Raw genomic sequence first — 54822 nt, 5'->3', positions numbered from 1 at the left:
CGAGGACGCGGTGCTGTCCGAGGAGGGTATCGACAATCCGGTCCGATTGCGCTCGAAGCGCGTGTGGATCGTGGATCCGCTGGACGGGACGCGGGAATTCTCCGAGCTCGGGCGCGACGACTGGGCGGTGCACGTCGCGCTGTGGGAGGCCGGCGAGCTGGTTGCCGGGGCGGTAGCACTGCCGGCGCAGGGCATCACCCTGGCCACCCCCAAGGTCGATTCGCCTCCTGCGGCGCCGGGCAAGCCGCGCATCGTGGTGTCGCGCACCCGGCCGCCCGCCATCGCCCTGACCGTCCGCGACGCCCTGGACGGCGTGCTGGTGGAAATGGGTTCGGCCGGAGCCAAGGTGGCTTCGCTCGTCCAGGGGTTGTCCGATGTGTACGTGCACGCCGGCGGCCAATTCGAATGGGACTCAGCCGCCCCGGTGGCGGTGGCCCGCGCCGCCGGTCTGCATACCTCGCGCATCGACGGGTCCGCCCTGGTCTACAACCAGTCAGACCCCAAGTTGCCGGATCTGGTGGTCTGCCGGCCCGAGCTGGCCGAAGCCGTATTGGCCGTCACGCGCTGAACTTTCAACCGCGCCGGTTCGTCGTCGACAGCCCTGCTGTCGCAATGGTTTTCGTGTGGAGACAGTCAGCGGAGCGCCTGCTGCCAGGATAGAATGCGTTCGGCCAGTTCGGGTCCGGAGTCTTCTTGGATGAAGTGACTGGCGCGGATGCGGGCGTGCGGCTGACCCGCGGCGCCGGGGATGTGCTTGATCAGGGGACGGTCCGCCTGCCCGAGGATGGGGTCACGGGCCCCGAAGATGGCGAGGAAGGGTTTCTCCCATTGGCCCAGGGCTTTCCATGCGGCCCTGTTGGCGGGGACCGCCGGATCGTCCGGTGAGGTCGGTACGAGTTGCGGGAAGGCGCGGGCCCCGGCCTGATACGTCTTGTCGGGAAACGGGGCCTCATACCCGGCCCGCACCCTGCCGGGAACCCGGCGGACGGTCCCTACCGAGACGATGCGCCCGGCGGGCAGGACAGGGGAGTAACGCGCGAACGCCCGCCAGGCGTAGAAGGCGGGTGGGGTGGGTCGCTCCGCGGTGGGCAGGAAACCGTTCGCCACCACGAGTCGGGCGATGCGGTCACCCTGCTCGGCGGCGATGCGCAGCCCGATCAGCGATCCCCAGTCCTGCACGAACAGCGTCACGTCCTTGAGGTGCAGGCGTTCGAACCAGGAGGTCACCCATTCGACGTGCCGCTGGTAGGTGTAATCGTCGATCCGGCTGGGCTTGTCGGAGCGGCCAAAGCCGATCAGATCGGGCGCGAGCACGCGGTTCCCGGCGTCGGCCAGCGGCTGGATCATCGTTCGGTAGAGGTAGCTCCAGGTGGGCTCGCCGTGCAGCAGCACGATCGGCGGCCCATCGGCCGGCCCCTCGTCGAGGAAGTGCATGCGCAGCGGCTGGGTGTCGCTTGCCGCCACATCGACGTAGTTCGCTACGAACGGATAGCCCTCCAGGTTTTCGAATCGGGAGTCCGGGGTTCGTAGCACATGCATATTCAGCTCCTCCGGTGGGCGGGCGCCTCTGTTAGCCTCTCTCGGCAACGCGAGTTCGTCTAGTGGGAGATTTCGTTGAGCTAGACGTCGAGTGGACATTAAACTGGGTTGCTCATGGCGATTCGGCGCGCGGTCCTGATCATTGCCGACATCAGCGGCTACACCCACTACATGCAGTGGAACCGTACCCACCTGGCCCATGCGCAGTTGACGGTGGCGGGCCTGCTGGAGTCGGTGATCGACGCCGGCAGAGGATTGAAGCTGGCGAAGCTGGAGGGCGACGCCGCATTCTTTTGGGCGCCCGACGGCGACGCCAAAGTGCTGGTGTGTGACCGGCTGTCCCGGATGCGGGAGGCATTCATCGCGCGGCGTGAGCGCTTCAAAAAGGACCTTGCCTGCGAGTGTGCGAGTTGCGCGCAATTGGACAACCTGTCATTGAAATTTGTCGTCCACCAGGGCGAGGTGGCCGAGCAACGGGTAAAGCGTCACACAGAGCTCGCGGGCTACGACGTCATCCTGGTGCATCGAATGCTGAAAAACCTGGTGCCAGTGGTGGAATACGTGCTGATGACCGATCCCGTCGCGGCGTGCCTCGACGAGCCGGTGCGCTCGCAGTGCAAACCACTGACCCACATCTTCGACGACATCGGGGAAACGCCGACGCACTACATTGACCTCGCGACGTCACAGGTGTCCCTCGCCCCGGCCGAGTCCAGCTTCTTTCGCCGGCTCGGGGCAACGGTCAAGCTGGAGTTGAGCTCACTGCCGTTTGTCCTTGGCTTCAAGGAGCCCGCCGAGGGCTTCCGCAACTTGGGCCGCGGCGCCGAGGAGATCCCCGCCTAGCGCGGGTTGCTGCGGTCAGTCGGCATTGGCGAGCGCCCGGCCCATCCGGGACACGGCCTCGGTGAGGATGGCCCGCGAGGTCGCGAAGTTCAATCGGACGTGCCCCGCGCCGCCGGTTCCGAAGACGTGGCCGGAACTGAGCGCCACCCGCGCGTGGTCCAGGAACCACCGGGCGGGCCCGGACAGGTCGGCAACCACGGCAAGACCGTCGGCGGCGTGCTCGACGAACCCGAGCTCCCGGCAATCGAGCCAGGCGAGGTAAGTCCCTTGCGGCCATTGGTATTTCACCCTCGGCAGGTGCTCGGCGATCAGATCGCCGAGCAGCGTCCGGTTTTGATCCAGGCCGCGCAGCAGCTCGTCGAGCCAGTCGCCACCGGTTCGGAACGCTTCCGCGTGTGCGATGACGCCCAGGTGGCTCGGCCCGTGACTGACCTCCTCGGGCATCCGGTGCAGGTCCGCGATCGCCTCGGGGCCGGCGATGGCCAACGCCGCCTTGAGACCGGACAGGTTCCAGGCCTTCGACGCGGACGTCAGGGCGAAGGCGTTCTCCGCGCCGGGCACGGTCAGGTACGGGGTGAAACGTGCCCCCGGCAAGACGATGGGCGCGTGGATCTCATCCGATACCACCCGGACGCCGAGCCGGCGGGCAAGCTCGGCAACCTGGCGCAATTCCTCGCCGGTGTGCACCGACCCGGTCGGGTTGTGCGGGTTACACAATAGATACGCGACTTTCCCGCCCGAAGCGCCGGCACGCGCGAACGCGTCCTCCAATGAGCCCAAGTCGATTCGGCCGTCGGCGTCCAGCGGGGCCTCGATCACGTGGCGGCCGTCGTGCGAGATGAACGCGTAGAACGGGGCGTAGACCGGTGGGTTGACGACGACGGCGTCGCCACGGTCGGTGACCAGACGCAGCATTTCGACGACGCCGAGCATGACGTCGGGAACGATCGCGGTGCGGCCGATCTCCAGGTCGTGCCATTGCCAACGCCGCGAGGCGAATTCACTGACCGCTTCGGCAAATGCGGTGCCGCAAGGGTATCCGGTGTCGCCGATGTCGATGGCCCGGCGCAGCGCGGCAGCCACCGTCGGCGCCAGGTTGACGTCCATCTCCGCGACCCAGAGCGGCAACACGTCGTCCGCGTGCGCGCGCCACTTCATGCTGGTGCGCAGCCGCAGTTGGGGGAGCGTGAGTTCCTCGAGTGGGTTAAACGTCACTCGGCCAGATTGTAGGGCAGCCTAGGTCGCAAACGCGTGCTTTGGAATCGTCAGCGGTAGGTCGACCGAACTCAGCAGCCCCGGTTCTGCGGCAACGACATACGGCACGGCGTTGACGACGCGCATCGCGGTGGCGACCATCGCGCCGGCCCCGGAGGTCATTCCACCGACTCCGGCCTTGCGCGGATCCTTGAGCGTCGCCGCCAGGGTGCAATCGATGTCGGGGTCGCCGCTGATCATGACGCGGTAGGACAGATCGCCGATCCCGGTCGGCCAGTCCGGCGCGACGTCGTGGGCGAGCCGGGTGACGTGCTCGATGACGATGGCCTCCCGGCCGTCGACCACGCCGATCGCCCGCATCCGCAGCGCACCACACGTTCCGGCCTCGACGGTGCCGATGGCGACCTCGAGCGTCCGGTTGGTGACCGCGCGGTCGAAATATTCCCGGACCTCCTGGACTTCGACGCCGAGTGCATCGGCAACCAACCGGATCTGCCCCTGCCATTCGCCGGAGATCGCTCCCGGGAACCCGATCCAGGGTTGGTAGTCGAGCGGCCGGCCGAAACCCAGCGCGTCGCCCATGATGTCCGGGACCCCGTAGTCGTCGTACAGGCCGATCTCGAAGGCATGGATCTTTTCGATCGACGACGACTGGGTGGACAGCACCAGCGGCAGGTAGTCGGCGGCAAAGCCGGGCTCGATGCCCGACGCGTACAGCGATACCTGCCCCTGCTTGGCCGCGGCGACCAGTTGGTCGCGCCACTCGGCCGGTTCGTAGGCGTGCGGGTTGACCAGTCGGGTGGTGCTCGTCGTGACGACGTTGATGCCGGCCTCGAGCAGCCTGACGTAATCCGGGATGGCCAGCGCGTCGCGCTCGGGCCCGCTGGCGGCATAGATGACGCAGTCGGGCTTGAGCGCAATCAGTGCGTCCGCATCGGTGGTCGCGGCCAGACCGATCGGTTCGCCGTTGGCGAGTTCGCCGGCGTCCTTGCCGTCCTTTTCCGGCGAGTGCACCCATACGCCGACCAATTCCAGATTGGGGCGATGCTGAATGGTGCGGATGGCGATCGACCCGATGCCGCCCGTCGCCCACACCACCACGCGATGAGCCGTCATCTTGTTCCTCCTCAGGTGCATGCGCGTCGCGAACGCGATGAAAGACGAGGCGGCCGTTGCCCTTACGCCGCCGACAGGGGCTGTTACTACCTAATGTTCGATTTGCAAGCTAACAGCCGCGAGTCCGCGCGGTCAAGGGTTAAGAAAGCACGCACTATCTTAACGAACAAATTTTAGGTTAGTCTGCAGCTGTGCGGGCATTTCACCCAATCCCCAGAGGCGACGTGGGCGGGCGCTGATGTTCACCCTCAGGTTCGACATGCGGGCTCCGGATTGGGCCGGGCCGGCCGCCGATCTGTACGCCGCGGCAATCGATATGTGTGCGTGGGCGGAAACCCGGGGCGCCGTTTTGGCGGTTCTCTCCGAGCATCACGGTGCCGAAGACGGCCACCTGCCCGCGCCGCTGACGTTGGCCTCGGCGATCGCGGCCAGGACACACACGTTGGCGATCCTCCTTGCCGCGGTGCCGATTCCGTTGTGGGATCCCGTCCGGCTTGCCGAAGAGATGAGCGTGCTCGACCTGATCAGCCGGGGACGGGTGTCTTACGCATTCGGTGTCGGACATCGACGCGAGGAGTACGACCACTTCGGCGTCGACATGGCCACCCGCGGCCGCGCGGCCGACGAAATCCTGGCCGTGCTCCGGCCGCTGGTGTGCGGTGAGCCCGTCGAATATCACGGCCGCACAATCCGTGTCACGCCGGCGTGCGGGTCACCCGGTGGGCCGATGATGCTGATCGCCGGCGGCAGCAAGGCCGCCGCCCGACGGGCCGGACGCTACGGCCTTGGGTTCGTCTCCCAAACGGAGTGGCCGGGCCTGAAGGAGTTCTACGAAGCGCAGTGCCGCGCTCATGGGCATGAACCCGGAATGGTTCAGTTTCCCGTCGGCGGCGTCCCGACAGCGGTTTTCGTCGCCGATAATCTTGACGAGGCGTGGCATGTGCTCGGACCCCATCTGTTGCACGATGCGGTGATGGCGGCGTCATACCGACCCCATGACGATTCCGTCGCCAGCATCACCCGCGCCGACAGCGTGGCAGCGTTGCGCGAAGAGGGCGGCGGCCCGTACCGCGTTTTGACCTCGGACGAGGCGACCGACTACGTGCGCGGCGGCCGGCCGCTGCCGCTGCACCCCCTCTGTGGTGGCCTCGCGCCCGATGTTGCGTGGCCGTACCTGGAACGCGCGGCGGCGGCCGCCGCGCGGGCCCACGCTGATTAAGGAGAAATGCTGGTGCCTATCCGTACTGTCGTGTGGTCCACCGGGGGTGTCGGGGCGATCGCGATCGACGCCATCGCCCGCCGACCCGACCTGGAACTCGTTGGGGTCTGGGTGCATTCGCCGGAGAAGGTCGGTAAGGATGCCGGCGAGTTGGCCGGCGGCGAACCACTGGGCGTGGCGGCCACCAACGACGCCGATGCGCTGATGTCCTTGGCGCCCGACTGCGTGGTGTACGCGGCAAGCGGCCCCGAGCGTGACGGGGCCGCGGTGCCCGACTACCTGCGGCTGCTGGGGGCCGGCATCAATGTCGTGTCGACGTCGTCGACGAGCCTCGTGTACCCGCCGTCGTACTTCGCGCCCAACTGGCGTGACGAGCTGGAGGCGGCGGCCAAGTCCGGCGGCGCGTCGTTCTACGTATCGGGCATCTTTCCCGGATTCGCCTCCGATCAGCTCGCGTTGCTCATGACGACGCAGTCCAAGAGCATCCGCCGGATCACCGCGAGCGAGGTCGCGCTCAACGACCACTACCCGGTGGCCGACGTGATGATGGACGGCATGGGTTTCGGCCGGCCGCTGGATTTCGAGCCCATGCTGAAAACACCCGGGTTCATCGAAATGGCCTGGAAGGCACCGATATACCTGATGGCGGAGGGCCTCGGGGTTGAGGTGGAGGAGGTGCGCGGGTCGCTCGACCGCGAGTTGACCGATCACGACATCGAGGTGGCGTTCGGCACCATCAAGGCGGGCACCTGCGGTGCGGTGCGCACCCGGGCGGCGGGGGTGGTCAATGGGCAGGAAGCCATCGTCATCGAGCACGTGATCCGGATGGCGCGCGATGTCGCGCCGGACTGGCCGACCTCGGACTCCGACGCGACCTATCGGGTCGACATCGAAGGCGATCCCGACATCCACTGCGTGCTGACGTTGGGTGAGGCCGCAGGCCATGCGGCGGGGCGTGCCGCGATGACATGCACGGCGATGCGCGTCGTCAATGCGATCCCGTATGTCGTCGAGGCGCCCCCGGGCTTGCTGAGCTCGCTGGACATCCCCACGACTCTGCCTCGGCACGTCTTCGACTGAACGTTGACGCAGATCTCGAAATCCACGTAGCGTACGTCCAACAAAGATTAGCCTGGCTAGGAGTTTGCCGTGTACACCCTGCGCTTCGACATGCGCGATCCTGAATGGGCCGCGCCCCCAACCGATCTGTACGCCGCGGCACCCGAAATGTGCGCCTGGGCCGAGGAACACGGCGGTCTGGCCGCCGTGCTGTGTGAGCACCACGGGTCCGAGGACGGCTACCTGCCGTCACCGTTTTTGCTGGCCTCGGCGGTGGCCGCGCGAACGCAGCGTCTGGCGCTGAGCCTCATCCTGATCCTTCCGTTCTACGAAACCGTGCGTCTTGCCGAGGACATGGCGGTCCTCGACATCATCAGCAACGGGCGGGCGTCGTACATCCTGGCTTTGGGCTACCGGCCCGAGGAGTTCGAGCACTTCGGCGTGCCGATCAAGACCCGGGGCCGCCTCTGTGACGAGAAACTTGCGCTGTTACGGCAACTGCTCGCCGGTGAAACCGTCGTCGAAGACGGACGGCGGATCACTGTGACGCCGCGCCCGCTGACTTCCGGCGGGCCTGGACTGATGTGGGGCGGCGGAACGGTCGCTGCGGCCCGTCGTGCCGGCAGGTACGGCCTGGGCATGCTGGGCAACGCCAACGCACCAGGAATGCAGGAGGCCTACGAAGAGGCCTGCCGCGAGCACGGCCATCAGCCCGGCCCGACGATGTTTCCCAGCCGCGATACGCCCTCGGTCGTTTTCGTCGCCGACGACGTGGATCAGGCCTGGAAAGAGATCGGCGAGCATCTGCTGCACGATGTGCGGACCTATGCCGCGTGGAATCCCGGGGACGAGACGACGGCCGGCTTCTCGCACGTGAACACCGTCGACGAGCTGCGCGCCACGCCCGGTTCGCACATCATTATCTCTGTGCCAGAAGCGGTTTCGCGAGTCCGCAATGGCCAGGTGCTCAACCTGTCGCCCTTGTGTGGCGGGCTGCCACCGGACGTCGCGTGGCCGTATCTCAAGCGCGTGGGTGAAGTTGTGCTGCCCGAGGCTCTCGGGTGACTGCTATTCCTCGCCGAAACGAGCCACCAGATGGGAGTTGACGCCGTCGGCGTCGAGTCGGCGCGCCACTAGATAGCCCGCACCCATCCACGCCCGGCGGGTCCAGTTGCCGAACGACACCCGCGTTCCGGGGGCACCGGACGCGGCCGGCATCATCTTGACGCGTTCGAGCGCCTCCTTGACGCCCCGCGGGCTCAGCGGGTGGGCGTCGGCGAGCGCCCGCAACAGGGTGCATGCCACGTCCCTGTTGACCACGGGGACACACCATTCCGGCCGCCGGCCGTAGGCCTGGTGGTATTCGTCTAGAAACTTCTGCCCGACCAGATTGCCTTCGTCGTATTGGTCGACCCCGGTCCACCCCATGAACGCGTTCCACATGATGGGGTTGAGCCAGGCGTTCTGGAAGGCGGTGCCGCAGAACCGGGGCGGATCCCACCCCAACGCCTCCAGTGTCGGGTTGACAAACACTATCCCGAAGCCGAAGCCGCAGTGCACGATGGCCTGTGCTTTGGCTTCGTGCAGCGCGTTGACGGCGGCCGTCACGTCACCGGCCGTCTGTGCGATGGAGGCCTCGGCCACGATGCGAATACCCTTGCGCCTGCAGGCTTCCCGGAAGTTCTTCAGGTAGGCCTCGCCCACCAGGGATTGCTCGACGAGCACGCCGACTTCGGTGTGGCGGCCCTTGGCCAGCAGGTCCGACCAGAAGATCGGTTCGTCGGTGTGCGATCCCATGGGGTATGAGAAGAACCATTCGCCCAGCGCGGCATCGGATCCCGTCACGCTGATGCACGGAACTTTGAAGCGCTCCTCGATCGCTTCCCGGGTGGGGATCGCGTTGTCGCCGATGTTCGGACCGAAGACCGCCAGGCATCCTTCGTCACACAGTTCGCCATAGGCGTCAATGACCGCCTTGACCGATCCCTTGGGCAGGCCCTCCACCTCGCGGTAGAGGATTTCGATCGGCCGGTCGATCAGCCCTTGCTCGACGCCCTGTTTGAAGATCAGGTCGAAGGGTTGGGTCAGGTCCTCGAAATAGGTCTTGGGCAGGCCCTCGGGCAACAGGAGGTCCATCAGATAGCCGATCTTGATCGGCTCGGCGCTGCTCTCGTAGCTCATTGGGCCTCCCTACTTCATACGGCGACATGCCGAACGTCGAGTTGTTTAGCTGAATTAGCCCATTTCTGTCCAACAACTCGACGTTGGGCGCAACTCCTACTTGGGTTGGTCGGGTACGCCGGGGAACAGCTGACCGGGCGGCCCGGTGGTCACCCACCCACCCAGCTTCGTCACGAGGTGGGGCGCGAAAACGGCGCTGTAGAGCGTGTTTCCGATGACGACCACAGCGGCGACGGACAGCAGCGATGCGGCGACGCGGCTCTTCGACCTATTCTCGGCCCACATCTCGATGATGTTTCGTCCTTGCTCGTCGGTGCGGCCCAGCAGATACGTGAAAACCATCATCTGGATGGCCATCGCGAGGGAGTCATAAAGCGGGTACTGGTGCACGGTCCCCTCGCGGATCGCGAGCCCGGGAATCACCCGGCCGTAATAGAACACGCCCAGCTTGGCGCCCAGGAACCCGTTGAAGAACAGCGCCCAGCAGAAGCCGACGATGAGACCGACCACCAACAACGTTGGGGGCCTGCGCCACCCGAACCGTGCGCTCAGCCATCGCCCGAGCGCCGTGCCCGTCACGGCGGGCAGCACGAAGTAGGAGATGTAGCCGACGGGAACGAACAAAGGCAACCCGCCCCATGTCATGTTCAGCGGCCACCACGACGGCATGCGGGGGATTGCCGACGGGAACTGCGCGTACATCGCCCAGTCGTAGGGTGCCTCGATCCACGAAAACGACATCGCCGAGACGCACAGCAGCAGGAGTGGATGCAGGCGGCGCTGGCGAACGCTCAGGTATACGCCCAGTGCGGTGAACGCGATGCCCCCGACGAGCGCGAAATCGCTCGCCGCCTCCATCACGGGTGTCATCTGGGCGCTCATTGGTCATCTTCCGGAGCTCGGCGTGCCTGCGGGTCAAAGCGCAGCACCAGCCCGAATATCAGGACGATCAGTCCGAACAGCGTGCCCAGCATGATGACGGCGCCCACGGTCGCACCCCTTCCAATACGAGCTCGACTCATTAGATAGTGCACACTATCCTAAAGGCAGTCAACCATCGGGCGAGGAGCGAAACTGTGCCCCAGCGGCCATCCACCACGAAGCCTGGCGCGGCAGAAGCGCCGGCCCCGGCGAACCGCCGACCCCGTGGCGCCCCGCGCAAGCTTCTGCTCGACACCGCCCGGGCCCGCTTCGCCCGCCAGGACTACCGCAGCACGACGACGCGTGAAATCGCCCAGGCCGCGGGCGTTACCGAGCATCTGTTGTTTCGCCACTTCGGTTCGAAGGCGGCGCTCTTCCGCGAGGCGCTCGTGCTGCCTTTCACCGACTTCGTCGACGAGTTTCGCCAGACTTGGCAGGCGGTGGTCCCCGAGGAGACCGACGAGAAGGAGCTGGCGCGACAGTTTGTCGGGCAGCTCTACGACGTGTTTGTCGAACACCAGGGTCTGCTGTTGACGCTGATGGCGTCGGAGGCGCTGAGCGAGGATGAAAAGTCCGACGCCGGCATCGCGGAGGTCAGGCAGGCGATCACGGCGCTCGGTCAGATCAGCGCGGAGGGCATGCACCTGCGGGGTCTGCGGTCGGACCATCCCGACCTGCCCGCTCACTCGACGGTGGCGATGATCGCCGGCATGGCCGCGTTGCGTTCCACCTACTTCGGCACCAGGCCGCCGTCGAGAGCGGTGATCGTCGAGGAACTCACCCAGGCAATCCTGCACGGCTTCCTACACCGAAATGACTGAGCGAAGGGACTGACTGACCATGGACACGGCAGGCACCAGCACGATCGACTTGTACTACGACCCGTTTGACTCCGACATCGACGACAACCCATACCCCGTATGGAAGCGCATGCGCGAAGAAGCGCCGCTGTACTACAACGAGAAGTACAACTTCTACGCGCTGAGCCGGTATGAGGACGTGGCGCGCGAACTGCCGAACTGGCAGACCTACCGATCCGGCCGTGGAACCACGGCCGACATCTTGTTCGCCAATATCGAAGTGCCGCCGGGCATTCTGTTGTTCGAGGACCCGCCGCTGCACGACCTGCACCGCCGTCTGCTGTCCCGGGTCTTCACGCCGCGGCGCATGCTGGCCGTGGAGGAACTGGTGCGCGGCTTCTGTGTCCGAGAGTTGGATCCGCTGATCGGTGCCGGCGGTTTCGATTTCATCGCCGATCTTGGGGCGATGATGCCGATGCGAACCATCGGCTACCTGTTGGGCATTCCCGAGGAGGATCAGGCCAAGATTCGGGATCGCGGCGGTTCTTACATCGAGTTATCCAAGGATCGCGACCCCGCTGAGGTCAATGCGAAGCTGTTCGAGGAGAGCATCGTTGTGTTCGCCGAGTACATCGAATGGCGGGCTGATCACCCGTCCGATGACCTGATGACCGACCTGCTGCGGGCCGAGATCGACGAACCCGACGGCACGCGGCGGCCCTTGTCACGGACCGAGGTGCTGGCCTATACCGCGATGATCGCGGGTGCCGGGAACGAGACCACGGCCCGGCTCATCGGTTACATGGGACAGTTGCTTTCGGATCACCCGGATCAGCGCCGCGAACTCGTCGCCGACCCGTCCCTGATCCCCGGGGCCGTCGAGGAGACACTGCGCTACGAGCCGCCGTCGCCGGTGCAGGCCCGGTACGTTGCCCAGGACGCCGAACTCTACGGCCACGTCGTGCCCGAGGGCTCATACATGTTGCTGCTCAACGGTTCTGCCAACCGCGACGATCGCCACTTCGACGATCCAGACCGCTACGACATCCACCGCCAAGGTGGCCACCTGAGCTTCGGGCAGGGCTTGCACTTCTGCCTCGGCTCGGCGCTGGCCCGCATGGAAGGTCGCGTTGCCCTCGAAGAGGTCCTCAAACGCTGGCCCGACTGGGAGGTCGACTACGCCAACGCCGAGCGCGCGCACACCGCGAGCGTGCGCGGGTGGGCGCGCCTGCCGGTCATCACCGGCTGAAGCGCGGGCTCAAGCGTCACGCTGGCGTGACGTTCGGCGCCGAGCGTCACGCCAGCGTCACGCTCGGCGCGGCTAGGACCCGCTCTGGTCCACCAGCACCGCGCCGTCGGGCTGGTTGCCGAGCGTCTGCAGCGGAATGTGAGCGCCCTGGGCCGTGAGTCGCACGATCTGGGCCAGTTGTCCGGGGGCGTCGCACTGGACATAGTGGTCGGCTGCGGGCACCACCCAGTAGCGGTTGTGGCCGGGCTTGGTCTTCAGGTACGTCTGCCACACATGGTTTGGGACGCGTAGCGGAGCGACGTTGTCGTGCAACCCCCACACCACGGTGGTGTTGACCGTGCTCTTGGAAAGCGCTTCCAGCCAACCTGTTTCGTCCGCGGCGCGCTCGTGGAGATATTGGATGACATCTGGGAGCACGCGGATTCCGTCGTTGTGGGCGAAGCACTTCACCAACGCGGCGATCTCCGGGTCGTCCAGTGTTCGCCGGGGCATGAAGGTGCTGGCTCCCAGGCCGGCGGCCAGCAGTTCCGGTGTCGTCGCCTCCGCGGTGGGCCGGCCGGTTGCGGGATCGAGCAGCGCGGTCTGAAATGCGGTGAGGTTGGACAACGGCAGGTAGATGTTGGCGTTGGTCACGATGAGGTCGACGGGCGCGGCGGGCGGATCCAGCGCCGCGAGCATCTCCAGCGCGATCATGCCGACGCTGCTGCCGCGGTCATGGGTGAGCATGCGGTATTCGGTCAGGTTCCACACCTGGGTGATGGCGTAGACGAGCAGGCGCGCGTCGTCGTAGAGCGAATACACATAAGGCTCAGCGGGTTTGTCGGATAGGCCGTAGCCCGGGAAGTCCAGCAGGTAGATGTCGAACTCGGAGCCCAGTTCACGCGCAAGGGCGTAATAGTCGATGCTCGACGTCGGGAAGCCGTGCACGAGCACCAAGGCGGGTGCGCCCGGTGTGCCGCAGCGGCGGCTGAACACCGCGATTTCCTGCGTATCGTTGGCGGCGGTCGTTGACCGCCAACGAAGTTCCGTACCGCCGGTTTGCCACTCCGCGAAGACGTTCAAGCTGCCAGCATCGCAGAGGCGGTCACGGTAGACAACCACGCGCCTACCGGAAGGTGACGACGACCTTGTCCGCGGCACCGGGGGTGCTGGCCAGTTCGAGCGCTTTGCCGAGGTTTTCGAACGGGATGGTATGGCTGACGATGAGCGCGTATTTCTGCCAGTTCGCCGCGAGATCGTCGGTGACCTGGAAGATTTCGTCGGGGTAGCCCATGCAGCCGATGATGCTGATCTCATTGCTCATCACGTTGACGAATTCGACGGGGACCGGTTGCTTGTGGACCCCGACGATTGCGAGGGTGGCCCCCTTCTTGGCTGCGGCCAGCGCGGTGTCGACGACGGCGGGCGCGCCCGCGGCGTCGAGGTAGATGTCGGTGCCCGGCGCGCCGGGGAACCGAGGGATCGTGGCGTCGCCCTCGCCGTGCAGTTCGATCAGGCGCTGGACGACGTCCTCGTCGGAGGAGTTGATGACGGCGTCGGCGCCGATCTGCAGCGCCTTTTCCAGGCGGGACGGGATCAGGTCCGCGACCACCACATGGCTGACCCCAACGGATTTGAAGGCCAGCGTCGCGCCCAGCCCGATCGGGCCGGCACCGAACACCACAACTTTGTCCGACGGTTTGGGTTTGCAGCGGTTGACGCCGTGGCGCGCGACGGCCATCGGCTCGTTGAGCGCGGCGACTTCCCACGGAACGTGGTCGGGGATGACCTCCAGGCTGGTTCCCCGGACGGCGTTCTCGATCAGCAGGTAATCGCCGAGTGCCCCAGTGGCCCCGCCGTTTCCGATGATCCCGCTGGCGGCGGCCATAGGGTTGATCACCACGTGGTCACCGACCGCGAGCCCGGACACGTCGGCGCCGACCTCGACGATTTCCCCGGCCGGCTCGTGCCCGAGTGGCATGCGACCCTGACGAGGGGGGACGCCGCCGATGGCGATGTAGAACGCGTCGGAACCGCAGATTCCGCAGGCGCGCATCCGGACGAGCACGTCGTGAGGGCCGATCTGGGGGCGGTCGGCGTCGACGACCTCGGCCTTGCCCGAGCCCGTCACCATTGCCACCTTCATGACTCGCTCCTAGCGGTTTGCGGTGTGCCTTCGAGGTTTCCTTCTCGCCCGCAACCCTCTAGAACTGTAGAGGTCAAGTCAATACTCCTTAGGAGGGCGGCATGGGGCTGCGCGGTCTGGCCGAAAAGGTCGCGGTCGTCGTCGGCGGTGCCACGGGCATCGGTGCAGCGACGGCCGCTCGGCTCGGCGAGGAAGGCTGCCGGGTGGTCGTCGGCGACATCGCCGCCGACGCCGCGCAGCAGACGGCCGCGCGCATCTTGGCTGCGGGTGGTACGGCGGCGCACTTCGCTTTCGACCTGTCGGATCCCGAATCGGTTGCCGACCTGATCGATGCCGCCGTCACCACTTACGGCGGAGTCGATCTGATGTTCAACGTGGGCGCGGACATGAGCACCATCCGTGTCGACACCGATGTGGTGGATATCGACTTCGACACCTGGGATCGCGTGATGGCGGTGAACCTTCGTGGATATCTGGCCGCCATGAAGTACGCCATCCCGAGGATGTCGGATCGCGGCGGCGGGGCGATCGTCAACATGTCCTCGGCGGCAGCCTTCCAGGGGGAGCCCGCTCGACCGGCCTATGCCACCGCGAAGGCCGGAATCGGCGCGCTCACAAGGCACGTCGCGTCTCGGTGGGGAAAGGAAGGCATCCGGTGCAACGCCGTCGCGCCGGGATTCACCGCGACCGACGCGATTCGCTCCGCACCGCAATGGCCGGACCTGCAAGCAGGCGCGCTGAAGCGCATCCGCGGGACGCGCGTAGGAGAGCCGGAGGACATCGCGGCACTGGTCGCGTTTCTGTGCTCCGAGGAGGGCGCCTGGATCAACGGCCAAGTCATCAACATCGACGGCGGCACCATCCTCCGTTGACTCACGGGCAGGTGACGTGCACCCCGAAAGTCACCGGGCGCGTGCCGGTTTGGCCGGGAGTAGTCGCTTGGCCCGTCCCGGTCACCGTGTAACTCTTACCCTGCTTGGTCGCTTGGACCTGGGTTGCCGACTTGGTCGCCTGATAGGGCAGTTGGTACTGGCCGGTGGCCAGCGTGAGCGAGATCGCGAATCCGTCGACCATGGGCGGTTTCTCGTCCGAAAGGGTCAGTGACACCGACGCCGTATCGTCGCGCACGCTGATGCGGGTGGTGAGGTCCCCCGATTCCGGGGGCGACGCGTTCGGTTGCGCCGCCGAACTGGTGCAGTCAACCCCCGCGGTCATGGTGTGTTTGTTCCCGTCGATCATGACGGTGGTGGTGGTTACGGAAACAGGACTCGAACTCGGCGTGGACGCCGGCTGACCGCCCTTGCCGGAACAGCCGGACAGACCCGCCGCAAGCACGATCGCTGCGGCCGCCAGGATGCACCGATTTGTCATCTCACCTCCTTTGCCAGCGAGGACTATAGGTCACATTCGTTTCGGAAAGGTCTCATTCCGCTGGCGACCAGCCGACCGCAGGGTTTACCGCCAGGCTTCCCAATTCACCATGCTGCGCAGCGGTCCGGCAAACAGTGGCCGCACGGCGGCCGATCGCCACCGCTCTTCGATGACCGGGGCCAGGGCGTCGGTGGTGGTCAGCGGGTCGTCGTCCAGGTAGATCACGGTGATGTACTGGCGGTCCGTTTGCCAGCCGCGCGGCAGGTGGCTCCAGCCGGCGCTCGAACCGAATGTCCACGCCCCGGCCGTGCCCGGCACGGCGAGCAGCGCCGGATGGTGTTCGGCATGCAGCCATTGCAGCCACTCGTCCGGGCGGCGTCCGTCAATGGGCTCCTCGACGATCAGCACGATGCCGCGGTTCGGCCGAAACGGCACCACCTCGGCGGAAATGAACGCGTGCGGCGAAGATTCCCACTGCAGCAAGCGCAGGCCGGACACTTGCAGAGACGGCCGGACCACGGGAAACCGCCCGTTCTCGCGCAGCGCTCGGCCGAGCGCGACGAAGTCGTCGAACGTTTCCTCGACCGGGTCACTGACCAGGTAGTGCACCACATTGCCGACTTCACCCAGCGGGCCATGGCCGGCCAGGCGATGCCCGGGATAGTCGCCGTCGGCGATCCAGCGCAGCCCGTGCACGATGCCCGGCAATTGATATTGCTCCGGCATGTGATCCAGCAGGTGCCAACGCAGGTAGCTGCCGTCGTCGTCTGCCGGCGCGGTCGCGGTGAGGCTGAATATGCCTGCCCTGACCCGTATCACGCGGCACCCCCGGGGGAGTGCAGCTCGGCGAGCGCCTGCAGGTTGTCCAGATAATGCTGCAGTGAGGTGTGCTTGACGACGGCGGGCACGATGGTGGCGCCGTGCGCGGCGGCCTCGCCGACGGCATCGCGGGTCCGCTCCGGCTCGTCGATCGGGTCCAGTGCTGCCCGTGGTGGTAAGACAATCTCGAAACCGGGCCGCAGATCGAAGCGGTTCAACCACTCTCGCGCTTCGCTCAGGCCCACGTTGAAGGGCGCCCAGCCGTCGGCCAGGGTCGCGGCGCGGCGCAGCGACCGCAGCGTGCGGCCGCCGACCCAGATCGGGACATGTTCCTGCACCGCGCACGGGTCGACGACCATGCCGTCGAACGAATAGAACTCGCCGTGGTAGGCGGGTTCGGGCACGGACAGCGAGGCGCGCAGCGCCTTCAGGGCGTCGTCGCCTCGCGGTCCGCGGTTGTCGAAGGGTGCGCCGATGAGGTCGAACTCTTCTTTGAGGCTGCCGACGCCGACCCCGAGGATGAGCCTGCCGTTGCTGACCTTGTCCAGCGTGCCGTAACGCTTGGCGATCTCGAGCGGATGGTGGTATCCGAGTACGAGCACGTTGGTGGCCAACCGAATTCGTTGGGTGCGTGCGGCCAGGTAGCCGAAGGTGGCCAGCGGATCCCAATAGCGGGCGCCGCGACGGTGCGTCTCGGCCGCGGGCAGCGCGATGTGTTCGCTGCAGGTCAGGTGGTGGTAGCCGAGCCGATCCGCGGCTTCGGCGATCCGCGCCAGGTCCTCGATGGAGGCGTGTTTCTCCCAGTCGCCGCTGGTCTTTGGAAACATCGTCACCACGGGTGTGGCCACCGAGAATCGAACGGTGCTCATCCCTGCATGTACCCTCCGGCGTCGACGGGGATCGATTGGCCGGTGATGGTCCGGCTTTCGTCGCTGGCCAAAAACAACGCCAAGTTGGCGACATCGTCGGGCGTGGAAATATCCTGTAAAGCAACGCTTTTGAGGGATTTGGCGCGCTGGGTGGCGAAGTCGACCTCCTGCTCGTCAGCGGTGCGTTGCACCCATTGACGCCACAGCTCGGTGTCGATGGATCCGGGCACGATGCAGTTGCACCGGATACCGTACGGGCCGACCTCCAGCGCGACTGTCTTGGTGAACGCCCGAAGGGAAGCCTTGGCGGTGACGTAGTGGCTCTTGCGGACGATGCCGGAATAGCCTGCCGTGGAAGAGAAGTTGAGGATGACGCCACGACGGCGGGCCAACATCGACTGGTTGAGCACTTCCCGGGTGCACAACATCGCCGCGGTGACGTCGATCGCGATCGTGGCGTTCCAGTTGTCCAGGGTCTGCTCCCAGATCCAGCGGTCCTGTCCCGGCGCCGCGGCGTTGTTGCACAAGATGTCGACTTGGCCGAATTCGTCGACGGCTCGCGCCACCATGGCCGCGACGTCATGCTCGTCGGTCACGTCCGCGCGCATCGCGATGGCTCCGGGGCCGGCCGCTTTGGCGGCAGCGCGAACCAGCTCTTCGCGTCGCGCGGCCAGCAACACCTTGGCGCCTTCCCGGACGAACAGCGAGCCCAGCACGGGTCCGAGGCCGGTGCTCGCCCCGGTGATGATCGCGACCTTGCCGTCGAGCCGGCCCGTCATGGCGCAGTCAACGTGCGGGCACGCATATTTCGAGCCACGCGTGGATTCGTTCGGCGACGGCGAGCCACCCAGGGTCGAGCATCATGTCGTGGCTCATCTTAGGGAAGAATTCCGCGTCGGTGTCGTAGGCGGCCGCGGTGGCCCGGACTTCCTGTGCGGTGAAACATACGTCGTCTTCTGCTCCCAGCACCAAAAGTGGGGTGGTGGTGATGAGGTGGGGTTTGGGTAGGTTGAGCCACAACATGTCGATCGCGATCTTCAGCGCGTACTCTTCGTCGAGTTCGGCGGTATAGCGCGCCACCTCGGCTTCGGAGTGCGACGGCGAGAAGAAGGTTTCGCGGGCCAATTCCGGTGTGGCACCGACACCGCGCAATGATTTGGTCATGGCCAGTCCGCTGGCGGTGTACCACGGGTGTCGCTTGAACCTGCGCGCCAGGAATCCCAGGATTCCGTTCGGGGGTACGGAGGCGAGCAGCACAGCGGCGGCAGCGTCGTGTGACTCCAAGTATTTCTGCACCACGAAGCCGCCCATGGAGTGTCCGACGATTATCGGTCGTTCGGGCAGCCCGTCGGAAACCGTGGAGACGTCGGCAACGAAGTCCGCGATTGAGCAGAACCGCATCGACTTGGGCGCCGGGCTCTTTCCATGACCCCGAAGGCTCAGAGCCAACGCTCGGTGGCCCTTGTCCGCGAAGAAGTCCAGGAAGTGCTCGTCCCAGCACCAGGCGCCGTGCCACGCGCCGTGGACGAATAGCACCGGCGGCTTACGGGATTCGCGGCCCGGCGTTCTTTCGATCACTTCGAGCATGAGCGTGACTCCTCCGTGGGCCGCGCCCCCGGTTTGGCTGCAACGCCGCTGAGACTAGCCGTTGGCCACCCGTCGAGGGGCCGGAATCAGCAAAGGTGCGCCGCAGCCCGCCCCGGCCGGCGTCGTGGTGGCGTTTACTGGGGCGGTGGGTGGTGATGCGGGTCGCGGCGAACGGCGCACGCTGGTGTTGTCCGCCTTCCCGGCCGAAGCCGACGCGGTGCTGGCCCGCACCACGCTCGATCCCGATCCGGTGGTGGTCGCCGACCGTCGGCACTCCTATCTCGGCTCGATCGCCGGCAAGAAGGTGATCGTGGCGATGACCGGCATCGGCCTGGTGAACGCCGTCGACGCCACCGAGGCCGCCTTCGCGCGATTCGCAGTTGGCGCGGTGGTGTTTTCGGGCGTCGCGGGTGGGGCGGGGCGCACCAGCATCGCGGATGTGGCCGTACCGGCGCGCTGGACACTGGATAACGGCAGCACGTTTCGCCCGGTTCATCCTGCCATGCTGGCCACAGCCGAGAAGCTCTCTGTCGCACTGGAAAGCGTCGTTCGGAGGATCGATCTGCGCCGTCGGCCGCAAGTCGTCGTCGGCGGCGACGGTTGTAGTTGGGACAACAACAACGGCGTGGCGTTCCCCTGCATCCCGAACGGCGGTGACGTGTTCGGCTGCCAGCCCCGCAGCGCGCCCGATCGGTCCTTCCGGTACGCCGGCAACTTCCGGCACGCGGCGGGCCGCTGGCTGAGAAGCGCCCTGATCAGCAACCTGAACATCGTCTCGACGTCGGACCCGGCCTTCGATGCGACGGACATGGAGACCGCGGCGGCGCAGACCGTGGCCGACGCGCACGATGTTCCCTTCCTGGGCATCCGGGGCATCACCGACGGGCCGGGCGATCCGCTTCACCTGCCGGGCTTTCCGTTTCAGTTCTTCTGCTACAAGCGGATCGCGGCGAACAACGCCGCCCGGGTGACCGCCGCCTTCCTGGAGAGCTGGGCCGGGGTCTGATGGTTACTCGGGGCCGCGGGCGACCGCGCGGCCCGGGTCCGAACACCACTCGGACCACGACCCGGGATACAGCGCCGCCTCCCAGCCCTGTGCCGCGAGCGCGGCGACCGTGACGCTGGCGGTCACGCCCGAGCCGCAATAGGCGCCCAACGCGCGGTCACGTTCGATCCCGCGGTCGGCGAGCAGTTGGACGAGCGCGTAGTCGCCGACGAAGGTGCCGTCGGCGGCCAGGACGGCGGTGCTCGGCAGGTTCGTGGCACCGGGGATGTGCCCGGCGGCGGGGTCGAGCGGTTCGACTTCGCCGCGGAAGCGTTCGGGCGCTCGCGCATCGAGCAGCGTCACGCCACCGGCTCCGGCTTGCTCGGCCGTCAGCGTGGGTCGGTCTCCGGCATGCAGATCATCATGTGGCACAGTCACATTCCCGGGGTGCGGTGTCACCGGGCCGGGTTCGAGGGTCTGGCCGGCAGATCGCCAGGCGGCCAGACCGCCGTCCAGAATGCGGACGTTCGGCAGCCCGGCCGCGGTCAACACCCACCAGGCGCGCGCCGAACCGGCGCGATTCCAGTCGTCATAGACCACCACCGGCGAGTCCTGTCGGACTCCCCATCGGCGCGCGGCGACTTGCAGATCGCTGCCCGACGGCAGTGGGTGACGGCCGCGCCCGGCGACCGTGTGATCGCTGAGCTCCTCCTCGAGCGAGGCATACACCGCGCCCGGTATGTGGCCCTCCAAGTAGGCCGGCCGCCCGTCCGGCTCGTCGAGCCGCCACCGGACGTCCAGGACGGCTACCGGATCGCCGGCCTCGATGAGGTCAGCCAACTCCGTGACGGTGATCAACACCTGGTCTCGGGCTTCCACCGATTCGCCTCCCTGGTTGTCTGGACCGAGCCTAGCGGCCACCCGAATACCTCTCTCATCAGCAAACTGCGGCGTAGTCTTCGGATGGGCAGCAGGGCAGATGGAGCAGATCGTGGCGCGCATCAGCTATGGATTCACCGGGTGTCTCGCGGTCGCGTTGGCTCTTCTGACAGCGGTGCCCGCCGAAGCGATGCCAAACACCCAGTGCGCGCTGACGACACCGGTTCAGGAAGTGCAGCATTTGTCGCAAGTGCCGCCGGAGCTCGTCAAGCTTCTTCCGCCCATCGCCGACATCGGCGCGCCCTTCAACGCGACCGACTCGGTCAGCGATCCGACGTTGCCGTTCCGCCGGCTGATTCGTGCCGGCCATCGCGATGCCGACTGGTTCATCTGGTACGAGCACGGCGGTGTCGGTTACTTCTGGCAGGCGGTGGTCGCGCGCGTCGTGCCGGACAGCGACCCGAAGGTAGTGGCCAACGCAGGAACCATTTCCGACACGCTGTGCAGGCTCACCGACGGCGCCTTCGCCGGCGTGGTTCCGCCTTATCCGCCCGGATCATGGGCAGCCTCCGACTTCTAAGGACTTCACCTGCAATGAGTACATCCGAGCAATCGCAGACCCGTACCCGCATGTTCGCCCGCGTGCTGGGCCCGTACCTGACGATCGTGCCGATCACGGTCGCGGTCCGCGGATCGTACATGCAGGCGCTGTTCACCGAGTTCAAGGCAAATCCCATGTGGCCGTGGCTTTATGGGGCCATTCTGTTGATGGGCGGCATTTTCATCATTGCGTTTCACCAGTATTGGCGCAGCCTCGCGGCGGTCATTGTGTCCGCTGTCGGCTGGTTTTTCCTGATACGTGGACTGCTGTTGTTGACCGTCCCGCGTGCCTACGACACTGCCGGCGACGCGATCTACCGCTCGGGCATGTCCGCGGCGATCTGGGTGTTGTTCGCCTGCCTCGCGTCCGCCGGGCTCTACTTGACGTACGTCGGGTGGAGGCCAGAGCGTGCCGCGGATAGTTAAAGCATCCCGACATCCCCCGAGCCGAGCTGCTCGACCGGGCGGCGGCGCTTTTTCTGCGTCACGGTTGCGACAACGTCAGCATTTTCCATTTCCACCGTGGGCGGCGAATGCCGGACCATTTGGTTGGCGTAGGTCCCTGAACTAATAGGTCAAATGGCTCTAGCGAAAAGAGAATGTGCGAGACAGAATTAATGTTTCGGAGTCGATTGGCGGCAAATGGTTTCGCCGCTCAAACGAGGAGGAATATCAGTGAAGATCACCACGATGATCATGACGGTGGCGGCCGTCGTAATGACCGCGATTGGTGTGAGCAGCGTACCGAGTGCATCGGCCACCTATCCCGTCGTCGGCAAACTGGGTAGCGAACTGACGATGACCGACACCGTCGGCCAGGTTGTCCTTGCGTGGACGGTCAGCAACCTCCAGCCCAGCACCGATGTAACCCCCGGCTACACTCCGGCCGGCAAGCTGTGGGAAGCCACGGCTACCGTCAGGTCAGTGCGGGGCAGTGTTACTCCAGCGATTTCGCAGTTCAACGCCGTCGCCCCGAATGCGGCCTCCTATCGGGTTCTGTGGTACGTCGTGAGCCCGACGAACATCAGCGGGGCGACCATTCCTGACGGTGCGCAAGCGACCGGCAAAATCCACTTCGACGTCACAGGTCCAGCGCCGACCACAGTGACGATGAACAACGGGATGGAAGACCTGCTCATTTGGGGACCGTAAGCCCTCGGACCTAGTACGAGACCGCACCGTATTCGTCGGCTTCCTGGCGAATACGCGGGAATGGAATGCCGCGCGCACGCGCCCGTGAGGTTATGCGGTGTTTTCGGAATCGGCACGCTGATCGTCCAGGGTGGGCGCCCCCAACGAGGCCAGCATGCCCGTCGCCGCACGGTGCCAGGTGAAGTCCTCGGCGCGGCGTCGCGCGGACACGCGACGGTGGTGTTCGGGACGACTGGACACGGCGCTGACCGCTCGCGCTATTGCGACCGGGTGGTTGTCCGCCAAAGCACCGCTGTCCGGGGTGATGATCTCGCTCAACGCCGACGTGCGCGAGACCACGGCCGGTGTCCCGCAGGCCAGCGACTCCAGCGCGGCCAGGCCGAACGTCTCGTGCGGCCCGGGCGCCAGCGTCACGTCGGCCGACGCCAGCAGCCCGGCCACCGTGTGCCGATCGGAGACGAAACCGGTGAAGTCCACCGGCAACCGGGCGGCCTGTCGCTCCAGCCGGGCCCGCAAGGGACCCTCACCCACGACGACGAGCCGGGCATCGACCCCGGCGTGGCACAACTCGCCGATCGCGTCGATGCTGCGATCGACGCGCTTTTCCACCGACAGCCGGCCGCAATGGACCACCAGCAGCTGTGTGGGTGCCGCCCAGCGCCGCCGCAGCAGGTACGAGTGCCGGCGCGGGTGAAACGTCTGCAGATCCACGCCCAGCGGCACGGTGACGGTGTTCGTCGCGCCGATTCGGTCGAATTCCTCACGTGCGAAACCGGTGGTGCACACCACCGTGTCGTAATCGGCGGCGGTGCGCGCGTTGGCCAAATCGGCGAACTTGACCGCGGCCCGGTGCGGAAGGATTTGTCCCACAAGCCGATCCAGCCGCTCATGGGAGATCATCACCGTCGTGGCGCCATGGTCGCGGCCCCACCGGCCCAGTGACCGCAGCGTGAGCCGGTCGGACACCTCCAAGGCGTCGGGGCGCAACGCCTCCAGGAGCGCCTTGACCGGTCCGGGCATAACCGCGCGGTAGCCACCGGTGAGGGGAATCAGCCGAGCGGGCAGGGTGATTCGCACGACCCCGGTGTGCAGCTGGGTGCGCTCGGCGCGCTGACCGGGAACGATTAGGAACACCTCGTGCCCGCCGGCGCAATATTCGGCGCCCAGCCGGTCTACCGCGGTGCGAAGGCCGCCGGAGCGAGGGCCGTAGAAGTTGGCGACCTGTGCAACGCGCATAACGTGAGGACACGCGGCGCGCATGTGCACTCAACAATGGGGAATTGGCGCTGGTCTGAACAGTCCATGAATTCCGCCGATTGTGCGCTCAACGGCAACGAATCTAGCGCTTGCCCCAGTCCCACGGCGGCATGGTCAGCAGTCCCTGACCGGTGACGCGCGTCTCGCCCCACTCCTTGTACAGCTCGATCTCGACGGCTCGGTCGGACGCTTCGGCGTCGGCCACCGTTACGGTGTCGAGGAATTCCAGCAGCGCGCGGGAATGGGTCACCACCAGGACCTGCGTCCGCGCGGCGGCGGTGCGGATCAGCCCCGCGAGGGGGCGCACCAAGTCGGGATGCAGCGAGGTCTCCGGTTCGTTGAGCACCATCAGCGACGGCGCCTGCGGGCTCAACAACGCGGCGGCCCACAGCAGGAATCGCAGTGTGCCGTCGGACAATTCGGCGGATCGCAGCGGCCGTAGCATGCCGCGCTGCCGCAGCTGCAGGTCGAAGAGTCCGTCGTGAACGGCGACGGAAACCGTGGCGCCGTCGAACGCGTCGGCGACGGCGCGGCTCAGGTCGTCGAAACCGGCTTCGATGATCGTCTGAATCGCGGCGGCCAGATCGCTGCCGTCATCGGAGAGCACCGGGGTGCGCGTGCCCACCTGCGGGTGCCGCGCCGGCGCCCCCGCGTCGACGCGGAAGCCGTCGTAGAACCGCCACCCCCGCAGTCGCTCTCGCACGGACGCGAGTTCCGGAAGCGCGTGTGGGTGGGCGTACTCGGCCAGCACGCTGCGGTACGACGGCAACGAGCGGGACAGTTCGTCGAAACCGCGGCCCGAGTCCGCGCTGACCTCGGCGAAGTCGCGCGTCCGGCGCACGAGCGTCGCGCTGGCGCGCAGCACCGGGCCGGCGAACAACGCCTCCCGCTTGATCTCGGGATCGCGCCCGAAGGCCGACTTCGGCCCCGCCATCTGCGGCATGCCGAGGTCTACCAGATACCCGAAATCGTCTGAGGCGAAGCCCAATTCGAGGGACACGGGCCGGGTGCGCACGGTGCCCTCGACCTTCCCGGTCCGGCGGGCGCCCTTGAGCTCCTCGGGTCCGGCCCACAGCGCGGACTGCAGCCCGCCCTCGCGCGCGAGCGAGGCGATCACTTCGCCGCGGCCGCAATCGGCCAGGAGCCGCAACGCGCGATACAGCGACGACTTTCCGGCGCCGTTGGCGCCGGTGACGACCGACAGCTGACTCAGCGGCAGGATCACCTCGCGCAGCGAGCGATACCCGCGGATCGCCACCGTCTGCAACATGAAGCCGACTGTACGGTCGACGACCGACGGGCCTTACTCGTTCTCGGCGGCGTCGAGCAGTTGCACTTCCTCGAGGTCCATCTCGTTCTGCAACTCGCGCAGGACGATGTCATCGATGAGGTTCTGGTTGCGCAGCGCGGTGATCTCCTGGCGCTTGCGTTCCAGCATGCCCAGCCGTACCCGGCGCACCAGATCCTTCTTCTTGACGAGGTGGCTGTTCGTCGAACCGTCCTCGGTGGCGAGCGCCAGCGCGGCCTTGTCCTCGTATTCCTTCTGCAGCCGGCGTCGGAGGTCGTCGCCGATGCCGACCTCGTCGGCGACCGTCGGCAACGCGTCGAGGGCGGCTCGAACGCCCCTGGTGCGGGCCAGTTGCAATTCCTCCGCGTGGGCGACGTCCTCGGGTATCTTCGCCCAGCGGACCACGGCGGGCAGCGTGGTGCCTTGGACCAGGACCGTCACCAGGATGACGAACACAACGATGAAGATGAGCAGGCTGCGGTCGGGGAATGGCGCACCGCTCAGCGTGGTCGCGGGGACGGCCAGCGCCGCGGCGAGCGACACCGCCCCGCGGAATCCCGCCCAGGCGGTGACGAAACGCTGACGCCAGCTGACGCGACGTTCCCGCTGCGCCTCTCGGCGATCGATCAACCGGATCAACAGCACGGTGAGCTCGCCCCAGAAGATGCGCGACAGGATCACCACAACGGTGACGGCGAGCGCGATGAACAAGGCGTGGCGAACCCCGCCGTCCACGCCGGCTATCCCGCGCAGCGCCCCCGGTATCTGGACGCCGACGAAAACCCACAACGAGCCGTTGAGCAGGAATGTCGCACTGTCCCAAAACGCATATGCCTGCAGGCGCGATCGCGCCCGGATCACCACCGGCCCGGCGTAGGCGAGCACCAGGGCCGCGACCATGACCGCGACCACCCCACTGCAGTCCATGCTCTGCGCCAATAAGAAGGCCGCGAACGGCGTCAGTAGGCTCAACGCCCCTTCCTCCTGGGGCGCGTCGATTCTCTTGCGCAGCAGCGTGACCGCTCCGCCGACCACCAGCCCCGCGGCGATACCGCCGAGGTAGGAGCCGACGAAACGGCCAACCAGGTCGACCGGGGTGATGGCGGATCCGCCGATCGCGACGTGAACCGTGACGGCAAACAGGACCAGGGCCGTGCCGTCGTTGATGAGACTCTCGGCCTTGAGCACGGTGACCGATCGGCGTGGCAACTTCTTCGCCAAGCCGGCCACGGCGGCGGCGTCGGTGGGGGACAGCACGGCGCCGAGAACGGCCGCCGCGTGGGAGTCCATGCCCAGCGCCCGCGCCGTCCACGACACCGCCACCGCCGTCGCGATCACCAGCGCGACGCTGAGAAACACGATGATGCGCGCGTTCGCTCGGATCTCCCGGAAGCTGGTGTTCAGGCCCTCCCAGTAGAGGATCGCCGGCAGGAACAGCAGCAACACGATCTCACCGTTGATGTGCACATGAGCGAAACTGGGGATCAGACCGAGCAGCGCGCCGAGCACAATGAGCAGCACCGGGGGACCAACGCGATAGCGTCGGCCGAGAACCGTCCCGACGATGACGGTGGAGACGAGCGCGACGATCAGGACGAGGCCAAACACCAGCCCATCCTGCCGGACATGCACGCTTTGCGCGGCTTGGGGTTTGGCTGGCTGTGTGGTCAGCCCGCCTTGCGGGCAGTCTCACCAGTCACATGAGCACCCTGCGGGGGGCATTAGGTGAATCTCGAAAGCGATATCACATGCGATATCAAATTCGAAAGTCCTGTGATGGCCGGGGGTTCGGGCCCACGCGGGGTCACGCGGGTATCAAGAGCAGTCGCAGCAGCAATCGTCGCAGTCGCAGCAGCAATCGCAGCCATCGCAACAGCACCAGCAGCCGGTGCCGTCTGCGCCCTTCTTGCGCCCGGGAGCGGGTGTTTCACCTTCGTCTGTGGGCTCAATGGGTTGGTCGCCGAAGTTGATGGGTTCCTGCTGGCCGCGCGGCGTTCCGCCCTGCGCGCTGACACCGGCCCGGGCGAAAGTGCGCTTGATCGCGCGGCGCACCTCGCTGGTCAGCAGCCGATCGACCAAACGCCCGTCGGTAAACGACACGTCGGCCAGCGCCAGCTCGATGCCCAACACCGCGTCGTCGCATAGGGCGCGGACGGCCGCCACGGGAGTTGCTGTGGCGGCCAACGGGTTCCACTTTCCGCGCACCACGTCGTCGTGGTAGTCCTCGACGGCATCGAGCAGGTGCGCGACTCGGCCGAACAGCTGGCCGACTTCGCGCAGCGGCACCTGGTTGCCCGGGCGGCCGGCCAACACGGCGGTGTGCGCGAACGCTTCGGCGACGGCGGTCTCGGTGGGCTCGGTCACCTGCAACAGCGAACTGCCGGGGCCCGCGGTCGCTTCGACTGTGGCCTGCCGGTCCATCGCGGCGACGAGCACGCCGGTGTCGAAGCCCAGGGTGTGACCGGTGTCGGTGCCCTGGCGCACCCAGCGTTCGGCGATGCGGCGCGCCGCCGGCCGCACCCCTGCCACGCCGAGCACGCCGTCGCGGTCGTCGACGTGGTCGCGGACCCGCGCCGCGGCCAGCGCCAGTGACACCACCGCGGCGAGCCGCACGCAGTCACCGGTGGCCACGTCGGCGCGCCGCATCCCGCGCAACGGACAGCGCCCGGCCGTGCGGCGGGTCGGCTGTCCGGCCGACTGCGCTTCGACCAACAATGAGATCACCAACCCGTCGTAGTTGGTGGCGATGCGCGCGGCCTGCCCGTAATCGTCACGCAGCGCCAAACACAATCCGCACAACTGGGCTGTCCAGGCCGCCGCGAGCTCGCCGCCGAGCCGGTGGCGGCAGGGCCGGATGATGCCAAACATGCACAGAAGCTACCGGACGTTCAGCAAACACACGCCCAAGACGCCGAGCCAGGAATGGGGCCTTGGGCGGCCGCACGTCGATCAGGCTCCAGGCCATAATGGGCTCGATGACTGTCGGGAAGATCAGGCTCTTGGTGACCGTCGCGATGCTCGTTTCGCCGATGTTGGTGGGCTGCCACTTCGCGTCCAGGAACCCGCCGTCGACCAAGACGCTGCAGGTGCCCATGAACGAGGTGCTCACGCAAAGCGTCATCACGCAGAGCATCACCGTGGCCGTCGGCAACACGCTGGTCGTGAAGTTGGGCTCGAATTACACCACCCCGTACCGGTGGACGCCGGAGACGAAAATCGGCGACCCGACGATCCTCAAACAAACGAGTCACGAGTTCGTGCCGCCGAGCTCCGAGGCGTTGGGGGCGCCCGGCACCGAGGTGTGGATGTTCACGGCGTTGAAGCCGGGGACCACGACGATCGGCACGTCCTACACCAGCTTCGTCGGCAAGGACTCCAAACCGGCGTGCACGTATACGGCCAACGTCACGGTGCAGTAAACCTCTCTGGCAAACGAGTGCGCCTCGGGCTACGGTCTGTTGCGTGTTGGGCTTTCTCCGTAACTTGTCCGAAATCGGCAAACTGCCCACGGCGCTGCGCGATGAGCTCGACGCCGAGGGGATCATCTTCAGCGCCGGCAAAGTCGGGGTGAGCCGACATTTCGGCGGTCATGTGCCAGGGGTCTATTCGGCTTCCGGTGTTTCCCGCTACACGGGTGCGTTCGCCTTCACGGCCGCTCGGATCGTCGCCACGCTTCCCACCCGCGGGGACGCCAACCTGCGATCGATCGATTGCTCCTGGGACAGCAGCAAAGGGCCGGGCAGGGCCACCATCACCGGCAAGGGTCTGCAGCTCGAAATCGACCTGCACGGCGTCGATCCCGCCTTCAGTGGGTCGATGAGGCTCAACTACCGGAAGAAGATCCCCGACGACGTCCTGGAAACGCTGCCCACGACGACGCTGCGCTTTCCGGTTCAGCCGGTTTTCGTGTACCGCGCCGCGGGTGTGCGTCCCAAGACATAGTCTGCGGGACAAGGCTTTTCGTTATTCCGCCGCGGCGGGCCGCAGCATCCGCCCGCTGACGAGCGACGACAGCCACCCGGGCATCAGCCGTGAGCCCGTGGCCATCACCCGATAGCGCCACCCGGGCACGACGACGGCGCGGCGTCGGTCCAGCGCGCGCAGCCCGGCGGCCACGACGGGTTCGGGCGCCGCGAGCCGGCGATAGATCGCGGTGTGCGAGACGTCCGAGCCCAGCGCGCCGACGAACCCGGTTCGGGTGGGCCCGGGGCACAGCGCCGTGACCGTTACCCCCGAACCGCGCGTTTCCGCCCACAGCGCTTGGCTCAGCGACAAGACGAACGCCTTCGACGCGCCGTAGGTGGCCTGATACGGCCCGGGCTGAAAGGCGATGGTGGAGGCGACATTCAGGATGCCGCCCCGACCGCGGGCCAGCATGCCGGGCAGCACCGCGTGGGTCAGCCGCACCAGCGCGTCGACGTTGACCGCGACCAGATCATGCTCACGCCCCGCGTCGAGCTCCGCGAAGGGGCCGTAGGTGCCGAAGCCGGCATTGTTGACCAGCACGTCGACCTCCCGCCCGTCCAGCCGGCCCACCAGGGCGTCGACGCCGGCCTGAGTGCCAAGGTCGCCGACGACCAGTTCAACCTGCTGCTCGACGCGCTGCGCCACCGCGCTCAGCCGGGCTTCATCGCGCCCGGCGAGCACTAACGACATGCCCCGCTGCGCCAACTGGTCGGCGAAAATCGCGCCCAGCCCGGAGCTGGCGCCGGTGATGACGGCCAGTGACATGGCTATTCCTTACTTCGCAACGGTTTTCCCGGCGGGGTGAATGCCGAGGGCGTGGCTGACGAGGCCGATCCCGGCGCCGAGGATGGGCCATATCGGCCAGAAGTACGTGGCGTCGGTGGTGGCGGCGACGGCCGCCCACACGGTGAGCACGATGACGGTCATCGCGAGGTAGGCGGCGAGGTGAAGGCGCACGCCGCGGCGGGCGGCCTCGACGCGGGCGGCGCGGCGGCGCGGGTCCGCCCGCCGGATCCGCTCGAGCGGCAGGTCGGCGAGGATCTCGTTGAGCTCGCCGGTGGTGTGCGTACCGAAGACCGCCTGCACCCGTTGGTCGTATTCGTTCAGGTCCAGGTAGCCCTGCGCGAGAGCTTGGCCGAGGCGCGCGGCCGCCCTCTCCCGGTCGCGGTCGCCGGCGCGGGGGGTTACGAGTTGCTGGTCCATTTCGTCCCCTTCCAAAGATGTGAATGGCTTTAACATAGTCTCGAATGTTAATCTCGTCAACATGGCACGTGAGCGGAAATCCCCGGCCGGTGCGAAGCGTCGGGACAGCTACCACCACGGCGATCTGAAACGCGCCCTGAGCAGCGCCGCTCTGTCGCTCGTGGCCGAGAAGGGACCGAAGGGCTTCACGCTGACCGAGGCGGCGCGGCGCGCAGGCGTCAGCGCCGCCGCCCCGTACCGGCACTTCGCCGACAAGGCCGCGCTGCTGGCGACAGTCGCCGAACAGGGCTTCCGCGACCTGCACGCCGAACTGAGCGCGGCCGCCGACGCCACTCCCGACCCGAAGGACCGGGTCGTAGAACTCGGCCGCGCGTATGTGCGCTGGGCCGTCGCCCACCCGGATCACTACCAGGTCATGTTCGGCGCCGAGCTTTCAAAGGCCGACCATCCGGAGCTGGCCGTCGCGGGCGAGCAGGCGTTCGGTGACCTCCTCGACGCGATCGCAACGTGTCAGGAGGCGGGCCTCGTCGGCGGTCAGGATCCGCGCGAACTCGCCGCGCCGTTGTGGTCGCTGGTGCACGGCGTCGCGTCGCTGGCGATCGGCGGGGAGCTGCGCACGGTCGGCATCGAGCAGGACCCAGAGGCCATCATCGCCGGCGTGGTGGTCCAAATGCTTAGCGGCTAGGCCACATTGGCCTTGCGGAGCGTCGCGTAGACCTCGGCCAGGAATTGCTCGACGGCAACCGCGGTGTGCGCCGCGCGTGCCGAACCGAAGATGTCGAAAGCGTGCTGGGTGAAGGGCAATTCGGCGTACACGACGGGCTGGTTGCTGACCTGCCGCAGCCGCTCGACGAATCCGCGCGCCTGCTCCACGGGCACCAGCGAGTCGTTGCGGCCGTGCAAGACGAAGAACGGGGGCGCGTCGGCGGTAACGTGGTTGACCGGCGACGCGGTGATGAACGGCTGCATGTTGGTCGATGGCCGTTGCTTGACAACGGATTTGACGAGGAGCGCGGGCATCATCGGGTGCATCGCGTCATTGAACCGGGTGAAGTCGTAGACGCCGTAGAACGGCACGGCCGCCTGCACCCGGGTGTCGGCGTCCTCGAAGCCGGGCTGGAACTCAGGGTCGTTGGGCGTGAGCGCGGCCAGCGACGACAGGTGGCCGCCGGCTGAACCGCCGGTGATGGCGATGAATTCGGGATCACCGCCGTACTCGGCGATGTGCCCCTTGACCCACGCCAGGGCGCGCTTGACGTCGATGATGTGGGCGGGCCAGGTGTTACGCGGGCTGTGCCGGTAGTTGATCGCCACGCAGACCCAGCCCAATTCCGCAAGGTGGCTCATCAACGGATGCGCTTGTCCGCGTTTGTTTCCCGTCGTCCAGGCACCGCCGGGGATCTGAAAAAGCACCGGCGCCTTACCGGTCGGGTCCAGATCGGGCCGGCGCCAGATGTCCAGGTAGTTCGCGCTGCCGAATTCGCCGTAGCTGATGTTCGAGTCGTGGGCGTAGTCGCGGTGGATGCGCATCATCCGCAGCAGTCCCGGCGTCTTGGCGGTGCCGCCGCCGGCCGCCCGGCGCCACAGATCCCCCGATTCGGTGAGACGCGACGCGCCCAGCTCGTTGTCCAAGGCCTCGGTCAACGGCACATTGGCCCGGTGCCCAGCACGGCTGAAGTTCAGCAAACCCAGTGCCGACACGCTTGCCACCACCCACGCCGCGAGCCGCACCGGCGGCGTCAGGCGACGCGCCGTCAACGCCAGACCGCCGAGCTGGCTGACCAGGGTTTGCAGCGGCAACTCGGTGACGACCAGCCCGAACATCCACGAGAAGAGCGATGCGTATCCGCTGCGTGCCAACGGCCGGTAGGCGTTGAGCGTGGACACCGCGGTCACGGCCGTGACCACGAGCGACCCTATCTGCCGGATGACGTGGATGATTCGAGCTGTCCGCATGGGCTCACCTTACGAAACAAGCCGGCCGCGGCGGCCCCCTAGGTGGCCTCGGCCCGGCTCTCCAGGTTCTTCACCGTGGCGGGGTCGTTCTCGGTCAGCCCGACCTTCGACGCGCCACCGGGTGAGCCCAGCTCCGTGAAGAAGTCGGCGTTGATCTGCGTGTACTCGCCGTATTCACCCGGCAGATCGTCTTCGTAGTAGATGGACTCGACGGGGCACACCGGCTCGCAGGCGCCGCAGTCGACGCACTCGTCGGGGTGGATGTAGAGCATCCGCGCGCCCTCGTAGATGCAGTCGACGGGACATTCCTCAATGCACGCCTTGTCCTTGATGTCGACGCAGGGCTCGGCGATCACGTAAGTCACGAGCGTTGTCCTTCCTCGGTCTGGCTGGCTAATTTAGCGCGGCCGATGCGCTACCGGCCAGGGGCATCCTCTCCATGGTTCTCGCCGCAACCAGGCGCGAGTAGAGGTCTCGGCGTTGTGGAGTCACAAGCTATCGTTGTGTCACACGAATTGATTGTGATGTGATCAGCCATGCCGCTCAGCCCCCGGATGCCCGAGCTCGCTTCGTTCGAGGTGTTCTTGGCGATCGCCGAGACCGGCAGCCTGGGCCGCGCCGCGCGCGAACTCGGGCTGACCCAGCAGGCCATCTCGCGGCGGCTGGCGTCGATGGAGGCCCAGATCGGGGTCACGTTGGCGGTGCGGACGACGCGCGGTTCACAACTGACGCCGGCGGGCCTGATCGTCGCGGACTGGGCCAGACGGTTGCTCGAGGTCGCCACCGAGCTCGACGCGGGCATGGGCGCACTGCGCAAGGAGGGTCGCGAGCGGATCAGGGTGGCGGCCAGTCAGACGATTTCCGAGCAGTTGATGCCGCATTGGCTGCTGTCGCTGCAGACCGACGCGACGCGGCGCGGTGGCGCTGCGCCGCAAGTGATTCTGACTGCCACCAACAGCGAGCACGCCATCGCCGCGGTCCGCGACGGCAGCGTCGATCTCGGCTTCGTCGAAAACCCGGGCACACCAAAGGGATTAGGCACCTGCGTGGTGGGGCAGGACGAACTGGTGATCGTGGTGCCGCCGGGTCACAAGTGGACGCGACGGGCGCGGGGCGTGACCGCTCGTGAACTCGCGGAAACGCCGCTGGTTGCGCGCGAACCGCATTCGGGCATTCGCGATTCGCTGACGGAGGCGCTGCGTCGGGTGCTGGGGGACGACATGGAACAGGCCGCGCCCGTATTGGAATTGACGTCGGCGGCGGCGATGCGCGCGGCCGTCCTCGCCGGCGCGGGACCGGCGGCCATGAGCCGGCTGGCGGTGGCCGACGACCTGGCGGTCGGGCGGCTGAGCGCGGTCACCATCCCGAAGTTGGACTTAAGACGCAAGTTTCGCGCGATCTGGGTGGGCGGGCGCACCCCGCCGGCCGGGGCGATACGAGACCTGTTGAGCCACATCAACAGCCGTTACGCGGCGACGTCGGCTTCCATCGCCTCGTCGTAGCGGTCGAGCACGGTCTCGGCCACCAGCCGGTGCGCGCCCAGCGGTGCGGCCATCGGAATGCCGTTGTCCCGCGCGTAGGTTGAGACTCCGTCGGTGAGCAGCCCGGGCGCCAGGAACCACGGCGCGATGACCAGCCGCCCCGCGCCGCGGCGACGCAAGTAACTGGCGGCGCGGTGCACCGATGCCTCCGGCCGGGTGGCGAAGGCCGTCGTGGCCCCGGCCCAACGGGTGCCGACGGCCAGCCGGGACGCCACCTTCGCGGTGCGCACGTTCGCCGCGGGGTTGGACGAGCCGATCGCGACCACCATCACCCCGAGGTCGTCGTCGTGCGCGGAAACCCCGACCTCGGTGAGGCGTTCGCGCAGCACCGACACCAGCCGCTCGTCTTCGCCGAGCACGTCGGCCTGCCGGATGCCGTGGGCCCCGGCCCTAGCGATCTGCCTGGGGATGTCGAGGCGCGCGTGGTAGGCGCTGGCCAGCAGCAGCGGGGCGACCACCGCGCGTCGGCTGTCCGGCAAGCCGGCCAGGACGTCGACGAAGTTCGGCGCGTTGAGCTCGAGGAACGCCAGACGCACGTCGAGGTCGGTGCGCATGCTTGCCAGCCGGTCGGCCAGGGCCTGCGCGTTGGCGCCCGACCGTGGGTCCCGGCTGCCGTGGGCGGTGAGGACGAGCGTGCTCATGTTGCGTGTAACCCGCATTCGATCTTGTTTCGTCCCCGCCAGCGGCCACTGCGGGGGTCGTCACCCTCGGCCGGCTTGGCGGTGCAGGGGGCGCAGCCGATGGACGGGTAGCCCTCCTCGACGAGCGGGTTGACCAGCACGTCGTTGCGCTCGATGTAGTCCTGCACGTCGTCGTCGGTCCACGCCGCGATCGGGTTGACCTTGATGAGCTCGAACGACTCGTCGAAGCTGATCAGCGGGGCGTTGGCGCGGGTGGCGGCCTCCACCCGGCGCAACCCGCTGACCCAGGCCGCGTAGCCCCGCAGCGCCCGGCGCAGGGGGAGGACCTTGCGCAGGCGGCAGCATTCGTTGGGGTCGCGGGCGAACAGGTCCTTGCCCAGCAGTTCGTCTTGCTCCGCCACGGTGTGCTCGGGGGCGACGTTGAGCAGGTGGATGTCGTAGACGGACTCGACCGCGTCGCGGGTGCCGATGGTCTCGGCGAAGTGATAGCCGGTGTCCAGGAACAGCACCGGCACGCCCGGCCGCACATCCGAGGCGAGCGAAACCATCACCGCGTCTTGCATATTGGCGGCCACCACGTACTTGCAATTCGCCCAGCCGCGGGGACCGTCGACGCCGCCGAAGTGCTCGTCGGTCCAGCGCAGAATGTCGACCGCGTCGGCGCCCTCCATGTCGGCAGCGCCGCGCTCCGCCAGCTCACGCAGCTGCTCCTTGGTGAAGTTCATCGCCACCATGGCGTGGTCCTCAGCTCCTATCGCAGGTTGGCCTCGTCGGCGCGCAGCGCCCAGGACGCGAAACGCTCGCCGCCCTCGCGGCCTTCGAGGAATTTGCGGGTCACCCGGTCGATGTAGTCGCCGAGTTCGTCGCTGGTGACCTTGTGCTGGCGCAGCTTTCGGCCGAACCCACTCGCCTCGCCGAGGCCGCCACCAAGGTGGACCTGGAAGCCTTCGACGGAATTGCCCTCACCGTCGTCGATCCACTGGCCCTTGAAGCCGATGTCGGCGACTTGAATTCGCGCGCAGGAGTTCGGGCACCCGTTGAGGTGGACACTGATCGGCACGTCGAGCTCGGTGTTGACATCGGCCAGGCGCTGTTCCAGCTCGGGCACCAAAGTCTGTGTGCGCACCCGGGTTTCGGCGAAGGACAGCTTGCAGTACTCGATGCCGGTGCAGGCCATGGTGTTCTTGCGCCACGAGGAGGGGCGTGACGGCAATCCGAGGGCGTCCAGCGCGGCGACTGTCTCGTCGACCTTTTCGTCGGGCACGTCGAGGATGACCAGCTTCTGGAACGGGGTCAACCGGGCGCGGTCGGAGCCGACCTTTTCCATCAGGTCGGCGACCGCCGACAGGGTGGCGCCCGACACGCGTCCGGCGATCGGGGCGACGCCAATGGCGTTGAGCCCGTTCTTGATTTTCTGCACGCCGACGTGGTCGATGGTCTGTTTGACGGGCGCGGGGGCCGGGCCGTCGATGAGCCGACGGTTGAGGTACTCGGTTTCGAGGACCTCGCGGAACTTTTCGACGCCCCAGTCCTTGATCAGGAACTTCAGCCGGGCCTTGGCGCGCAGCCGCCGGTAGCCGTGGTCGCGGAAGACCTGGGTGACGGCCTCCCAGACGTCGGGGACCTCGTCCAGCGGAATCCACACGCCGACCCGCTGCGCCAGCATCGGGTTGGTCGACAGGCCGCCGCCCACCCACAGATCCAGTCCGGGGCCGTGCTCGGGGTGGTTGACGCCGACGAACGCGACGTCATGGGTCTCGTGGGAGACGTCCTGCAGGCCCGAGACCGCGGTCTTGTACTTGCGCGGCAGGTTCGCGTACTCGGGATTGCCCATGGAGCGCCGCACGATTTCGTCGATCGCGGGGGAGGGGTCGAGCACCTCGTCGAGCGAGTCGCCGGCCAGCGGCGAACCGTGGATGCCGCGCGGGCAGTCGCCGCAGGCCTCGGTGGTCTGCAAGCCGACGGAGTCCAGGCGCCGCCAGATCTCGGGCACGTCCTCGATGCGGATCCAGTGCAATTGCACGTTTTCCCGGTCGCTGATGTCGGCGGTGTCGCGGGCGAATTCGGTCGAGATGTGACCCAGAGTGCGCATCGAGTGCGCCGTCAGGGGTTTGCCATCGGTGCGGACGCGCATCATGAAGTACTTGGCTTCGATCTTGTCGGTGTTGTCGTCACCGGTCCAGCTGCCGTCGTAGCCCTGCTCGCGTTGCGTATACAGGCCCATCCAGCGGAAGCGCCCGCGCAGATCGGAGTGATCGATGCTGTCGAAGCCCTGGTGGGCGTAGACGTTGACGATGCGGTCGCGCACGTTCAGCGGCGCATCGTCGTTCTTGATCTTCTCGGTGTCGTTGAGCGGTTCGCGGTCGCCCAGCGCCCACTGGCCCTCGCTGCGGGTCTTGGCGGGACGTGCTGTGGTCATGTGGTGTCTCCTTCGCGGTGCCGATCGGCTGGGGCTGCAGGGCTGCAGGGCTGCAGGCCGCGGCATCGACGCGATGATGTTGTCAGTCAGTGAGGATCGTGGGCGCTCCGTTGCGCCCACGTCTCATGGCTTCATAGTGCACGGCATGCGCCGGCGGTAGTAGAGGTCTTGCCGTTGTGAGGGCACAACCGATGGTTGTGTGCTCGGGTTCACGTTTATTGGTATGCGCCGCAGCGTGATTGCGGTAATCTGCCGTTGTGGCTTCCACCGTTCCGGTTCGGGCGCTTGGCCTTTCGCATCACTCAGTCCGATGTCGGGGGCCACGCTAGACGCGCGGGAGCGGTCCGCGCTGAGTGACCTTTTCGCCGAGCTCGGCCCTTCCGCGCCCACGCTGATCGAAGGCTGGACTGCCCGCGATCTCGCAGCCCATTTGGTGTTGCGAGAACGCGATGTCGTTGCGGGACCTTGTCTCGTGTTGCCCGGTCCCTTCCAGCGGTTCGCCGAGCGGCGCAGGGCCGCGTTGGCGCAACGCAAGGACTTCGAGTGGCTCGTGGCCACGATCCGTTCTGGTCCGCCCGTCGGGTTCTTCCGCATTGGATGGGTTCGCGCATTGGCGAATCTCAACGAGTTCTTCGTTCACCACGAGGACGTCCGCAGGGCGAATGGATTTGGGCCCCGTGATTTGGCGCCCGATATGGACGCCGCGTTGTGGCGGAACGTTCGCCGCGGCGGTCGCTATTTGAGTCGTCGGCTCGGCGGGTGCGGGCTCGCCGTTGAATGGGCTGGCGAGCGGGTGACCATTCGGCCGGGTTCGCCGACTGCTCGGCTGAGCGGCCGGCCGGGTGAGCTGCTGCTGTACCTGTTTGGGCGGCAAGCCGCGGCACGGGTTGAGGTGAGCGGGGCGCCGGAAGCCGTTGCGGCGGTGCGGCGTACGCACTTCGGGATGTGAGGCCGCCGCCCGGCTACGTCACACGAGCCACAGGGGCCTCTGGCTGAGGCGACGCACCCAAAGTGCCCGCCTCACAGCGACAACTCGCGGCGGCGCAGCGCCGAATGCGCGGTTGTCGCTCGGAGGTGGGCACATCGGCTAATCCCTGGGAATCGCCGGCAGACATCCGTGCCGCAAACCTATGCCGCCTCAGATCGGCGGGCGTACCATCAGCTCACGCTCAACGGCGAGCGAGGAAGACATGAGCCACACCGACACCGAGTCGACCGAAGTCGACAAATGGGACCGCGGTCTGACCGAGCACGTGATTGCGCTGACCCGGCCGATCGTCAAGCGGTATTTCCGTTCCGAGGTGCGCGGCCTGGACAACATCCCGCCGGGACCGTCGCTGGTGGTGGGTAACCATTCTGGCGGCATGCTCACGTTGGACCTGTCGGTGTTCGCCGTCGACTACTACGACACGTACGGCTACGACCGCCCGCTCTACGCACTTGCCTTCGACACCATCTTTGCCGGACCGGCCGGTGACTTCTTTCGGCGCACCGGGGTGATCCGGGCGACGCGGGAGAACGCCGCCAAGGCGTTGGCCGCCGGTGCGGTCGTGTTGGTCTTCCCGGGCGGCGACTACGACGTGTACCGGCCGACCCTGCAGGAAAACGTCATCAACTTCGACGGCCGAACCGGCTATATCACCACCGCGCTGGAGGCGGATGTTCCCATCGTGCCGGCCGTCTCCGTCGGCGGGCAGGAAAGTCAGCTGTTCTTGACTCGCGGGCAGTGGCTGGCGCGACTGCTTCGGCTCACCAAGTTCGAGCGCAGGTTCTTCCGAACGAACATCATGCCGATAACGTTCGGTTTTCCCTTCGGGCTCAGTGTCCTCGCGCCGGTCAACATGCCGCTGCCTACCAAGATCGTCACCGAGGTGTTGCGGCCGATCAACCTCGGCGAATTCGGTGACGCTCCCGACGTCAAGAGACTCGACGCGCACGTGCGCTGGACGATGCAGAAGGGGATCAAGGCCCTTGCCGCTCAACGCCACTTCCCGGTTATCGGTTGAGCGTTTCGCCCGCGAACACCACATCGGGATTGAGAATGCCCGCGGGATCGAAGCTTTGCTTGATGCGGCGCATCAGGTCGACTTTCACCGGGTCTTCGAGTTCGAGGAAGTACGGTGTCTTGGCGCGACCCAGGCCGTGCTCGCCGGAGATCGCGCCCCCCAATTCCATTGCCAGCGCGAAGATGTCGGTCAAGAGCTTCTTGCGCGTGTCCGGGTCCTTACAGAAGATGGCCAGGTGCACGTTGCCGTCGCCTGCGTGCCCGCAGCCCGCCGCGGCACCACCGGCGGCCGCCGCCAGACCGCGTGCGGCGGACAGGAATTTCGGCATCGCGCCGCGCGGCACCACGGTGTCGATGAGGTCGTCGGCGCCGACCGCCTTCAGCGTCCAGAACGCCTTCTCCCGCGCCTCGATCAGCTTGCGCGCCGAACCGCCTTCGAGCACATAGGCGTCCACGGCGCCCAGCTCGGCCAGCAGCTCGCCGGCCTTCTCGACGCCCTCGTCGAGCCGGTCGGCGGTCCGGCTTTCAAGCGCCACAACGAGATAGGCGTCGCAGCTGTCGCGGATGCTGTCGGGAACACCCAGCTCCAGATTCTGGGTGTGGACGAGCGCGGCCATCGTCAGGTTGTCGACGTACTCCAGGATGTAGGGCCCCAGGCCGCTGGCCAGGATCTTGGGCACCGCCGCCATGACTTGGTCGAAGTCGGCGAACGGGGCGAGCACGGTCGCGGTGTGGTCGAGCCGCGGGTGGAGCTTGACGGTCACCTCGGTGGCCAGGGCCAGGGTGCCCTCGGAGCCGACGATGAGCTGGGTCAGGTCGTAGCCGGTGGAGATCTTGGCTAGCTTGCCGCCGGTGCGCATGAGCTCGCCGGTCGGCAGCGCCGCCTGCAACCCGAGCACGTTGTGGCGGGCGATTCCGTATTTGACCGCGTTCATGCCGCCGGCGTTGGTGCCGACGTTGCCGCCGACGCTGGACGACAGCTCGCCCGGGTGAACCATGTAGCGCAGGCCGGTGTCGGCGGTCGCGGCGTCCAGCTCGGTGAGCGTTACCCCGGGTTGGACAACGGCGACCTGGTTGGTGGTGTCGACCTCGAGCACGGCGTTCATGCGTTCGAAGGAGATCAGCAGCCCGTCGGCTCGCGGGATCGCCGCGCCCGACAGGCCGGTCCCCGACCCGCGGGCCGTCACCGGCACGCTGTTGTCCGAGGCAGCCTTCAGCAGCTGCGAAACCTCTTCCGCTGAAGCCGGTTTGGCGACGTACGCCGGCCGTTGCGGCGGCTTCGTCAACACCTCGTCGTGCCAGTAGTCCTCAGGGATGGCATCGCCGGTCAGCAGGTTGTGTTCGCCGACGATCTCGGAGAACCGCGCCGTCATGTCGCTCATGGGGGCCCACTTTCTCACGGTGCGATTCACCTTATCGCCGCTTGGGCTGCGTCAAGCCCCCCTGAGGTGATCGACGGGTATTCGCATCCCACCGCGAACGATCGGCACGCAATCGTCGGGGAGGTCTGTGGTGACCTCTAGACCGGAATCATGGAGTTCATCGAGAAACCTTGGGAACTGCTCCATCGCGCCGGTGGGCAGGTCGTGCAGTACGACCACGGTGTGCTGTTGGTTACGGGTATCGGCGAGCGCTCGGCTCACCCATCCGCGGGGGTCGGCCCAGTCGCGCGGGACGCTGTTCCACAGGACGCAGGTGTAGTTCTCGGCGAGGAGGTGGTCGATCGCCGTCTGATTCAGGCAGCGCCGGTCGAGTGCGCCCTCCGTTCCCCACGGTCTGAAGTAGCGATCGATGTCGCCGAAGTCATCCAAAATCTTTTGCGTGCTTCGGATTTCGTGGAGGGTCTCCGCCGGAGAGAGCTCGCCGAGAGGTCGGCCGTGGGTGAAGGAGTGATTGCCGACCCGGTGCCCCGCACTCACCGCGCGTTCGAGTAATCGATGCCCCTCCGGCGAGCAGACATTCTCCCCGACGACGAAGAATATGGCGGACACCTGACGCTGGGCGAGGATGTCGAGAACCTGATCCGTGACTCCAGGGGTCGGGCCGTTGTCAAAGGTCAAAGTGATCTTCTTGGACAACGGGGTCTTAGGCATAGCAGGTCCTTGTTCCGGGCGCATCAAGTCAAAGGGTATCGCAATACCCTTGCCTGACTGATCGATCAGGCAGTATCGTAGCCGAGAGCGGACCGACATGAAGAGACGAGGCAATGTTGACCGCAGTGTCCAAGCCTGAGGAGCCTGCCGGCCCCGCGGTCACCGCCGGCGACGCCCGGCAGCGAATCCTGCAGACGACGATCCAGTGTTTCTGCGCGTACGGCTATGAAAAGTCCTCGATGAAGCTGATCTCGACGAAGGCCGGCGTCTCGCAGACGCTGCTGCACTATCACTTCGAGACGAAGGAAAAGCTTTTTCAGGCGGCGATCGACGACATGGCCAAGCGAATGTTCGCCACGGCGGCGACCCAACTGCCGCACAGGGTGTCGGTGCGTGAGGGTCTGACCGAGGCGGCCGGTCTGATGTACGCCCTGTTCATCGACAACCTCGACGCGGTCACGTTCATGGTCGAGTTCGCCGCGGCGGCCAACCACAACGAGTTCTTGCGGATCGCGTATGTCGACTACCGCGACACCCAGCGTCGACAGCTCGCCGAGGCGCTTCGCCGTATCGCCGGTAACGATGCGCCGCAGCGCTTGATCGACGAGTCGGTGCGTCTCTTCGAAACCGTGCTGCTGGGCATGTCGATGCAGCGCCCGTTCGTTTCCGACACGTCGGGCTTCCGTCGCGACTACGACGTGTTCGCCCAAATGCTCGCCGCCCACATCACCGAAGGATTGGAACCAAGGCGATGACCCCGAACGTCACCGATCAGGCAGTGCCGCCGATGGTCGAAGACGCGGTGACCGGATCCGGCGCCAAACGAATCTTCGTGCGCCGCTACGACAACCACAACGCCGACTACGTTCTGGTGCTGGTGCACGGCACCGCGGGGAACAGCGAGAGTTATGACGCGTTCGCCGAGCACATGCGCCGCAACTTTTCCGCGGCCGTCTATTCGTTCGACCTGACCGGGCATGGCCGCACCGAGGGCAAGCCGGGTGTGTTCAGTTTTGAAGCCTTCCTCGAAGACACCAGGGCCGTCACCGATTACGCGGCGCGGCGAACTTCCCTCCCTGTCGTCCTGCACGGTGCGAGCCAGGGTGGGGAAGTCGCGTTCCACGCGCTCGACGCGTGCCCGGCCGTGGCGGCCGGTGTGTGCATGAACATCTTGCTGAACCACGAGGCGCCGATGAGCCCGGCGATCCGATTGTTCCAGTCACGTCCAGCGAAGTGGGCGGCCAAGACGATCGGTGATCGGCTGCGAGTTCCGCTGCGGCGGGTCATCGACTTCAAGGCCGCCTACCAGGAAGACCCCGGGCTGCTGGACACGAAGAAGAAAGACCCGTTTTACGTCTGGCGCTATGGGCTCAAGAGCTACCACTCGGTGTTCAACTATGTGCCACCAAAACCCGCCGCCGCCAACACGAAACCCGTCCTTATCACCTGCGGGGAGCACGACGAGATCGTCGGCGCCGAGCACTGCCGAGCATGCTTTGAGCGGATCGGCGGGACCAAGGATTTCTTCATGATGCCCGGTGGCGGCCATCAGCTCATGCTGTTCGACACGGCCGTCTACAGCCGCGTGATCGACTCGTGGATTCGGGAACGCGTGCTCGGCCACGCCCAATCGTGGGAGGCGCCGATCGAACCCGAAGAGCGACGCTACATCGAGTTCCTCGATCGTGAACGCGCCAACGATGCGGCAGGCGAGCCCGAGTACCGCTATTCGATGATCGATCGCATGCTGATGCGGATCAGCAACGGCACGATCGAGCGCGGGGTGCGTTACTTCTCCAACGCCGAGGTCAGCGAACAGTGGCGCTTCACCGCTGAGCTCGTCGGCGAGATCGACTACGCGGCATGGGACTTCCTACGCGACTACCTTCCGTCCGTAGCTGGTCAGCGCCCGAGGATGGCGGTGGTCGGTTGCGGCGGTGGCGGGACGATCGAAGGATTGCTCGAACGATATCCGGAGTTGGGCCAATGGGACATCGTGGGCGTCGACGTCGACTACAAGTCGATCGACGCAGCCCGCAAGCGCTTTGCCGACAAGGCCGGGGTGGCCTTCGTCGTCGGCGACGCGCGTGATGCGGAGGTGTTGGGGGCCAATCGATTCGACCTTGTTTACCTGCACGGGGTGCTTGACCACTGCACCGAGCACCGCCGTCTGATGGACAGCGTATTTCGCGCGCTGAAGCCGGGCGGCCGGATGTTCTATGTCGCACCGGATCGCAACCTGTGCACATGGCTTTGTTTCGTGACGGTCGGGCCGCTGTTCGTGTTCGGTCTGGACAAGCCAAACCACGACTTTCGGCGATTCCCTCGCCCCGCCGAGTTGAACACCATGCTTGCGCAGGCCGGCTTCGAGCTGCTGCCCAGGCGAGGCCGGCCGGCCGCCCCCGCCATGGTCGGGGTCGAATACAAGACGGGGATGAATCCGTTTCCTGTCAAGAGGTCAGTGCGCAATCGTGCCCTCGGCGAGGAAATCTTCGAGCACACCGAACCCAGGTGGTGGCTGAACAACGGCTTCGTCGGCGAGTATGCGGGGGCGGTCCAAAAACCGCGCGACGGGAATGCGGACCCCGCTGTTTAACGCCTGTTGAGTAGCGGGTTTCGATTCCGGATTGTGTGGTTATCCCGAACCAGCAGGGAGTCAGCTTTCCGACAGGAGATCGACACGGACCTCCAAGGAACTCGGTCTTACCGCGGCCAGGGCAGTAACGGAGTGCCTCTGGTGCCGGGCGGGCTCCTTGGCGACGGTCGGTACGAACTGCGCGGTGTCCTGGGCCGCGGTGCGATGGCCGAGGTGCGTGACGGGTGGGACTTGAAGCTGAACCGGCCCGTCGCCATCAAGCTGCTCTATCCCGGGGTGGCTGACCGGCCCGACAGCCGATTGCGGTTCGACACGGAGGCGCGCGCGGCCGCGCAGCTGACCGGTCGGCACGTCGTAGTGGTCCACGACGTCGGCGAGCATCACGGGTTGCCGTTCATCGTCATGGAGCGGCTGCCGGGACTGTCGCTGGCCGACCACATCGCTCACGGGCCGCTGCCGCCGGCGTTCGTACACGCCGTCCTCGACGGCGTCCTGGACGCCCTTGCCGAGGCGCATAACGTCGGCATTCTGCACCGCGACGTCAAGCCGGGCAATATCTTGTTCACCGCCCGGGGCGAACCCAAGCTCGCCGATTTCGGCATCGCCAAGACGTCCGGCGCCGCCTACACCAGGACGGGCGAAGTCGTCGGCAGCATGGCGTATCTGAGTCCCGAGCGGCTGACGTCCAAGCCGGCCACGGTGTTCGACGACCTGTATGCCGTCGGCGTGGTGGGCTACGAGGCGCTGACTGGGCGGCGGCCGTTCCCGCAGGAGGACCTGGGCGCGCTGGCACACGCGATCCTGCAGGAGTCACCGCCGCCGCTGGCCGCGCTGCGCCCCGATGTGCCACCGGGACTTGCCGCAGCGATCGAACGTGCGATGGCGCGCGACCCTGCATGGCGGTTCGACCAGGCCGGCGCGATGCGAGCCGCGCTGGTCGGCCCTGCCCCCGCAGCGATGCCCACCGGCACCCGGGTCATGGAAGCGCCCCCGCCCGCGGTGCTGACCTATACGCCTGCGGGTGCGCCGCTCGAGCCGGACAGTCCCCGGCGCAAATGGTGGATCGCGGCGATCGTTGCCGCATTCCTATTGGCACTCCTCCTGCTGGCGATCGATCCGCCGTTCTCGGCGCCACCGCCGACGCCGACCACTACTACCACCACGCCGGTGCCGCCGCCGACGACCACCGCCACAACCACACCCAGCAGTAGCTCGCAGTTGCCGCCGCCGCCACCCGGTCACCCCGGCAACAAACACAAGGGTGGCCACGGCGGCTGACGTCGATATGAGATCGGTAGCCCGCCGGCCGTTATGTGCTTACGGCATGAACAAGAAGTGGATGGCCGGCGCCCTGCTGACGGCCGGCATCGGCATGGGGCTGGCCGCGGGCGTCGCGCAGGCCGACCCTTACGGCCACGTCGGCGGGAACTGCCCGGCCGGGCACACGTGCGGCAAGTGGTGCCCCGGCGAACGCGTCCCGGACAACTTCATCAACTGGGACATGGGCGTGTGCCACCTCTATTACTACGACTACCGCGGCGTCGTCGACGCCGACACCGGCGCCGTCTACGGGTGGCCGAGCGGCCCGATCACCGCCACCCCCCGCGCGCCGGCCGGCCCGCCCAACTTCAACTGCGGCCTATTCTGGTGCCCGGTGCCTCCGCACGCGTGAGCCGCCGCACGTTACGTCCGCGCCGGATTTGGGAACCCGCCGGGTTGGACCTTTTCGACCTGGCGAAAGGATGGCCCATTGACCTCGCGGTTCCGCACCCGGTTCGGTCCCTACGAGCTGCGATCGCTGATCGGCACGGGCGCAACCGGCGAGACCTATCGGGCTTACGACACGGTTAAGGACCGGACGGTCGCGGTCAAGCTGTTGCCTGCCGAGATGGCCGCGGAACCCGGCTTCCAGCAACGCTTTCGGCGTGAGTGCACGGTCGCGGCGCGCTTGCAAGAGCCCCACGTCATCCCGGTGGATGACTTCGGCGAGATTGACGGGGTTTTCTTCGTCGATATGCAGTTGGTCGAGGGCGGCAGCCTCAAGGACCTGCTGCGCGAGCGGGGCCCGCTGGAACCCTCGCGCGCCGCATCGATCACCGCCCAGGTGGCGCGGGCGCTGGACGCCGCGCACGCCGCCGGGCTGGTGCACCTGGGCGTCAGGCCGGAAAACGTGCTGCTCACCCCCGACCACTTCGCGTATCTCGTCGACTTCGGGATTGCGCACGCCGACGGGTCACGCGCCTACATCGCGCCCGAACGATTCACCACCGGCCGAGTGGGACCGCAGACCGACGTGTACTCGCTGGCGTGCCTGCTTTATGAGTGCCTCACCGGTCAGCCGCCGTTCGAGAGCACGGACCCGGAGGAGCTGAAGAGCGCGCACATGTTGTCACCGGCGCCCCGGCCCAGCATCATGCGCCGCGGCATCGGCCGGGCCTTCGACGACGTCATCGCCCGGGGCATGGCCAAACAACGTACGGCGCGGTTCGCCTCCGCGGGTGAACTCGCCCGCGCGGCGAGCGACGCCGTAAACGCGGCGTACGAGCCGGTCGCGGTCAGCGTTGGCGCGGAGCCCCTTCGTACCCGGCCGTTTGAGGCGGTCTATCCGAATTCGGATGACACCGGTTATAGCCCGTATCCGCCGTCTGCGGCGCCCGAGCCGCCGACGCCGGGTCGGCCTTTTGGCGGCCGCGCGCCGCTGGTGGTGACCGGGGCGGCGGTGGTGCTGGTGATCGCCGGGCTGATCGTGGCGCTGGTATCGGCGCTGAGCAACGGCGGTTCGCCGCCGCCGCAGGCGGCGAAGACGACATCGCCCGCGCCGTCGAGCGCGCCGCCGCCGAAGACGCCGACGCTGTCGCGTCCGGTGCAGGGCGCCGACGGGTTAGGGTTCGTCGGCGAGACGGCCCGGTGCGACCCGGGGAATCCGCCGGCCGCAGTGGTGCGCACCGCCAAGTCGCTGGCCGTCGTGTGTCAAAACCTCAGCGGCAGTTACTACTACCGCGGCGAGCGCATCCGCGATGGCGCGCACATCGAGCTATCTAACGCGGAGCGCGTTGGGGACGGGTTCGATGTCACCAACCCGGTCGACGGCGTGCTCTACGAGGTCCGTCCGAATCGGCTCAGGATCATCAGTGGCGAGCATGTAGATTCGTCGGAGCCGGTGCTGCAATACGCGACGGCGTCGTAATCACCACGGCCGCAAGGTATCTCGGCTGCTCGGCTCTTTCCCAGGGTGAAGGTGACCGGCAGCTCGCCCAGCCCGGTCATGCTCGGGTTGCCCAAATACTCGTGGACGTGGTCGACGCCGACCAAGTAATCGGGGATGCGGTCGAGGACGGCCGTGACCATCACCTCGGACATCAGCCGCGCGAGGTGTGAGCCGATGCAGCGGTGTGGCCCGAGCCCGAAGGCGACGTGACGGTTGGGTGCGCGGTCGAACTCCTGCTCGTCGTGGTTGGCGGAGAGACAGCTGAGGACGACTTTGTCGACATTGTTTGCCACCGACAAGGGGACCTTGTCCTCTGGCCGCATCCCGGCTCTGGATGGAGACTCGGGTACCTGCTTCGAAGAGGAAATTCCGATGATGTGGACCACTCCATCCGCCATCCCGTTCTCCGTCTGGCGGAAGATAGCCATGGCCACCTGGCGGCCGAGGAAAGACCCAATCATTTGGGCGACGATAGATATCGAAGCGGCGCGGCTGCTCGAGTACCTGCGCCAGGTCCGCGAGGCAACGGGCCAACACGTCACCCCCATGGACCTCGTCGGTAGAGCTGTCGGCAAGGTCATCGAAGCACTGCCGGGCCTTAACGGCCGGGTCGTGTTAGGCAGCTTCCTGCCGTCACCGACCGTCGACTGCTTCTTCGTGGTATCGCTGCGGACAGATCTTGTAACCGGGGCCGAAGCAGCCGGCACCGATCTATCGGGCACCGTTGTGCGTCGCATCGATGAGAAACCGCCCTGGGTGATCGCCAAGGAACTCGCCGATCATGTCGCACGCATTCGCCACGACGAGGATCCACAGTTCAAGCAGAGCAAGGCGATGGTCAAGGGGCTGCCGCCGTTGCTGCTTCGCCCAGTGATGGATGCGCTCGGCTTCGTCACCGAAAGCCTTCAGTTACCCATTCCCTTCCTTGGGCTGGAAGCTCGCCCTTACGGCTCGGTACTCGTGAGCAATGTGGGCACTTACGGCCTCGACACGGCCGCCGCCCCGTGGCCGACCTTCTGCCACGTGCCGCTCGGGATCATGATCGGCGCCGTGAAGGACAAGGTGTTGGCGCTGGGCGGTCAACCCGTCGTGCGTCCGGTGCTGCCGCTGTCGATCGGCCTGGATCACCGGTTCGTCGACGGTTACCAGGCGGCGACGATGGCCGGCATCTTCCGCGCGTACCTGGCCGATCCCGCCGCCTTCGACCCGGTGCCCAAGACCATCCCGCCACGCGAGGGGGAGCGAGCCTCGGTGCGTTCTAACGGCAAGAGGCCAGCCGCCGCACGCACAGGAAGGTCGAGCCCGTCGAAAGCCAAGGCGTAGCGCCACGCTTAAGGGGAGTCCATGACTGCATCACGACAACCAGCAGGTCGGTATCCCGATTGGAGTGGCCTGCCCGGCGGGGCCATAGCCCCGCCGCATCCGAAGAATGATCCGTTCTACTCGTACACCGGCCATCCGCCGCTGCCGGACATCTTGCCGGGAACGGTGCTGAAGACTCGCAGCGTTCGTTACCACATATTGGGTTTGCCAACGGTGCTCGAGACCACGCAGTTGCTCTACCGGTCGACCAGCCAGACCCGAAACCCGACCGTCAATGTCACCTCGGTCATTCAGCCGCTGGAGCTGCGGGACAAGACGAAGGTGATCTCCTATCAGTCCGCCTACGACTCGCTCAAACAGGACGACGAGCCGTCGTATGCGATCTCGGGCGGACACCCCACGCTTGGCGGAGTTGTCCCCAACGTCGAGCTGGGAGTCTTCGGTCCGTTCCTCGCCGAGGGGTACACGGTCATCGTCCCCGACACCGAGGGCCAGAGGGCGGACTTCGCCGCGGGTCCCGAGTACGGAATGAACACGCTCGACTCGATCCGGGCGGCGTTCAACTCGTCGGCCATCGGCAGCGACGCAAAGGTTGCGATGCTCGGATACTCCGGTGGTGCGCTCGCCACCGAGTGGGCCGCCGAATTCGCCCCGACGTATGCGCCCGACGTCAACAAGCACCTGATCGGCGCGGCGATCGGCGGCGTGCTCGTCCACCCGGCGCACAACCTGCACTACGTCGAGGGCAGCTTGAGCTGGGCCGGTGTCATGCCGATGGCGCTCGTCGGCATCGCACGCGCGTTTCAGATCGACTTCAGGCGGTATCTCAGCGACCGCGGCGTGCAGATCTACAACGACATGCAGACTGCGTCGATCGTCGACGTCCTCGGCCTGAGGTACGCGGATCTGAAGTGGGAGCAGCTGGCCAAACCCGAGTACCCGACTCCCGAGAGCATCCCGCTCTACGTCACATGTGCCAACCAGCTGATCATGGGCACCGGGGGTACGCCGACGATCCCGCTGTTCATCGGCCAGGGCGCCGGCGGTGAGCTCGAGGGCACGCCGGGCAACCAGCCGGGCATCGGCGCCGGCGATGGCGTGATGATCGCCGGCGACGTGCGCACGCTGGCCCGCGACTACTGCGCGAAGGGCACGGCGGTCCACTACGAGGAGTACGACCTGCTCAGCCACGTCTGGAGTCTCATGCTCTGGCTGCCGAACTCGATCGCCTGGATCAAGCAGCGTTTCGCCAATCTGCCTCCGCCGCAGAACTGTTCGTCGATCCAGCAGGGCAACCCGATTAAGCCGATTCCGGTTCCATAGGAAGTGGTCTGAGCCCGACGGGCCAAGCGATCAGTGTGCGGCAGGAGCAGCGGGGCGACGGTGAGTCGATCTATGCCGGCCGGCTGCCGATTTCCAGGCCGGCCAGCTCGCAGGTCCCGTCGAACACCAGCCGGCCGTACTCCCGCACACTGCAATGCAATCGACCGGCGAGGTGCTCGAAGTCGGCGTCGATGTTGCGCCGCTGCGGGGGCAGCGGCACCGGTAAGACGTGCGGATCCGCGCGGGTGCCGTCTCCGTCCAACTCGATGTGGTAGCGGGGTGTGCGCGCTGACACGGTCCAGCGTCCGTCGCCGATGTCCGATCGCACGGGCGCCGGCGGGGTTACCCGGATGACGCGGTCTCCGAGTCGCACGACGACTCCGGTGACGTCCCTGCGGATCGGGCCGAGCTGAAGAAGGCCCCCCGAGAACGCGACCGAGACGTCGGCGTCGCCGAAATCGTGTGCCTGACCCCACCACCAGCGCTCGGGGAAGCCCGCGCCCCAGTTGCGTTCCGTGTACAGCCGGGCTTCACTGAACGACCAGGTGTCTCTTCCGAATTCGACTGTGCCGGTAGCTTTTCCGCCGAGTCGGTAGGGATGCCAGTATTGGTTGAGGAACGGGACCGAAGAGAAGAAGCCGCCGCCACCAAAGGCCTTAGGCCAATTGAAGGGATCGGCGAAATGCAGGTCGAGGTGGATGCCGTCGAGGTCGATCTGGAGCCGATCGGTGCTTGCCGCCAGGCGGCAGTCGGGAGCGGTCCCGGCGTGCACCGAGAAGGTGGACGATGCGGCGTGGGCACCGTCCAGGGCCGCGGAGCGCACGACGCCGCCGGGATGCAGCGCGACCGCCAGAGTGGCCCAGTCGCCGTCCGGGTGCCGGTTCACACTGCACAGCGCAACGACGACGCGACCCGACGCAGCATCGGTGAGGCGCCAGAACCAGCCCTCCATTTCTGTCCCGTGCGAAGGAACCGGATCGCCGAAGGGCACGTCGGCACCGGTGCGCCGATAGGCATGGACCAGTGGCTTGGCCGCACTCGCCGCTATCCATCGCAGGTAGGAAGCAGTCATCTCTTGTCGGCCAGGCCCGACTGCGCGAGCGCGTCGTCGATGAACCGCTGCACCGGCCGCGAGCGGAAGAATCCCGTGTGACCGCCTGGGTACCATTGGATTTCGGGTTTGCCCCAGTGCTCCCAGAGTCGGCTGATCTGTTCGCGTGGGTGTACTAGCCGGTCGGCGAGGCCGGCGTAGATGAAGCGGCCCTTTTTCGGCACACGTGGGGTCAGTGCCAGCGGCGAGATCATCCGGCCGAGGGGCTTGGCCGAGTTCATCGTGTGGCGCAGGGCGGCGTGGCCGCTGAGGCCGGCGTGGCGGCCGACCAGGTTCACCAGGTCGACGGCCGGCACGCCCAGGACCGCGCAGGTGAGGCCGTCGTCGAGGCTGGCGACCAGCGACGAGATCAGACCGCCGAGGGAGATGCCGTTGACCCCGATCGCGGCGTCGGGCTGTTGCGCGCGGATCCAGGTGATGAGGCGCCGGATGTCCCAGACCGCCTGGGCGGTGCCGTGGACGTCGTCGAGCACGTCCTCGCTGGGGAATTTTGGTGGGCCGCACGCACGGGGGCCGTGCATGGGCAGCACGGGAAGCACGACGTTCAGGTCGAGACCTCGGTACAGGTGCCAGGCATGAAACAGCATGGGGTCGAGCGCGGCGCGTCCCATCTCCGCGCCGTGGATGCAGACCAGCCAGGGGCGCGGCCGGCGGTGCCGGAACATCAGGGCGTACTCGCGGTCGTTGCCGGTGTAGCTGCGCCACCGTTCCCGGCCGGGTTCGCCTTCGTGGGGCGCATAGTCGCTGTCGAAGGACAGCCGCTCGTAGGTGCGTCCCATGCTGCTCACGCGCTTGACCGTCACGTCGGTCAGGGGTGGGGGCGGGGAGAAGAAACCCTCGGGATTGTCGAGCCAGCCCTTGTCGCCGTAAAAGTTCTGTGCGGCAAGAACTTCGCTGTCGATGCGGTCGAGGGTATTTGCGTCGGGGGCTCGGCGCAGCAGGCTGAACCCCGCCAGCAGGATTTCGTCGCGGAACGCCTGCGCGGCCAGCGCGATGGTGGGCCGGGCCACCGGGAGCTCGTCGGGCTGACGATCCAGGTAGGTGCCCCAGGAGCGGGCGTAGAAGCCGCCGGTGCGTGTGAACGGACCCAGCATCTGCGTTACTGGGTTGGCGGGTCTGCGAGCGCTGTCTGGCATCTAGCCTCGCTTGGTGCCGGGGGTGAAGGTGACGGGCAGCTTGCCGAGTCCGGTCATGCTGGGGTTGCCCAAGTATTGGTGGACGTGGTCGAGGTCGACCTGGTAGTCGGGGATGCGGTCGAGGACGGCCCTGACCATCACCTCGGACATCAGCCGCGCGAGGTGGGATCCGATGCAGCGGTGCGGCCCGAGCCCGAAGGCGACGTGACGGTTGGGTGCGCGGTCGAGAACGATTTCGTCGGGCCGGTCGAACTCCTGCTCGTCGTGGTTGGCGGAGAGCCAGCTGATGACGACTTTGTCGTTCTTTCGCAGGTGTTGGCCGTTGAGCTCGACGTCGTGAGTGACTGTGCGGCTGAGGGTTTGGTTGACCGAGAAGTAGCGCAGGAATTCGTCGGTGGCGGTGCGGTAGAGCTCCGGGTGGTCGATGAGTTGTTGGCGTAGTTCCGGGTGGGTGCCCAGGTGTTTGAGCGTGAGCGCGGTTTGGGAGGTGGTGGTGTCCACACCACCGCCGATGAGGTTCCAGAGGATGTTGAGCAGTTGTTCGTCGGTGAGGCGTTGGCCGTCGAATTCGAACTGGATGAGGAAGCTGGTCAGGTCGTCTTGCGGTTTGCCTCGTCTGGCCGTGGCGAATTCGATGACTTCTTCCATCATGGCGGGGACTTTGGCGATGGCGTTGGTGTACTCGTCGCTGTCCTGCGGGACGGCCATGACGGAGTGGAAGAGGTTGGCGTAGAGGTGCCAGTTGTCGTAGGGCAGGCCCATGAGTTTCATGGTGAGGATGGCCGGGACCGGGCTGGCGTAGTCGAGCACGAGGTCCATCTGTCCGTCTTCGATTTTTTGGTCGAGGAACCAGTGCGCCGATTGCTCCATGAACGGCTTGAGCTTCTGGACGGCGCCGGGGGATAAGAACGGCGCCAGCGCGTGCCTTAATGCCAGGTGATAGGGCCCGTCGACCTCGCCGATGCCGAGGGCCGGTTGGCCTTCTGGTCTTGGGACGCCCATCTCGCCCTGGTAGTCGACGCCGTCTTCGGCGTTGGGCTCGTATTTGTGGGCGAAGGTGTCGCCGTCTCTCGCCGTTCGGCTCACCGCGTCGTAGCTGCTGAGGAACCAGAACCCTCCGTAGTTCTCGTTCCAGGCGACCGGGCAGCGTTGTCTTAGCTCGGCGTTGATGGCCAGCTCATTGAGGTTGAACGCGTCGGAATGGTGGTCGAAGTCGACTATGGCGTCGCCGCTGACGTCGGGACGGGTTGTCATTTGGAAAGTCCTCTCCGCGACGAGAACTCCGGCTTTCTACACTATCTTTGCATTATTACGCTCGTGGGTTCTGCCGAGAAAGGCCGCGATGAGTAGTCACCGGACGACCTTCAACCATGTCGGATTGTGTGTCTCCGATCGCGAGCGGTCGCGGCGGTTCTACGAGGGTGTGCTCGGGTTTCAGTTCTGGTGGGAGCTTGATCCGCCCGACGGCCCCACCGCAAAGCTTGTGCAGCTTCCCGAGCCGCTCGGGGTGCATGCGACCTATTTGGTGCGCGAGGGCTTTGTGCTCGAACTCATGGACTATTCGAAACGTCAGGTTCACGCCGGGTCGGAACGCGTCATGGATCAGATTGGGCTGACACATATTTCGTTTTCGGTGTCCGATCTCGCCGGCGCATTGGAGAAGGTCGAGGAGTTCGGGGGAGCGGTAGTCGAGGGGACGGTGACAGAGGCGATGGCGATGATCCGGGATCCGGATGGGCAGCTGTTGGAGCTGCTTTCGGATGGGTGGCTGGCTGCTTTGCCGCCTCGGCCTTAGCGGTTCCATCAAGGCAGTGGGCAGCTAGGCCGCTGGCCGCTGACTCATAAGCTCGCGTCATCACGTGGCGGAGCAGCTTGTTTAGCCACCGCGCGCTCTGGTGCGTTTAATTGGTTTCGTGAGTGCAGGATGGAGCAATACCAGCGCGGCTGCCCGGAAGGTTATGCAGGGGAACCGCAGCCGGGACACGAAACCAGAGCTGGTGTTGCGGTCAATCTTGCACCGACGCGGCTTGCGGTATCGCGTGGCGGCGTGCCCCGTTCCTGGCGTTCGTCGGACGGCCGACCTGCTGTTTACGCGGGCCAGGCTTGCTGTGTTCATCGATGGTTGCTTCTGGCACAGGTGCCCGGCCCATTACCGGCAGCCTTCGACCAACCAAGAGTATTGGGTCGCGAAAGTCGATCGCAACGTTCGTCGCGACAGCGAAGTGGACGCGATGCTGCTAGAAGCCGGATGGGCCGTTGTCCGCGTGTGGGAACACGACGACCCCGAGGCTGCGGCGGACCGGATTGAGCACCACCTTCAGCTTCGCGCGAAGTGGCTTTTGACCACAGCAGTGCGGCGTGGCCGTCTGTAAGTCGCTCGAAGACTCTGGCAAGCTGCCAGGGTGGCCAAGGTCGTATCAGTGGAGGACTGGCTTCGCCAGCAGTGCGCAAACTACGGCTGGGGGCTCGGGGGAGTCTTCCGCAGCCGCGGCGATCACGGATGGCCACTTGTGGCACAGGACGAAGGTGACCTCGAAGCTCAACTGAACGCCGGAGGACACATTCTTCCGCTACCAAAGGAACCTGCCGCCCTCGCCAACGTCCTAGAGGTCGGAATCGTCAGCTTCCTCGTGGACCGCGTCGAGCAGTTAAAGGACGCCACCGCAACACGCGGCACCGAACGCGGCTATCCCGACCTCGAACTACGCGGCGGCGCCTTCGGCGAAGGCTTTCACGCCATCGACGTCAAGATCGCCCGACGCGCCATGAGCGCCGCCGGCCAGCCAGTCAATCGAACGCAAAGCAGAATCACGCTGTACACCGGCAACACGTACTTCCGTCATCCCAAGGTGCTATTTCCCGGCGTGATGCGCCCATTCGCCGACTACACGACACATCTTGACGTGCTGGGCATCTACACTTTGAACGAGAGCAAGCCGGGAAGGGTCGACGATCTCGAGCTGATCGTGCAGCAGCCATGGAAGATTGCAAGCACGAAGCGATCCTCGACCACCCGCGAGTACATCGGCGCGGTGGACAAGGTTGACGACCTGCGAGCCGGCAACGGGGAGTTCGCCACGGAGAAAGACTTCTATGCCTACTGGCGGAAGTTCCCATTCAAGACCGCGAGGGCAGTTGAACTGCTGTTAGCCCGGATTTTTCGTGGATTATTGTGAGTGTCGGGGTGTAGATACGCGAAAGTGCCTGTCCTGCAAGGGATAATTGGA

At 66.5% G+C, this 54822-nt stretch carries 57 protein-coding genes and 1 pseudogene (1 of these 58 only partly in view); 28 read left to right on the top strand and 30 right to left on the bottom strand.

Going from position 1 to position 54822, the window contains the following annotated elements; translation table 11 throughout:
- Positions 1 to 568 carry the 3' portion of a 3'(2'),5'-bisphosphate nucleotidase CysQ gene (locus AWC17_RS02310; RefSeq protein WP_046182439.1) on the top strand. 176 nt of this gene lie to the left of the window's left edge, so only the last 568 of its 744 coding nucleotides appear in the window; the start codon falls outside the window, past its left edge; its stop codon occupies positions 566 to 568.
- Between the two features lie 65 nt (positions 569 to 633).
- Here AWC17_RS02310 and AWC17_RS02305 read toward each other — a convergent pair whose 3' ends face one another.
- The gene (locus tag AWC17_RS02305; RefSeq protein ID WP_046182438.1) at positions 634 to 1539 is read right to left on the bottom strand and encodes a haloalkane dehalogenase; all 906 of its coding nucleotides are present in this window, start codon (positions 1537 to 1539) and stop codon (positions 634 to 636) included.
- Between the two features lie 114 nt (positions 1540 to 1653).
- Between AWC17_RS02305 and AWC17_RS02300 the strand changes: the two genes are divergently transcribed.
- Positions 1654 to 2382, top strand: a complete 729-nt coding sequence (locus tag AWC17_RS02300; protein ID WP_046182437.1) for a DUF2652 domain-containing protein — start codon at positions 1654 to 1656, stop codon at positions 2380 to 2382.
- Between the two features lie 15 nt (positions 2383 to 2397).
- On the opposite strand, the gene AWC17_RS02295 is transcribed toward AWC17_RS02300, so the two are convergent.
- Positions 2398 to 3540: a MalY/PatB family protein gene (locus AWC17_RS02295; protein WP_276038108.1), complete on the bottom strand. Its 1143-nt coding sequence runs from the start codon at positions 3538 to 3540 to the stop codon at positions 2398 to 2400.
- A gap of 78 nt (positions 3541 to 3618) precedes the next feature.
- Positions 3619 to 4713, bottom strand: a complete 1095-nt coding sequence (locus AWC17_RS02290) for an NAD(P)H-dependent amine dehydrogenase family protein (protein ID WP_046182435.1) — start codon at positions 4711 to 4713, stop codon at positions 3619 to 3621.
- Positions 4714 to 4951: 238 nt separating this feature from the next.
- Between AWC17_RS02290 and AWC17_RS02285 the strand changes: the two genes are divergently transcribed.
- The 3 genes from AWC17_RS02285 to AWC17_RS02275 all read left to right on the top strand — a co-directional run bounded on the left by AWC17_RS02285 (position 4952) and on the right by AWC17_RS02275 (position 8056).
- Positions 4952 to 5932: an LLM class flavin-dependent oxidoreductase gene (locus tag AWC17_RS02285; protein WP_046182434.1), complete on the top strand. Its 981-nt coding sequence runs from the start codon at positions 4952 to 4954 to the stop codon at positions 5930 to 5932.
- A gap of 6 nt (positions 5933 to 5938) precedes the next feature.
- On the top strand, positions 5939 to 7012 hold the full coding sequence (locus AWC17_RS02280; protein ID WP_046182433.1) for an NAD(P)H-dependent amine dehydrogenase family protein: 1074 nt from the start codon (positions 5939 to 5941) through the stop codon (positions 7010 to 7012).
- A 69-nt stretch (positions 7013 to 7081) separates the two neighbouring features.
- A complete protein-coding gene (locus AWC17_RS02275) occupies positions 7082 to 8056 on the top strand; it encodes an LLM class flavin-dependent oxidoreductase (protein ID WP_046182432.1) in 975 nt (324 codons plus the stop codon).
- 3 nt (positions 8057 to 8059) lie between these two features.
- Here AWC17_RS02275 and AWC17_RS02270 read toward each other — a convergent pair whose 3' ends face one another.
- Both AWC17_RS02270 and AWC17_RS02265 read right to left on the bottom strand, forming a co-directional pair.
- Complete coding sequence (locus AWC17_RS02270) at positions 8060 to 9172, bottom strand: ABC transporter substrate-binding protein (RefSeq protein ID WP_046182431.1); 1113 nt, start codon at positions 9170 to 9172, stop codon at positions 8060 to 8062.
- Positions 9173 to 9268: 96 nt separating this feature from the next.
- On the bottom strand, positions 9269 to 10054 hold the full coding sequence (locus AWC17_RS02265) for a spirocyclase AveC family protein (protein ID WP_046182430.1): 786 nt from the start codon (positions 10052 to 10054) through the stop codon (positions 9269 to 9271).
- A 194-nt stretch (positions 10055 to 10248) separates the two neighbouring features.
- Between AWC17_RS02265 and AWC17_RS02260 the strand changes: the two genes are divergently transcribed.
- Together AWC17_RS02260 and AWC17_RS02255 are read left to right on the top strand one after the other, a co-directional pair.
- The gene (locus AWC17_RS02260) at positions 10249 to 10914 is read left to right on the top strand and encodes a TetR/AcrR family transcriptional regulator (protein ID WP_046182429.1); all 666 of its coding nucleotides are present in this window, start codon (positions 10249 to 10251) and stop codon (positions 10912 to 10914) included.
- A gap of 19 nt (positions 10915 to 10933) precedes the next feature.
- Complete coding sequence (locus tag AWC17_RS02255; RefSeq protein ID WP_046182428.1) at positions 10934 to 12142, top strand: cytochrome P450; 1209 nt, start codon at positions 10934 to 10936, stop codon at positions 12140 to 12142.
- A 72-nt stretch (positions 12143 to 12214) separates the two neighbouring features.
- Here AWC17_RS02255 and AWC17_RS02250 read toward each other — a convergent pair whose 3' ends face one another.
- A complete protein-coding gene (locus tag AWC17_RS02250) occupies positions 12215 to 13204 on the bottom strand; it encodes an alpha/beta fold hydrolase (RefSeq protein ID WP_046182451.1) in 990 nt (329 codons plus the stop codon).
- Between the two features lie 43 nt (positions 13205 to 13247).
- Positions 13248 to 14267, bottom strand: coding sequence for a zinc-dependent alcohol dehydrogenase (locus AWC17_RS02245; RefSeq protein WP_046182427.1), 1020 nt, complete (start codon positions 14265 to 14267; stop codon positions 13248 to 13250).
- Positions 14268 to 14368: 101 nt separating this feature from the next.
- Between AWC17_RS02245 and AWC17_RS02240 the strand changes: the two genes are divergently transcribed.
- Complete coding sequence (locus AWC17_RS02240; RefSeq protein WP_046182426.1) at positions 14369 to 15139, top strand: SDR family NAD(P)-dependent oxidoreductase; 771 nt, start codon at positions 14369 to 14371, stop codon at positions 15137 to 15139.
- A 1-nt stretch (position 15140) separates the two neighbouring features.
- On the opposite strand, the gene AWC17_RS02235 is transcribed toward AWC17_RS02240, so the two are convergent.
- The 5 genes from AWC17_RS02235 to AWC17_RS02215 all read right to left on the bottom strand — a co-directional run bounded on the left by AWC17_RS02235 (position 15141) and on the right by AWC17_RS02215 (position 18913).
- On the bottom strand, positions 15141 to 15638 hold the full coding sequence (locus AWC17_RS02235) for a lipoprotein LpqH (RefSeq protein ID WP_046182425.1): 498 nt from the start codon (positions 15636 to 15638) through the stop codon (positions 15141 to 15143).
- Between the two features lie 84 nt (positions 15639 to 15722).
- Positions 15723 to 16454 carry a hypothetical protein gene (locus tag AWC17_RS02230; RefSeq protein ID WP_046182450.1) on the bottom strand — a complete coding sequence of 244 codons (732 nt, stop codon included), beginning with the start codon at positions 16452 to 16454 and terminating at the stop codon, positions 15723 to 15725.
- Entirely contained in the window at positions 16454 to 17326 is an 873-nt protein-coding gene (locus tag AWC17_RS02225) for an LLM class F420-dependent oxidoreductase (RefSeq protein WP_046182424.1), read from the bottom strand. Before AWC17_RS02225 ends, AWC17_RS02230 begins: the two co-directional genes overlap by 1 nt.
- Entirely contained in the window at positions 17323 to 18105 is a 783-nt protein-coding gene (locus tag AWC17_RS02220) for an SDR family NAD(P)-dependent oxidoreductase (protein ID WP_046182423.1), read from the bottom strand. The genes AWC17_RS02225 and AWC17_RS02220 overlap by 4 nt, the downstream gene beginning before the upstream one ends.
- A gap of 7 nt (positions 18106 to 18112) precedes the next feature.
- Positions 18113 to 18913: an alpha/beta hydrolase gene (locus AWC17_RS02215; protein WP_046182422.1), complete on the bottom strand. Its 801-nt coding sequence runs from the start codon at positions 18911 to 18913 to the stop codon at positions 18113 to 18115.
- A 124-nt stretch (positions 18914 to 19037) separates the two neighbouring features.
- Between AWC17_RS02215 and AWC17_RS02210 the strand changes: the two genes are divergently transcribed.
- A complete protein-coding gene (locus AWC17_RS02210; RefSeq protein WP_082122878.1) occupies positions 19038 to 19919 on the top strand; it encodes a 5'-methylthioadenosine/S-adenosylhomocysteine nucleosidase family protein in 882 nt (293 codons plus the stop codon).
- A gap of 3 nt (positions 19920 to 19922) precedes the next feature.
- Here the strand turns inward: AWC17_RS02210 and AWC17_RS02205 are convergent, their stop codons facing one another.
- The gene (locus tag AWC17_RS02205) at positions 19923 to 20777 is read right to left on the bottom strand and encodes a sulfurtransferase (protein ID WP_047324065.1); all 855 of its coding nucleotides are present in this window, start codon (positions 20775 to 20777) and stop codon (positions 19923 to 19925) included.
- A gap of 100 nt (positions 20778 to 20877) precedes the next feature.
- On the opposite strand from AWC17_RS02205, the gene AWC17_RS02200 reads away from it, so the two are divergent.
- The 3 genes from AWC17_RS02200 (at position 20878) to AWC17_RS02190 (ending at position 22529) form a co-directional block, all read left to right on the top strand.
- Positions 20878 to 21357: a hypothetical protein gene (locus AWC17_RS02200; protein ID WP_231588597.1), complete on the top strand. Its 480-nt coding sequence runs from the start codon at positions 20878 to 20880 to the stop codon at positions 21355 to 21357.
- 14 nt (positions 21358 to 21371) lie between these two features.
- The gene (locus AWC17_RS02195) at positions 21372 to 21803 is read left to right on the top strand and encodes a hypothetical protein (protein WP_046184575.1); all 432 of its coding nucleotides are present in this window, start codon (positions 21372 to 21374) and stop codon (positions 21801 to 21803) included.
- A 249-nt stretch (positions 21804 to 22052) separates the two neighbouring features.
- The gene (locus tag AWC17_RS02190; RefSeq protein WP_046184576.1) at positions 22053 to 22529 is read left to right on the top strand and encodes an MPT63 family protein; all 477 of its coding nucleotides are present in this window, start codon (positions 22053 to 22055) and stop codon (positions 22527 to 22529) included.
- A 90-nt stretch (positions 22530 to 22619) separates the two neighbouring features.
- Here AWC17_RS02190 and AWC17_RS02185 read toward each other — a convergent pair whose 3' ends face one another.
- The 4 genes from AWC17_RS02185 to AWC17_RS02170 all read right to left on the bottom strand — a co-directional run bounded on the left by AWC17_RS02185 (position 22620) and on the right by AWC17_RS02170 (position 27942).
- On the bottom strand, positions 22620 to 23765 hold the full coding sequence (locus tag AWC17_RS02185; RefSeq protein ID WP_047324058.1) for a glycosyltransferase: 1146 nt from the start codon (positions 23763 to 23765) through the stop codon (positions 22620 to 22622).
- 103 nt (positions 23766 to 23868) lie between these two features.
- On the bottom strand, positions 23869 to 25056 hold the full coding sequence (locus tag AWC17_RS02180; protein ID WP_046184578.1) for an AAA family ATPase: 1188 nt from the start codon (positions 25054 to 25056) through the stop codon (positions 23869 to 23871).
- Between the two features lie 33 nt (positions 25057 to 25089).
- Positions 25090 to 26682: a Na+/H+ antiporter gene (locus AWC17_RS02175; RefSeq protein WP_046184589.1), complete on the bottom strand. Its 1593-nt coding sequence runs from the start codon at positions 26680 to 26682 to the stop codon at positions 25090 to 25092.
- Positions 26683 to 26889: 207 nt separating this feature from the next.
- Positions 26890 to 27942, bottom strand: coding sequence for a DUF5685 family protein (locus AWC17_RS02170; protein ID WP_047324059.1), 1053 nt, complete (start codon positions 27940 to 27942; stop codon positions 26890 to 26892).
- Between the two features lie 98 nt (positions 27943 to 28040).
- On the opposite strand from AWC17_RS02170, the gene AWC17_RS02165 reads away from it, so the two are divergent.
- Together AWC17_RS02165 and AWC17_RS02160 are read left to right on the top strand one after the other, a co-directional pair.
- Positions 28041 to 28493: a protease inhibitor I42 family protein gene (locus AWC17_RS02165; RefSeq protein WP_082123053.1), complete on the top strand. Its 453-nt coding sequence runs from the start codon at positions 28041 to 28043 to the stop codon at positions 28491 to 28493.
- 43 nt (positions 28494 to 28536) lie between these two features.
- Positions 28537 to 29016: a hypothetical protein gene (locus AWC17_RS02160; RefSeq protein ID WP_046184580.1), complete on the top strand. Its 480-nt coding sequence runs from the start codon at positions 28537 to 28539 to the stop codon at positions 29014 to 29016.
- Positions 29017 to 29037: 21 nt separating this feature from the next.
- On the opposite strand, the gene AWC17_RS02155 is transcribed toward AWC17_RS02160, so the two are convergent.
- Together AWC17_RS02155 and AWC17_RS02150 are read right to left on the bottom strand one after the other, a co-directional pair.
- Complete coding sequence (locus AWC17_RS02155; protein WP_046184581.1) at positions 29038 to 29805, bottom strand: SDR family NAD(P)-dependent oxidoreductase; 768 nt, start codon at positions 29803 to 29805, stop codon at positions 29038 to 29040.
- 9 nt (positions 29806 to 29814) lie between these two features.
- A complete protein-coding gene (locus AWC17_RS02150; RefSeq protein WP_046184591.1) occupies positions 29815 to 30243 on the bottom strand; it encodes a DUF1707 domain-containing protein in 429 nt (142 codons plus the stop codon).
- A gap of 61 nt (positions 30244 to 30304) precedes the next feature.
- Between AWC17_RS02150 and AWC17_RS02145 the strand changes: the two genes are divergently transcribed.
- Entirely contained in the window at positions 30305 to 30928 is a 624-nt protein-coding gene (locus AWC17_RS02145) for a TetR/AcrR family transcriptional regulator (protein ID WP_046184582.1), read from the top strand.
- Here AWC17_RS02145 and AWC17_RS02140 read toward each other — a convergent pair.
- Together AWC17_RS02140 and fdxA are read right to left on the bottom strand one after the other, a co-directional pair.
- Entirely contained in the window at positions 30925 to 32199 is a 1275-nt protein-coding gene (locus tag AWC17_RS02140; RefSeq protein WP_046184583.1) for an alpha/beta hydrolase, read from the bottom strand. The genes AWC17_RS02145 and AWC17_RS02140 overlap by 4 nt on opposite strands.
- Positions 32200 to 32237: 38 nt before the next feature.
- Complete coding sequence (gene fdxA / locus AWC17_RS02135) at positions 32238 to 32564, bottom strand: ferredoxin (protein ID WP_046184584.1); 327 nt, start codon at positions 32562 to 32564, stop codon at positions 32238 to 32240.
- A 171-nt stretch (positions 32565 to 32735) separates the two neighbouring features.
- On the opposite strand from fdxA, the gene AWC17_RS02130 reads away from it, so the two are divergent.
- Complete coding sequence (locus AWC17_RS02130) at positions 32736 to 33701, top strand: LysR family transcriptional regulator (RefSeq protein ID WP_046184585.1); 966 nt, start codon at positions 32736 to 32738, stop codon at positions 33699 to 33701.
- Here AWC17_RS02130 and AWC17_RS02125 read toward each other — a convergent pair.
- Genes AWC17_RS02125 through AWC17_RS02115 form a run of 3 tightly spaced genes read right to left on the bottom strand, consistent with a single transcriptional unit; the run spans position 33665 to position 36800 of the window.
- On the bottom strand, positions 33665 to 34381 hold the full coding sequence (locus AWC17_RS02125; RefSeq protein ID WP_047324061.1) for a sirohydrochlorin chelatase: 717 nt from the start codon (positions 34379 to 34381) through the stop codon (positions 33665 to 33667). The genes AWC17_RS02130 and AWC17_RS02125 overlap by 37 nt on opposite strands.
- Entirely contained in the window at positions 34378 to 35115 is a 738-nt protein-coding gene (locus AWC17_RS02120; RefSeq protein WP_046185091.1) for a phosphoadenylyl-sulfate reductase, read from the bottom strand. The genes AWC17_RS02125 and AWC17_RS02120 overlap by 4 nt, the downstream gene beginning before the upstream one ends.
- A gap of 17 nt (positions 35116 to 35132) precedes the next feature.
- On the bottom strand, positions 35133 to 36800 hold the full coding sequence (locus tag AWC17_RS02115; protein ID WP_046185090.1) for a nitrite/sulfite reductase: 1668 nt from the start codon (positions 36798 to 36800) through the stop codon (positions 35133 to 35135).
- 310 nt (positions 36801 to 37110) lie between these two features.
- On the opposite strand from AWC17_RS02115, the gene AWC17_RS02110 reads away from it, so the two are divergent.
- Positions 37111 to 37749, top strand: a complete 639-nt coding sequence (locus AWC17_RS02110; protein ID WP_046185089.1) for a TIGR03085 family metal-binding protein — start codon at positions 37111 to 37113, stop codon at positions 37747 to 37749.
- 241 nt (positions 37750 to 37990) lie between these two features.
- Positions 37991 to 38806 (top strand): 1-acyl-sn-glycerol-3-phosphate acyltransferase, encoded by an 816-nt coding sequence (locus AWC17_RS02105; protein ID WP_046185093.1) that lies wholly within the window; start codon positions 37991 to 37993, stop codon positions 38804 to 38806.
- Here AWC17_RS02105 and AWC17_RS02100 read toward each other — a convergent pair.
- Positions 38796 to 40187, bottom strand: a complete 1392-nt coding sequence (locus tag AWC17_RS02100) for an FAD-binding oxidoreductase (protein ID WP_085164205.1) — start codon at positions 40185 to 40187, stop codon at positions 38796 to 38798. The two genes, AWC17_RS02105 and AWC17_RS02100, sit on opposite strands and share 11 nt — an antisense overlap.
- Before the next feature lie 51 nt (positions 40188 to 40238).
- Entirely contained in the window at positions 40239 to 40898 is a 660-nt protein-coding gene (locus tag AWC17_RS02095; protein WP_046185087.1) for a polysaccharide deacetylase family protein, read from the bottom strand.
- 113 nt (positions 40899 to 41011) lie between these two features.
- On the opposite strand from AWC17_RS02095, the gene AWC17_RS02090 reads away from it, so the two are divergent.
- From AWC17_RS02090 to AWC17_RS02070, 5 genes are all read left to right on the top strand, one after another.
- Positions 41012 to 41653, top strand: a complete 642-nt coding sequence (locus AWC17_RS02090) for a TetR/AcrR family transcriptional regulator (RefSeq protein ID WP_046185086.1) — start codon at positions 41012 to 41014, stop codon at positions 41651 to 41653.
- Entirely contained in the window at positions 41650 to 43494 is a 1845-nt protein-coding gene (locus AWC17_RS02085) for an alpha/beta fold hydrolase (RefSeq protein WP_046185085.1), read from the top strand. The genes AWC17_RS02090 and AWC17_RS02085 overlap by 4 nt, the downstream gene beginning before the upstream one ends.
- A gap of 141 nt (positions 43495 to 43635) precedes the next feature.
- A complete protein-coding gene (locus tag AWC17_RS02080; RefSeq protein ID WP_046185084.1) occupies positions 43636 to 44772 on the top strand; it encodes a serine/threonine-protein kinase in 1137 nt (378 codons plus the stop codon).
- A gap of 46 nt (positions 44773 to 44818) precedes the next feature.
- Positions 44819 to 45166: a hypothetical protein gene (locus AWC17_RS02075; protein WP_085164203.1), complete on the top strand. Its 348-nt coding sequence runs from the start codon at positions 44819 to 44821 to the stop codon at positions 45164 to 45166.
- Between the two features lie 78 nt (positions 45167 to 45244).
- Positions 45245 to 46681, top strand: a complete 1437-nt coding sequence (locus AWC17_RS02070; RefSeq protein ID WP_085164201.1) for a serine/threonine-protein kinase — start codon at positions 45245 to 45247, stop codon at positions 46679 to 46681.
- Positions 46682 to 46695: 14 nt separating this feature from the next.
- Here AWC17_RS02070 and AWC17_RS02065 read toward each other — a convergent pair.
- A pseudogene (locus AWC17_RS02065) lies at positions 46696 to 46980 on the bottom strand (cytochrome P450); the annotation flags it as partial.
- Between the two features lie 4 nt (positions 46981 to 46984).
- Between AWC17_RS02065 and AWC17_RS02060 the strand changes: the two are divergent.
- Positions 46985 to 48025: a 2-oxo acid dehydrogenase subunit E2 gene (locus tag AWC17_RS02060; protein ID WP_141224417.1), complete on the top strand. Its 1041-nt coding sequence runs from the start codon at positions 46985 to 46987 to the stop codon at positions 48023 to 48025.
- 21 nt (positions 48026 to 48046) lie between these two features.
- Positions 48047 to 49348: a lipase family protein gene (locus AWC17_RS02055; RefSeq protein WP_046185690.1), complete on the top strand. Its 1302-nt coding sequence runs from the start codon at positions 48047 to 48049 to the stop codon at positions 49346 to 49348.
- A gap of 70 nt (positions 49349 to 49418) precedes the next feature.
- On the opposite strand, the gene AWC17_RS02050 is transcribed toward AWC17_RS02055, so the two are convergent.
- Genes AWC17_RS02050 through AWC17_RS02040 form a run of 3 tightly spaced genes read right to left on the bottom strand, consistent with a single transcriptional unit; the run spans position 49419 to position 52849 of the window.
- The gene (locus AWC17_RS02050) at positions 49419 to 50420 is read right to left on the bottom strand and encodes a tocopherol cyclase family protein (RefSeq protein WP_046185691.1); all 1002 of its coding nucleotides are present in this window, start codon (positions 50418 to 50420) and stop codon (positions 49419 to 49421) included.
- Positions 50417 to 51595 carry an alpha/beta hydrolase family protein gene (locus tag AWC17_RS02045; RefSeq protein ID WP_046185692.1) on the bottom strand — a complete coding sequence of 393 codons (1179 nt, stop codon included), beginning with the start codon at positions 51593 to 51595 and terminating at the stop codon, positions 50417 to 50419. Before AWC17_RS02045 ends, AWC17_RS02050 begins: the two co-directional genes overlap by 4 nt.
- The gene (locus AWC17_RS02040) at positions 51596 to 52849 is read right to left on the bottom strand and encodes a cytochrome P450 (RefSeq protein WP_046185693.1); all 1254 of its coding nucleotides are present in this window, start codon (positions 52847 to 52849) and stop codon (positions 51596 to 51598) included.
- An 88-nt stretch (positions 52850 to 52937) separates the two neighbouring features.
- Here AWC17_RS02040 and AWC17_RS02035 point away from each other — a divergent pair, with 88 nt between their 5' ends.
- The 3 genes from AWC17_RS02035 (at position 52938) to AWC17_RS02025 (ending at position 54771) form a co-directional block, all read left to right on the top strand.
- Positions 52938 to 53390, top strand: coding sequence for a VOC family protein (locus AWC17_RS02035; protein WP_046185694.1), 453 nt, complete (start codon positions 52938 to 52940; stop codon positions 53388 to 53390).
- Positions 53391 to 53490: 100 nt separating this feature from the next.
- Positions 53491 to 53967 carry a very short patch repair endonuclease gene (locus AWC17_RS02030; protein ID WP_425270847.1) on the top strand — a complete coding sequence of 159 codons (477 nt, stop codon included), beginning with the start codon at positions 53491 to 53493 and terminating at the stop codon, positions 53965 to 53967.
- 30 nt (positions 53968 to 53997) lie between these two features.
- Complete coding sequence (locus tag AWC17_RS02025) at positions 53998 to 54771, top strand: type II restriction endonuclease (RefSeq protein WP_046185696.1); 774 nt, start codon at positions 53998 to 54000, stop codon at positions 54769 to 54771.
- Positions 54772 to 54822 lie beyond the last annotated feature (51 nt).

Source organism: Mycobacterium nebraskense (assembly GCF_002102255.1).
Taxonomy (GTDB): Bacteria; Actinomycetota; Actinomycetes; order Mycobacteriales; family Mycobacteriaceae; genus Mycobacterium; species Mycobacterium nebraskense.
Note: the sequence above shows the minus strand (reverse complement) of the source record. Positions and strands in the feature narration are given on the sequence as shown.

What these genes read in the sequence shown, in the direction of transcription:
- AWC17_RS02095 (WP_046185087.1), bottom strand. Translation starts at nt 40,898, where the DNA reads ATGCCTAAGACCCCGTTGTCCAAGAAGATCACTTTGACCTTTGACAAC.
- AWC17_RS02280 (WP_046182433.1), top strand. Translation starts at nt 5,939, where the DNA reads ATGCTGGTGCCTATCCGTACTGTCGTGTGGTCCACCGGGGGTGTCGGG.
- AWC17_RS02055 (WP_046185690.1), top strand. Translation starts at nt 48,047, where the DNA reads ATGACTGCATCACGACAACCAGCAGGTCGGTATCCCGATTGGAGTGGC.
- AWC17_RS02075 (WP_085164203.1), top strand. Translation starts at nt 44,819, where the DNA reads ATGAACAAGAAGTGGATGGCCGGCGCCCTGCTGACGGCCGGCATCGGC.
- AWC17_RS02145 (WP_046184582.1), top strand. Translation starts at nt 30,305, where the DNA reads ATGGCACGTGAGCGGAAATCCCCGGCCGGTGCGAAGCGTCGGGACAGC.
- AWC17_RS02040 (WP_046185693.1), bottom strand. Translation starts at nt 52,849, where the DNA reads ATGACAACCCGTCCCGACGTCAGCGGCGACGCCATAGTCGACTTCGAC.
- AWC17_RS02115 (WP_046185090.1), bottom strand. Translation starts at nt 36,800, where the DNA reads ATGACCACAGCACGTCCCGCCAAGACCCGCAGCGAGGGCCAGTGGGCG.
- AWC17_RS02195 (WP_046184575.1), top strand. Translation starts at nt 21,372, where the DNA reads ATGAGTACATCCGAGCAATCGCAGACCCGTACCCGCATGTTCGCCCGC.
- AWC17_RS02050 (WP_046185691.1), bottom strand. Translation starts at nt 50,420, where the DNA reads ATGACTGCTTCCTACCTGCGATGGATAGCGGCGAGTGCGGCCAAGCCA.
- AWC17_RS02200 (WP_231588597.1), top strand. Translation starts at nt 20,878, where the DNA reads ATGGAGCAGATCGTGGCGCGCATCAGCTATGGATTCACCGGGTGTCTC.
- AWC17_RS02105 (WP_046185093.1), top strand. Translation starts at nt 37,991, where the DNA reads ATGAGCCACACCGACACCGAGTCGACCGAAGTCGACAAATGGGACCGC.
- AWC17_RS02180 (WP_046184578.1), bottom strand. Translation starts at nt 25,056, where the DNA reads ATGTTGCAGACGGTGGCGATCCGCGGGTATCGCTCGCTGCGCGAGGTG.
- AWC17_RS02295 (WP_276038108.1), bottom strand. Translation starts at nt 3,540, where the DNA reads ATGAAGTGGCGCGCGCACGCGGACGACGTGTTGCCGCTCTGGGTCGCG.
- AWC17_RS02125 (WP_047324061.1), bottom strand. Translation starts at nt 34,381, where the DNA reads ATGAGCACGCTCGTCCTCACCGCCCACGGCAGCCGGGACCCACGGTCG.
- AWC17_RS02035 (WP_046185694.1), top strand. Translation starts at nt 52,938, where the DNA reads ATGAGTAGTCACCGGACGACCTTCAACCATGTCGGATTGTGTGTCTCC.
- AWC17_RS02265 (WP_046182430.1), bottom strand. Translation starts at nt 10,054, where the DNA reads ATGAGCGCCCAGATGACACCCGTGATGGAGGCGGCGAGCGATTTCGCG.
- AWC17_RS02185 (WP_047324058.1), bottom strand. Translation starts at nt 23,765, where the DNA reads ATGCGCGTTGCACAGGTCGCCAACTTCTACGGCCCTCGCTCCGGCGGC.
- AWC17_RS02270 (WP_046182431.1), bottom strand. Translation starts at nt 9,172, where the DNA reads ATGAGCTACGAGAGCAGCGCCGAGCCGATCAAGATCGGCTATCTGATG.
- AWC17_RS02300 (WP_046182437.1), top strand. Translation starts at nt 1,654, where the DNA reads ATGGCGATTCGGCGCGCGGTCCTGATCATTGCCGACATCAGCGGCTAC.
- AWC17_RS02255 (WP_046182428.1), top strand. Translation starts at nt 10,934, where the DNA reads ATGGACACGGCAGGCACCAGCACGATCGACTTGTACTACGACCCGTTT.
- AWC17_RS02215 (WP_046182422.1), bottom strand. Translation starts at nt 18,913, where the DNA reads ATGCTCGAAGTGATCGAAAGAACGCCGGGCCGCGAATCCCGTAAGCCG.
- AWC17_RS02100 (WP_085164205.1), bottom strand. Translation starts at nt 40,187, where the DNA reads ATGAGCGACATGACGGCGCGGTTCTCCGAGATCGTCGGCGAACACAAC.
- AWC17_RS02290 (WP_046182435.1), bottom strand. Translation starts at nt 4,713, where the DNA reads ATGACGGCTCATCGCGTGGTGGTGTGGGCGACGGGCGGCATCGGGTCG.
- AWC17_RS02110 (WP_046185089.1), top strand. Translation starts at nt 37,111, where the DNA reads ATGTCGGGGGCCACGCTAGACGCGCGGGAGCGGTCCGCGCTGAGTGAC.
- AWC17_RS02220 (WP_046182423.1), bottom strand. Translation starts at nt 18,105, where the DNA reads ATGACGGGCCGGCTCGACGGCAAGGTCGCGATCATCACCGGGGCGAGC.
- AWC17_RS02235 (WP_046182425.1), bottom strand. Translation starts at nt 15,638, where the DNA reads ATGACAAATCGGTGCATCCTGGCGGCCGCAGCGATCGTGCTTGCGGCG.
- AWC17_RS02150 (WP_046184591.1), bottom strand. Translation starts at nt 30,243, where the DNA reads ATGGACCAGCAACTCGTAACCCCCCGCGCCGGCGACCGCGACCGGGAG.
- AWC17_RS02170 (WP_047324059.1), bottom strand. Translation starts at nt 27,942, where the DNA reads ATGTTTGGCATCATCCGGCCCTGCCGCCACCGGCTCGGCGGCGAGCTC.
- AWC17_RS02130 (WP_046184585.1), top strand. Translation starts at nt 32,736, where the DNA reads ATGCCGCTCAGCCCCCGGATGCCCGAGCTCGCTTCGTTCGAGGTGTTC.
- AWC17_RS02240 (WP_046182426.1), top strand. Translation starts at nt 14,369, where the DNA reads ATGGGGCTGCGCGGTCTGGCCGAAAAGGTCGCGGTCGTCGTCGGCGGT.
- AWC17_RS02045 (WP_046185692.1), bottom strand. Translation starts at nt 51,595, where the DNA reads ATGCCAGACAGCGCTCGCAGACCCGCCAACCCAGTAACGCAGATGCTG.
- AWC17_RS02120 (WP_046185091.1), bottom strand. Translation starts at nt 35,115, where the DNA reads ATGGTGGCGATGAACTTCACCAAGGAGCAGCTGCGTGAGCTGGCGGAG.
- AWC17_RS02140 (WP_046184583.1), bottom strand. Translation starts at nt 32,199, where the DNA reads ATGCGGACAGCTCGAATCATCCACGTCATCCGGCAGATAGGGTCGCTC.
- AWC17_RS02225 (WP_046182424.1), bottom strand. Translation starts at nt 17,326, where the DNA reads ATGAGCACCGTTCGATTCTCGGTGGCCACACCCGTGGTGACGATGTTT.
- AWC17_RS02090 (WP_046185086.1), top strand. Translation starts at nt 41,012, where the DNA reads ATGTTGACCGCAGTGTCCAAGCCTGAGGAGCCTGCCGGCCCCGCGGTC.
- AWC17_RS02285 (WP_046182434.1), top strand. Translation starts at nt 4,952, where the DNA reads ATGTTCACCCTCAGGTTCGACATGCGGGCTCCGGATTGGGCCGGGCCG.
- AWC17_RS02305 (WP_046182438.1), bottom strand. Translation starts at nt 1,539, where the DNA reads ATGCATGTGCTACGAACCCCGGACTCCCGATTCGAAAACCTGGAGGGC.
- AWC17_RS02155 (WP_046184581.1), bottom strand. Translation starts at nt 29,805, where the DNA reads ATGTCACTGGCCGTCATCACCGGCGCCAGCTCCGGGCTGGGCGCGATT.
- AWC17_RS02245 (WP_046182427.1), bottom strand. Translation starts at nt 14,267, where the DNA reads ATGAAGGTGGCAATGGTGACGGGCTCGGGCAAGGCCGAGGTCGTCGAC.
- AWC17_RS02165 (WP_082123053.1), top strand. Translation starts at nt 28,041, where the DNA reads ATGGGCTCGATGACTGTCGGGAAGATCAGGCTCTTGGTGACCGTCGCG.
- AWC17_RS02085 (WP_046185085.1), top strand. Translation starts at nt 41,650, where the DNA reads ATGACCCCGAACGTCACCGATCAGGCAGTGCCGCCGATGGTCGAAGAC.